Source organism: Methanobacterium sp., assembly GCF_038562635.1.
Classification (GTDB): domain Archaea; phylum Methanobacteriota; class Methanobacteria; order Methanobacteriales; family Methanobacteriaceae; genus Methanobacterium_D.
Genome location: NZ_JBCFBO010000003.1, coordinates 57672 through 115342 on the forward strand (window position 1 = coordinate 57672; position 57671 = coordinate 115342).

The window sequence follows — 57671 nt, forward strand, 5'->3', positions numbered from 1 at the left end:
AATTTCAAGGGCCCAAAAATCATAGATTTTTGAGGATTTCGAAGGCACAAAATTTTTGTTAAAAAATTTTGAGGTTATACATGGCAATTGGTAAAATTAAGCCAAATATAGATCGGTTGGAAAAAACAAGGGACGTTGAAGGCCTAATAAGTGCTCTTAAATTTAATGACTGTAATATCCGAAAAGAGGCTGCTGCCGCTCTTAAAAAGATAGGAGATAATATGGCATTATTTCCACTCATAGACGTTCTTGAATATAAAGAATGGCATGAATACTACGCAGTTATGGGTTCTGTAAGAGAAACCGCAGCTGAGGCTCTGGGAGTGTTAAGAGATAGAAGAGCTGTAGAACCTCTGATAAAAGCTTTAAATGATAAGGACGAAGAAGTTAGATGGAAAGCCGCGTGGGCCCTTGGAAATATTGGGGACATGCGAGCTGTAGATCCCCTAATCTATTTATTACATGATAAAAGATGGGCAGTTAGAAGATTTGCTGCTTCTGCACTTGGAAAAATAGGAGATGAACGAGCAGTAGATAGTCTAATAGAAGCTTTAAGTGATGATGAATGGCACGTTAGAAAGTATGCTGCAGATGCACTTGGAAAAATAGGAGATGAACGAGCAATTGAAAGTCTAATGGATGCCCTGAACGATGAAGACAATGACGTTAGATGGAAAGCCGTGGTTGCCCTTGGAAAAATGAAAAATGCTGCTGTTGAACCTCTTATAGATCTTTTAAAAAATGAAGACTGGCATATTCGAGGAAGAGCTGCAGAAGCCCTTGGAAGAATAGGCGATAAACGGGCTGTAAAACCCCTGATTAGTATACTTGTTGGGTGGACTAAAGACAGGAATAAATATGTTAGGGGAAGAGCCGCAGAAGCCCTTGGGAAAATAGGGGATGAAGAGGCCCTTAAGCCATTAACTCAGGCTTTAGATGATCCTTATATTTATGTACGTGTTAAAGTGGAAGAAGCATTAAAAGAAATGGAAAATACAACGCAGATTCTAACCTATGATGATGGAGAAATATCATTTGACTATCCCGGATCATGGGAAGTAATTTCCACTGCAAATAAAAAGAAGATAGTTAAAGGAAATTCTGCAAATGGTAATATCACATTTTCCATCAACAAAAACACCAACGTAGGTGATCTTACATCAAAAGAAGTTGCAGATACAATTAGAGATGTTTTTATAATTCAAAACAGTACAATCTTATCTGAAACTGAATTTAGAGCAGAGGGAATAGATGTGCATACTATAATTGGTGAAAATGTAAATGATATTGGACCAACCAAAATTATGGTTATTTCATTTAAAATAGATGATTTACTGTACTATTTATGGTTCTCTGGAGGCCATGAAAGTTTTGAAAGGGCTAAAGAAGACATAGATCTTATAATAGACAATTTTAGAGTGTATATTTAAATTTTGATAAATAGAAAAATTTATTTTTAGTTTACAGATCATTAGATCACTGACTAACAGGGGGAATTCAAATTTCTAAAGAGGTTATAATTTCAACCTACAGTGATGGAGAGCTGTATTTTGCAGTTGCAGTTGGTGGAGGAAAAATTTTAAAGGTAACTCTTCCAAAGACAGATGAAAAAAGCGTGCTGGACGAAATTTCAAAGGGGTATACTTCTTTTAAATTATCAGACGAATATAAACATTATGCAAAAGATGTTTGCATGGCATATTATGGGAAAAAAACAGAATTTAACGCCGTTATCCCTGATAAGAATGATTTTAAAAGTAAAGTGCTTCAAGAAGTTGTAAAAATCCCATACGGAGAAGTTAGAACCTACAAACAGATTTCAGAATCTATTGGAACCAAAGCTTACAGAGCAGTTGGAACTGCAATTGGCAGGAATCATCTTCCAATAATAATTCCCTGCCATCGAGTTGTAAAATCAGATTTACATGTTGGTGGATTCTTCGGCGGTACTGAAATGAAGAAAGAAATGCTTGAAAATGAGGGAATCTGTATTGTAGACGGTAAAATTAAAAAATAAATCAACTAATTACAAAACTAAAGTAGAATAGATTTAAGCTTAAAATGCAGAATCAAAAATTAAATAGAGGGATAAGTTTTATAACTTATCCTGACACATTTTCAAGGTCTCTTCAAGAACCTTTGCAAATGAAACATCTGATTTCAGTTCCTCAAGCTCTTCAACTGAAAATACCTTTAAAACATTGTCTTTGCATGCTTCAACACATGCAGGAAGTATTCTGTCAGATTCCATGCATAAAGTACATTTTTGAACTGCTTTTTTCTCTTCGTCAATTACTGGCATCCCTATAGGACATGCTATTAAACAGAGCTTGCAGACTATACATGCATCTTCGTTTACTATAAGAGTTCCATCTTCCTCTTTTATGGCTCCAGTTGGACATATTCGAGCACATGGTGCCTTATCTGGATGACATTGCAGACAGAAAATTGGAATTGAACTGCTTTTTTTCGCCCTTGCGGTTCCATGTTCTTTTTCGCATGCTGTTATGCAGTCTTTGCACTCAGAACACATTTTTGGGTCCATTACCATCAATGTTTTCATACTATCTACCTAATTACATTTTTTCTCTAAGGAAATCTGCCAGAGCTGATGAGTCTCTTGGTCCTACCAAAATTTCCCATCCACTTTCATCTTCGATTTCACCACTTACTGGTGCCCCAAGGCCAGGAATAACCATTTTTCTGGTTTTTACTTTGTCTTCAATACCTGTTTCTTTTATTAGATCTGCCACGGCTTTACCATTGAACTGGCTGCCTGCTACTGACACATCGACAGCTCTACCTTCGGTATCAAGTACCAGCAAATAACCATTGGCTTTCCCGGCCTTCAGGTCACCCTCAACTGTGTAATAGGTGAGAGCAAAGTTTGTAGTTAGTGCGACAGGTGAATCTTCATTTATTTCACCAAATTCATATAATCCAGGATCCACTGCTTGAGGTTTCCTTGGATCTGTATATACGCTCTGTCTTAATGTTAAAACAGGGATTAACTCCCATATTTCAGTTCCATGGATTATCATTATATCTGCATACTTATCCATAAGCGTGGATGCAATTGTAGCTTCTTTTATTGCAGTACTCACATCATCTTCACCATTTTCCAGCCATGCAATTGCGGGAACTCCTAAAATTGGGAATCTGAAATCTTCATCTCTTTCTTCAACTGCAAGCCTTCTCATCATGACAAAGTTATCCAGGGTGTCACCAATTCCATCATTTACAAAGGTTCCAGGGTCAAGGATTATGTCCTTAATTCCTTTACTCCTTAAAATCCTGGATAGTTCTTTCATTTTTTCAAGGTCATTTGGAACAAATAGTGCAATCGGACAGTCATATCCAAGTGCAAGTGCTGCCATTTCTTCTATATTGTTTTCTGTTGCGCCATATATCAATGGACGTTCATCCCCAACAGCTTCAAGTGCAGCTTTCATAGCTTCTGGATCAAATGAACATAATACTAACGCTAGTTTAGAACTTTTAAGTTTTTCTGCAGCTTCTTTGAATTTTGAGGCGTCACCTGACTTATTTCTAAGTGCTATAGCGTCAAGTGTGAGCAATTCCCCCGTTCTTTCAAATTCAGTGCCTTCTATCTTTTTGACCCTCTCTTCAAATTCAGCAGGGTTCATATCATCACTTATATCAATTACAAGAGGAGTCGGATTGTAATAAGTTAGTTCATACCTGTAAAGGACTTCATCTCCACCAACCATCATGGCTTTATTGCCTTTACCTACCATTATTTCTCTTACAGCAGGTGCTAATACATCTGCAAGCTTATCCGCCTCATTGGCTGAAAGTTGTGTACATAATTCAATATCTGTTTCTTTTTCAGAGAGTTTTGTGGCAAATGCCATGCATGATGCCTCTCCACATTTTGCACAGTTTGTTTTTGGAAGTAATCTGTAAACATCCATTGCAGTAACGGCCATTTTAAAACCTCCTTTCTACCCCAGTTGAGTAATCCAGTTTGAGATATCTGGAACTTCTGTAGTCATATATTCTTTTGTAAATGTTTCTCCGATTTCTCTCAGCATTTTTACTGATTGTGGGTGGAGCATCATAAATATATCAACACCACAGAGCATCATGGTAAGTCCAGTTACTATTTCCCAAATTGGTCCCCTGTACTCAGTTGGCCCCCATTCTTCTTTTTTCATCCATGCCTCACGAGAACCCCATGCATTGGTTGTTCCTGAAGACATTGGCATTTGTAAATCTGTATCTCCCTTAAGTGCAGCGAGTCTTGTTCTGGTTATAACATCTATTGAAAATTCAATACCGTAACCAAGTGCACATGTTGTAGGGTCCATTACAATGTCATTTTGAGTTAAACCTTCTTTCATAAGGTACTTGTTTAAGGTTTTCTGCATGTTGATATCTGTTATAGCCCATGAGAGAACCGCATGATTGTAATCTACTGCTGCTTTTGCAACTTTTTTGTAGTCTAAATCCATGTTCGCTGATGCAAGAAGACATCTTTCATCTTCAGCTGCTGCTGCCGCTGCTTCAAGAATAATTGGATCTTTTTGCGGGTCACCTGAACCACCTATAACTAAAGGCACGTCTACAGCCTGTAAAACTTCTTCAATATCTGCTGCGGCCTGCTGAGGAGTTTTATCCATAACTTTTGGTCCAGTTCCAATCAAGTGTATAGTTACCATATTGGCTCCAAAGTCCTTAACGGCCTTTTTAGCCCAGTCACCAGGATGTTCCATAACATCTTCAAAATGTTCCCTTATCGGTTTTGGAAGTCCTGGCATCGGAATATCAAAAACATCAAATGTAACAACAGGAGGATTTGGCTGAGGTTCTTCAAAACGGTACAGTGCGTTTTGTCCCCCTAAAAATACTGGCTTTCTTGAACCCGCACCAAGCTGAACTTCTGCTACCGATCCCGGGTATTCATGGATTGGAGGTGAAAACTCTTCAACCTCCGATATTATTCCTTCTTTTATTCCTGCCTGTTCAACCTGTCTTTCGACCCTTTGAACAGCCTGCTGGATAGCCGGCATTATTTGAAGTTCTAACTCTTCAAAGTCCATTCTAAATTCATTTATTTCTATAGAATCTGTTTTCTCAAGTAGTTTAAGAAGTTGTGTCATTTTATCCATAAACCCACATCCTTCAATTTTTTTGTTATACGTTTAAATCTAAAATCTTCGAAACAATTTCAGAAACTGCAATTACAGATGCAGAATCATCTGGAAGGTACATCAACGGTTTTCCTTCAATATCATATTCAGCAACAGTTTCGTCTTCATATACTGTTCCAATAAGGTTCAAACCAATTTCATCAATTTTTTTAATTGTTTCTTCCTCTTTTCCAGTGACAGCACGGTTTAATATTAAATACATCTTTTTAAACTGGATATCAAGTTCATCTGAAAGGTCACCGATCCTTTTTGCTGTTAAAATCCCTCTTTTTGATCTATCTGTCACTACAAGCATGATATCAACATTTTGAGTTGTTCTCCTGCTTAAATGCTCAAGTCCTGCCTCTGTATCAATGACAATTATATCATAGTTGGAGGTAAGTGTTTCAATGATCTTTCGGAGCATGTTATTTACGGCGCAGTAACATCCGCTTCCTTCTGGCCTTCCCATTACCAGAAGATCAAAATCAGGAGTTTCCACAATGGATTCCATAATTTTATAATCAAGTATGTCCCATTTATTTGATTCTTTAGGGATATTACCTGCTGCAGTGTCTTTTTTAAGCTCTTCTCTAACATCACCTACTGTCTTTTCAACATCTATTCCAAGGGCCTCTGGTAAATTGGAATCAGGATCCGCATCAATCGCTAATATATCTTTACCGCATGATTTTAAGGATCTAACAATGAGGGAAGTAATCATGCTTTTACCAGTTCCTCCCTTTCCACTTACTGCTATTATCACTAAGCTACCTCTCATTTAAATTTAAAACTATTTCCTTTTGATTATTATCTTTTCAGCGTAAACTTTAGCGTTTTTAAGTATTATTCTAACTCCACCGGCTGCTGGCACTGAAATTTCAGGCGCATATGCAATCTGGGCCATTGGAGCTTCTGATACTTCAACTTCTTCTGTTTCATCTTCCACAATTTCAGGTTCTGCTGCAGCTGCTTTAGATGCTTTTAATCTTTCAATTACTGGATGTTCTGATTCACGCAGGAATCTTCGGATTTCTTTAATGCTTGATGCATCCTCTTCAGTTGGAATTTTATCAAATAACTCTTCAGGTATGAAATCAGTTAGAGACTCTTTTATCTCTTTTGGGAGCCAAATTATCCTTTCATAACTTCCATCTGCCTGTAAAAACTTAGGTGATCTCATGTATTCCAGACTAAGCCCTGTAAATCCTTCTACCTGTTTTCCACCAGAACACTGCCCAGCCATTGCTGAAAATGGAATTCCGAGCGGAGTTTCTCCTCTAAAGTCCCGATCTACTATTCCAATTCCATCAAGTTCAGGAATATAAAATGCTACCGCTTCAAAACACCCACATGAAGTGTGAGGATATTCAAATACACTGTGTAAATATACTCTTTCAGTTATACCCTGTGATTTTTCAGCCATGACAGTGTTTACGTTGCTGTATTCACCCCTTACATCATCTAAAACTTCACCTTTTTCTACTTCAAATATTGGCCCATCAGGATCCATTTTAGCTGCAGCTCTGCAGTCAAACCAGTTTATAGCTCCACAAAGTGCGGTTCTATCTGGTGTAACGATACATACGTGACTTGGTGCAAATGATTGGCACATTGTACAACCGTAGAACACATCAACATCCTCATCGCTCAATTCTCTTGCCCTTGCATCTCTTACTTCATACTTTGCTTTTGCTGTTTCTAAGAATGATTCTACTTCGCTTTCTTCTGTAAGTATGCTGACTGATATTTTTTCTATTATTGGAAACTCTTCCTTGAGGAGAATTGAAAGTGCTTTTCCAAGATCTTCAAGCTTAAATCCCGCATTTACTGATTCTTTACTCACACGACACCATATCTGGTCTCGCTGGTTCAGATGCATGAAACCTTTAACATAGTTACATAGTTCATGTATCCTACGTTCGATAACTCCTTCTAACTCTTTTTCGAGTTTTTCTCCTTGAATTTGTGCAAGTATCCCTAAAGGATAGATTTCCCCTTCATTCATGTCACTGAGTTCAGGACCTACGACTTCTATTTTGCCGTCTTCAACGTCGTCTGCAACTTGAATTAATTCTGCACCGACAGATTTAGGGCCTGCAAGTTCAACAAACATGTTTGCTGATCTTATACGTTCTCCTTCATACATTGGGCTAACATCAACAGGTATATCCTCAAACATTAAATTCCTCCATGATTCTTATTCGCTTTATAAGTTATTCTGCTAATTTTTCAAGATATTTGATCCATTCTTCGTCTTTCATATTAGGGAACGATGCGTCTGCATTGGAATGGAAAAATTTACAGAGTGTAAGTGTCTTAAGGTGGGGTGCAAAGTGCTTCAGGGTTGAAAGTCCCTGAGAACCTATATAATAAATTACACCAATAAACAGGACTAAATCATGCTGTCCTTCTCCATTTATTCCTCCCCAATCTGGATCTTTAAGAAGATTTACAATTTCAACTACTCCATAAGGCTTGCTCTTAATATCTGCTTCATTTAGTGTTTTAAACGTATCTCCTGTACTTACAATAGGAATATTCCACTTTTCTGAAATTAGTACGGCAAGTGGCAGTGCAGGACTCTCTTTTATAAGAGGCCCCATTATCATTAAAGGTCTTTTTGCCTTTTTAAGCATCATTTCTGCCGTTTCTGGAGTTACAAGCAGTGCCTGTTTTGGGCCGGCTATAACTGTCGGTTGCCATGGGATTACTCTTTCATTCATTTAATCACCTTCTATGCAATCATTTACCCCTTGCTTTTTCCCTAAAGGCCATTGTGGATGGTTCCTGCGGAAGTGCACGTGGTTCCCAACCTGCCTCTTCCAGCATATTTATAACGTCTTTCTTGTAGGTTATAGGGATGTCTTTCTCATTTCTTATAAATTTAGAGATGTCATCAGGTATAGTACCAAAATACTTCCTGTGAAGGTCTATATAATGATTTAATTTTATCTGTCTTCCTTTTGGAGTGTCATTAGGCCTTATACATAATTTTGCAATCATTACTGTTGCTTCCCCGCGGTTTTCAGCCGCGTACATCAAGTGCTCAGGCGCTGGTTCTCCTTCAATTACTTCACCAGACCTTAAATCATTAAGGTTCCATTTTTCTTTCTTATCAGTTCTTCCTAAGTAAAGTCTACGATATTTAGAGCCGTGCGGCCCTACAACAACTGGTATTCCCCATCTGTTAACTCCAGTTGCTATTGCGGCGGCTTTCTGGGAATAAGCACCCCATGCAACACCGCATGCACCTACTCTATTTAATATATAATCTGCGATTTCTTCGAAGTTTCCTTCAAGGGGTTTCTGAGCAAAAATATTGGCTATCTTTATACATGCACCTGAAACATGGGCATTTGAAACACATGACCCCATGTTTACAAGACCTTTAGCATCAAATTCTCCACCGTATTTTTCATAGAGTGTTTTTCCTTCTTCGTCTCTGTATTCCCCTATAGACATTGCTCCACAACCAGTGGTTACAACAATGTAATTTCGCTCAAGGAATTCTTCTGCCATTTTTGCAACTTCTAAGCCACCTTCAGGATAATTTGAGCACCCTACAAATGCTATAACTCCCGGAATATCTCCAAGAACAATTGGGGCACCTACTCTTCTTATTTCAACATCCTGAACTGGTCCCCTACCTGCCCGCATATTGTACTTCTGGTCTTTTATGTAGTGTTCTCCCACCTTAGTAATCATTGACATGAGCGGAAGTTCCCTTTCACACTCCTGTTCACACCGACCGCAGGAATAACATGTGTCGTATTCGTAAAGCTCAACAAATTTAGAAAAATCACCCTTACCAGCTGCAACAACTGCATCCATCATCGGTTTACCGTTTGGACATACACGTACACACCACCCACATTCAGTACATTCTTTAGCCATTTCCTGAATTTCGTCAAGATCTGGAAGTATTTTGAGGTTTTCACGTTCATCTGCAATTTTCATTGCTACCCTTGTGGCAACTTCACCAACTTTTTCAGGGTCAAGTATCAAAGCCCCGTCAATTTCCCTGCAAACAAGTTTGGAAACTATTTCATCTGCATCTTCATCTGTAAGGTCTGGAAGCCCAAGACACATTTTATCTGTGGTGGCTATGACTGCTGCTTTATTTTTTACGGCTTCTTCAAGCACATCAGTCCGTATACATTGTTCATCAACAACTATGACATCTGCAACACCACTTCTAATGAATTTAAGCTGCTTTGAAAGAGGACCTACCACTTTAGCTGCTTTATTGTATCTTGAAATATCGATGGCAGCACAGCATATTCCGCACACTTCGACATCTTCTTCAAGACCATTATCTTCCATATAGTCCATTATTCCAGCGCCGGGGACTACATTATGCCCTATACACAGAACTACAGGTTTTTTGCTGTCAATTGTTCCAAGCCCCATTTCTATTAAAGGAGCATTTTCATCACCTTTAGGCATTCCAAGGGCCACAATCTGTGCAAGATCCCCCGCCTCTCTTGCAAGGTCATCCATAAGTCCTGCATGCATTGCTTTTGATTCAAAATCAAGATGATTACCTTCCTGTCCGGTATGGCAGGCCGAAAGAAGGTGTGATAATTGTTCTTCAGTATAACTAAGTACTTCTTTTAAATCGCCTAGTTTTTTAGGTTTTTTACCTATAATTGTCCTTATCAATGGAGCTTCTATGTCCATATTCATTCCAAGATCGATTGCAAAATCAGCCCCATATTTTTCTATTAAATGGTCAACAAGGTGACGTGCATGTCCAGCATGCGCAGCCGTCCCAATACAACAGGCCAAAAGCACTATTCTTGCTTGCTGAGCCTGTATATCAATTCCACATGCCCCCTTTTTACCAGTTAAATCACACTTTCCAAATGTACATAAACAGCACATATCACAGAAAGGTGCATAGAATGGTTCATATCTTTCCAGTAATTTCATGTCCCAAGATCTTAAATCAGTTACATTAGGTTTAGGAGTCGGCCCCATCGATTCAGGAGCTGTTTCCCCTTCCTTTTTTTCAACTATTTCACCAATTGAGACTTTGAAATTTTTTGACTTCCAAAAATCATTTTTGAATTCTTTAGGTTTGTTTTTCGGTGTCACAGTAATCACCAAATTAGTAATGATTTATAATGATAGTTTAGATAGGGTTCCACCATTATATAAAGTTTGCTTTAATTATTAATGATTTATAATGATATTTTAAAGTAGAGCGTCACCTTATATAAATTTTATCCTTATTTTTCAAAAAATGAGTTATTTTGTAATACCAGAATTACACTAATATAACCTAATTTATTGATTTTTAATTTTCATATCCTCACATTGATCATTATTTTAACTTAAAACCAATTCAGTACCCTTTTTCTAAAACCCAATATTTTTTTATTATTTATTATCATTTACTTATTATCTTATGAACTTACCTTAATTTGAAAACACTCCCAAAGAAAGTTATATTAAATAATTCCCTATTTTTCTAACTATATACTACATAAAAGAATAAAAATTAAATTTAAAGTTTTAAAACAATATATTAAAAAATTAAAATTGAAATAAACAATATATAATCTGTTTTGATTATCTCTTACATTTTAGTTATTACAATATATAATTATCATTCACATATGATAATTAAAAACCGAGTAAAAAGAATTTAAACTAGTTAAACAGCATTAAAAAGAGTATTTTAAACTCATAACTATTTTAATACATAATTTTTATAAAACACATGTAATTTAGATTTATTTCTTTTAGAATAACTTACTGCTATTATTACCAAAAGTCAATATTCCAGAAATATTTTCAATAGTAATATAAGGACATCCTTTCGGGAATTTAAGAGAATCTAATTGACATTTCTATCAAATATATAATATCCTAAGAATAGATAAATAAAAAAACGATTCTGACCCATTATAACAAATAATTATGGATGGAATATAACATTTCCTAAATTTCATGCAGATTAATTCTTTTAATCTGCACAAAACTGACAGACAGGTTTATCATCCACAATAATTTCTTTTTTATCCATTACATGTTCACCACAGACTGAGCATGTTACTATATGATGTGGAATGCCCGGAATTTCGGTATCATCTATTTGCAATTCCACTAAATAAAGCAGATCCGCATCTGACATTTCAGATAGTTTTTTAATTGCAGATTTCTTTTCTTCCATAACCTTAGGCATATTTTTTTCTTTAGCCAGTTCTGCTACATTTTTAAACCATATCCAAAGGCCAGGAGTGGAATCTACCAGATCATCTTTTGCAGATACTCTGACTGCTTCTCCAGTAGTCATATCCACAAATGTAGCCACAAATTTACCATAATCTCTGCATTTTAGAGTTCTGCGGCCAACAGTACATCCTGTTATTGCCTGTATAGCATCAGGCATGCACCTATCTGTTTCTACAGTTACTATAAGGTTCTCATTTGGTTCTAGAGGATCCATATTAAGCTTTTTCATAGCGGCAATGCTCATTCGGGTCCCCATAATTACACCGGGACACACTTCACCGTGCAAATCTTTTGCCCTATTAAGTAAAACTTCATAATCATTCATATTTTTCACCTTTACTTATTTCAAAGTTGTATTTAGCGTCTTATATATTTAAACGTGACGAAAAAAAGTAATTCAAACTTTTAAGATGAACTTTAATCAATTAAATAAAAGTTATAATTTTCTCGTGATGTTTTCAAATGAAACTTGAAAGTGAAGTTCTTTCAAATTATCACTTAATAAAATAGACATCAAAAACTGGTTTATCCTATAACCTTGAAAATTTAAAACAATTATAACACTCTACTCAATTAATTTATTAAGATCAAAAAGAAAATAATTTATATAATGAACTCTATTTACAAAATTAGTTCATAGTTCAAGCTTCTGTTATCTAAAATTGATTATTACTATTTCTACCAAAAATCCCTTTTTAGTAGTACTTTTTTATTACATTTTTTACTAAAATCAGCAAATAAGTAATACTTACGAAAAGGTTTATATTATAAAAAATAGAACCTATTTTGTAAAAATCAAGGAGATTTAATAATATGCATATACCTAACGGCTTTATTCCTTTGTGGCAGTGTGCCATTTATTTTGTTATACTTTTTATTGCATTGTATTTCTCCCAGAGATGGGCTAGAAAGAATCTTGATGAACGGTCAGTTCCTTTAATGGCTGTTTTAGCCGCAGGTATATTTGCTATAATGTCCATGAATATTCCTATAGCCTTTGGAACAAGCGGACATATGGTGGGTGGAGCTTTAATTGCACTTGTATTCTGTGCTCCAGAGGCAGCAGTTATAGTGTTCACATTAGTACTCTTAGTTCAAGCTTTATTCTTCGGTGATGGAGGAATAACAGTTTTAGGTGCTAACGTGCTTAATATGGGCATTATAGGAGGATTTGTAGGACTTTATGGATTCCGTGCCCTTAGGAAAATAGTAGGAAAAATACCAGCCATAGCCATAGCATCATGGTTATCCATATTTATAGCAGCTGAAGCCGTTGCAGTTGAAATGTGGCTGGCTGGAACATTCCCACTCATAGCCGGACTGGAAATGATGGGAATATACCACGCATTAATAGGGATCATCGAGGCAATTCTAACAGTTGTTGTAATCATGGCATTAGAAAATGTGCGCCCAGACTTACTGGCATGGAACCAGAAGAAGAAAACGGATGATAAAAAATCTGAAAAACTAGAGGTGGCAGCAAAATGAGCCCAAGAGATAAGAAATTTGTCCTGGCAGGTTTAGCAATCTGTATAATAATTGCTGTTCTAGCACCATTTATAGCTTCAAGCAACCCCGACGGGCTAGAAAAAACCGCAGAAGATATATCCACTACTCAAGAGTCAAACAACTACAACGCACCAATGTCAGACTACATAATACCTATTTTAGGGGAAGACAATCCTTACGGCGGAGTAATAGCATTAATTATAGGCATTTTGATAACTTTAGCAATCGCATACGTTGCAGCAGTTTTATTGCGAAGAAGAAAACCAGAATCATTGGAATAAATATTTTCAGGAGATAGATCAATGAACACCAATTCAATTCTCAATTTAGAAAATGAAACTATGAAGGAAAGTTTTCTCCATCTGTTAGATGGACGAATTAAATTAGTGATACTGGTGTTCATTACAGTTTATGCGGTTTACACTACAGAACCGATGATTCTTGTTTTACTTGAAGTTTATCTTTTATTATTGATTTACTTGTCTCAAATCTCATTTAAAACCACTTTAAAGAGAGTATTATTACTTTTACCCTTTGGAGGTTTGATTATATTATTTCAACCATTCATACATCCAGGTAATGTAATGTATGCTTTGCCCTTTGGCATCAACGTTACTTATGAAGGTTTAACATTTGGAATACTGTTAATGTCACGCCTTATTGTTTCTCTAACTGCAATCGTGCTTTTATCATCCATAAGTCCCATGCAGGAGGTAGTGCAATCCTTCAGGAAGTTAGGTATGCCCAAAGAATTTGCAATGATATTCAGTCTCATGATCAGATTTTTGTTCATGTTCTTTGATGAATTAGACGCAATAAGAAACGCACAGGCAACCCGAAACTTTGACATATTTAACAAAAAAACACCATACATGTGGAGAATGAAACAAATTGGTTACACCATAATGATGATGTTTTTAAGGGCTTATGAACGTGGCGAAACTGTTTACCTTAGCATGGTAAGCAGGGGGTATTCAGATAAATCCCAGCTTTATAATGATGGAAACAAGAAGATAGGTTCAAAAGAGTATGTTTTCACAGGGATAACTGTGGCACTGGTAATATGCCTTGAAATTGCCCATTACTTTTTAATTGTGTAAAATCTTATTTTTACTATTTTTAATGAATTAACAGGATAATATTCTCGATATAGAAATTGTTTAGCAATCTGTGTCAAACCAATTAACCAAGTACTTTTAGTTCAAAATAAAAAAAATGGAATTAATTTATATTTGCGGTTCCAGCCTTTTAATCATAAATGCTAAAAATCCAACGATCATCGGGAAAAGGAACAGGTATAAGATTAAAAGAACCACTGGAGGGAACATACTGCCGCCCATAACAGTTGATGCTGCAATCAGCATGATCATGAGAATTACAGGTCCAAGTATAGCAACAAACATGTATATCATAGTGAATGAATTTAATTTTTGAGCGTAATCCTTCAGTTTCATTCTCATTTCATAGGCGACATCTTCTGCTATAACATTGAGCGTCCTTGAAAGGTCCCCACCACTTGCTAAGGTCCTGGTTATCTGATGAACTGCTCTTTTCATTCCATCAGAGTCTATCCGTTCGCTCATATCCATTAATGCATTTTCTGTTGTTTCCCCATATTTAATTTCCTCTAATGTTCGTGCAAATTCTTCAGAAAGTGGGCCATATCCAGATAAAGCTACAGATCTCATACTTTCATGAAGACCGAGTCCTGCACGAAGTTCAGTTGCCATCTGCCTTAAAGCGTATGGCAGTTCTCTTGATGCTTCATTTGATTTTTTCCCTTTCTGCATTTTAGGCAGGAAAATAATCATAACAGACATTAAAAATATTAACATTCCAAATACAAGACCTATCTCGATTCCAAATCCGAGAACAGTCATTATCACCAGGATTAAAACAAATGATACTGCACCCATTCCCATAATTAATTTAGGGTCTATGCCTTCTTTTTCTTCTTCTTTAAGAAGTTCTTCAAGTGATGCCTTCTGATATGCATCCCTTTGAGCCTTATCCTCTTTAGGTTTATCAGCTCGTTCATATTTTTTATCGATGAGTTCCTTAAACATCTGAATCTCATCTTTATCCATTTTCATCCGTTCTATAACGCGGGGAGACTCCTTATTTAGGGATCCCATTCCTCTAGATCCAAGACTTCGAGATCCAAGTCCTGATCGGGACTTTGCTCTCATATCGTTTAGCTTACTTACAGGTACCTGTACGCCCTCTCCTACCTTTTTACTTGAGTCAATCGTAGCTCCGCCGAGTATGTCGAAGATTTTTTTAAGGCCATCAAAAGCCATTCTATCACCACATCACCATTATCTATAATATCTTATCTAAAACTTCATCAGGGTCTCTATAATAGTCACTGATCCATTCTCCAACTTCTGTAATGGATCTAATGTTGTTATCTCCCATGTACTCCAGTACTAACCTTCTTTTTTCAATTTCCTCTTCAATTTCAGTGATGGTTATTCCACGAAGTTCAGCCATTTCCCTTAGTGTCTGGCTTGCAATACCAACATATTCCACTTTATCAACCATGTTGTTCCATTCAAATACTCTGTTCAGCTGCACATTACCTTCTTCCATACCTACAACTTCTGCAACTTCAGTTATTCTCCTTATAGACCCCCCTTCAGGCCGATACATCCTATTCTGCATTATTATAAAGTCTAAAGCAGGTATCATAATATTTGGAACATTCATCGGAGGATTTATAAGCCTTGTTATTGTTTCACGCGCAGTGTTGGCGTGAAGTGTACCAAATCCAGAGTGTCCAGTGTTTAAAGCTGTGAAAAGAGTTATTGCTTCACCACCCCTTACTTCCCCTACAATTACCCTGTCCGGCCTCTGCCTGAGGGAGTTCTTAACCAGGTGATCCATGTTCAGTTCTCCTTTTCCCTCAATGTTAGGTGGACGGGTTTCCATACGTAAAACGTGGGCGTGAGGTAGCTGCAGCTCTAATGTATCTTCTATAGTGATTATTCTCTCACGAGGAGGGGTAAATGAAGTTACTGTGTTCAATGTTGTGGTTTTACCAGAACCAGTACCTCCAGCTATAATTGCGTTACAGGGCTTAACTCCAAGTCCATCAACACAAACCCATAAAAACCCTGCTAAATGAGAGGACATAGTTTTAAAGTTAATTAAATCAATAACAGTTAATGGATCTTTACGGAATTTTCGTATAGTTAGGGAGGAACCATCTGCAGATACCGGAGGGATAGTTGCATTTACCCTTGAACCATCTTCCAACCTCGCATCTAAGATAGGTGTTTGCTGGTCTATTCTACGGTTTACCTGCCTTGCAATAACATCTATAATCGCTTTAATATCAGTATCATCATCAAAAACAACATTTGTCTGCATCATTCCCAGTTTTCGGTGGTAAACAAACACAGGGTTGCCTGTTCCAATTACCATTATTTCTTCCAGATCATCATCTTTAATCATAGGATCCAGTTCACCATATCCCAGCATTTCCTGAGATATTTGTGCTGCAAGTTTATCAGTATCCCTTACTCCCTTCATTTTCAGGAATTCTTTAACTTCACCTGCAAATGACTCTTCATTAACTTTGAAATTGTCACCTTGAGAAACAGCAACTTCAACCAGCTTTTCACGAATCTCATTGAGCAGCTGCCTTTCTCTTTCAGTAAATTTAGGGACAGACACGTTGTAAAGAGGAATTAATCCGTCTTCTATTATTTCAGCCTTTATTCCACTTGAGGTCTTTTTCATCTTTTTAGGACGTCTTTTTGGCTTTTCAGCGGTCTTTTCTGCAGGATCTTTAAACATTTTACTTGAATCAGATTTGTTTACGGAGCCTCCCATTATACTGTCAAGTTTGAACCCATCGTCATCATCATCAAAAAAAGATCTTCTTTTATGTTCAGATCTATCTTCTAAATAATCAGATCGTCCGACCAAATCCTGACTTTCAGATTTGTCCTCTGCATATTCTGATCTTCCCATCAAATTCTGTTTTTCAGATCTATCCTCTGCATATTCTGACTTTTCCAACAAATCCGGCTTTTCTCTTTTGTATTCAGTCTGCATTGGTTCATATTCTTGCCTTTTAACTGGTTCTTCGGTTACTTCATTTTCCCGTTCATCATCGTCCTTGTTAAAATCATCACTGGAACCAAATTCCCCTAAAAGATCCCTGAGTATTTCTTTCCGCTTATTTTTCATATGCCTCACGATACCCTATAGCTACGTATTTATATAGCCTATCCAATATTTAAGTATATGGAAACACAGTGTAGGTGTGGGGATGCATGCATACAACCCGCTTCAATGGTTTTAAAAGATATTGAATCATTTTACAGGGCATGTACCCTCTGTAAAACATGGAACTTAAAGAAATTTTCACCATTAGCCAGCCAAATGGATATAGGCAAAATTAATACAACTTTTGGACTTTGTGATTGCGGCAGGAGACACCTTGATATTGTAATTGCACATGTCCTGAAAATAATGATTGATGAGGGAATAAAAGATGAAAGATCGACATTAAGAGACACATGCGTTCCAATTATAACTCCAGCATATCCCCTGAATTCTATCCCTTATTTACCAGAAAATTCTCTGGTAATATTATCAGATGAGGTAAACAAAAAATGCGCTCAAAGGATAGTAAAAGAAGTTCGTGAAGTTAAAGGAGTTCTTAAAGGGAATATAATGGAAACTGCAGGATTGAAAGACTCTGATCTCAGCCCAAATGTATATGAGCTTTTAGCAGGGTGTGAGATGAGGTGTGATATTGTTCAGACACCCTACGGAACATTATGCATCCACAAAGATCAGGGAAAAATACACATAGAATTTCCACAGGTCAAATCTCCCAAAATTGAAATCCTGCAGAAAGTTTTAGAAAAATATGATGCCCCTTCTGTTTTGGACTGCACCTGCGGGCCTGGAACACTTGGCATTACATGTCTTAAAGCAGGAGCAAGAGAAGTTGTTTTTAATGACATCTGGTTCCCCGCCGTAGTAATGACTGCTGTTAACCTGGAAACAAATGGATTTCCAGTGGATACATGGGATCCGGAAAAAGATGTAATTGTAGAGGGGGAAAAATTTAAGGTCTATTCTTTAGATATAAGGCAGTTGAAGAACGTTCTGGATGAAAAATTTGATATCTGCATCATCGATGCATTTCCTGGTATCGACACCGAGGAGTTTGTGGAAGCTGCAGGTAGATTAGGTAAAGAAGTAGTTGTGATTTAAGTCTTAATTAATGAGGGAATAATATGAGCATAGAAATAAGCAACATAGTATTTGACGGCCCACATCTCCTTAAAGATTGGGATCCACTGAACTTTCCCGCAATTTATGTTATTTTAATGAAACCAGACCCTAAAAATGAACCTGAAAGTTATCAGCTTTTGTATATCTGCGAGTCCAGTGAGTTTTCTGAACTTGAATCTGGTCTTGATCATCCCAAGTATGAATCATGGTTTAAAGAAGCTGGTTTTAAAGGCAACATTTATATTGGTGCGCATGTGATGCCTAATTCTACTTTTGAAGATAGAAAACTGTTGAAGAATGTACTTATAGGAATTTATGGGCTTGTTTGTAATTCTCAAAGTAATGCTGAAGAATAGATAATTTTGACTTATTTTTAACTTATTCTAATTTTGATATAACTCACTAAGTACAAAATGGGAAGAGTTAATAAGGGAATTTGAATATAAACTTTTAATTACAAATATCAAACTACTTTTCATATAAGGATATTATTAAAAGATTTTTAATGGGGGTATTAAATGGGCTATTTAATCTGCAATAAATGCAAGAGCTATTATAAATTACAATATGGTGAGTCTGCAAAAGATTTTGCCCATAAATGCAATTGTAGTGGTAAATTAAGATATGTTGAAAATTTAGATATCATAGATCCCCAATGGAAACAAATTTCACTTAGAAAAAAACCTGCAAAAAAAGAAATTCTCAAAAACAAGATATTTTCATTTCCAATGAATATAAAAAACAGATTACATCAATTTTATTATAAAAACATTGGAAGACATATCTACAATGCTCGAAATCAACACAGGATACATAGAAGTCCTCCGGGCATGCAGGCAGGTTTTATAAACTCCATATTAAATGAGCTTAATTTCCATAATATCTGGTGGATTTTAGTAGTACCATCAACAATAGCAATAACTCTAATATTAACCTTTACAAGCGGTATATTTACACTCCTACCATTTCTAATATTGGTGATTATTGGTTACTTATCTGAAAACATGATAATTGGAACTAAAAATGCAATAATCACCGGTGCGGTATCCTTCTTTTTAGGAAGTCTTTTTACAGGCTCGTTCCTTTACATAATACCATATTTGATATTAGGAATCATTAATGGAGCGGTATGTGGACTTATAGGCGGATACATTAAAACAAGAAGATTGACTTATTAATCAATAATTAAATCTAATCTCTTTTAACGCAATAAGTGGAGCTATTTTATTATTTAATATTCTTTCTTGATATTTCAAAATAGTTAATGCACTTATAATTTCCGATAATGGCTCCTGAAATAATATCTAGAGGATAATGTACACCTAATAAATCAGAGAAAATCCCATTAAAGATGTGTATAATAGTAATATATATAAACCAATATACTCTATGTTTCGAGTGATATTTTAGCCTTATTATTGTAGCAGCAGCAAAGGAAGTTGCTGTCTGTCCTAAAGGAATGTGGAAACGAAAACTAGAAAGAGTATTAATAAATTCACATTTGAAAATTTTTCTCTGAAATCAGTATCAGAATATATCCATTAATTCATCACATTTTTATTTGACATTTTTAATCCACTTTTTACCATTACAAAATAAAAAAATAGTATTATTTTAAAGTAAATAATATTTATTATATTTTCTAAACTCATTAAAAATTATATCAATGATTTAAAATCCCAAATTAAAGTAAACCACAATCGCCGGCACGATCAAAACTCCCATCAAGTTCGACTTATTCACCCCAAGGTAATGGGGAAGCAAACCAATTGCAACCGCCGTTACATACACAAGCAGCATGAAAAAAAGATTTGCACGGTACCAGAGAGCAAATCCAACTACAAGCAGGCTCATAAAAGTTATCACAAAGCATGAAAGTTTCCTATAATTTATCTTTTCTATTAACTCGCTTACAATATCTCCTAATTTCAAACATAAAAATACCGAAATTGAGACCGCTGTTAATGCGGTAAATACAAAAAATAGCAGGTGGTTAAAATCAAAGTTCTGCAGGATATTGTTCACATAAACGGCAATTCCACTTCTCGGATTTCCAATTAAAAATATCATCACAAGTGAAAATAACGTATCAGATGTGTTAACACCGCTTAATGCCGTGATAAAACTTTCATTATTGTTTTCAAAATCCCCGCCGCCGATTAATTCCTGTGCAATCAGGCTTCCCTGTGCAGGCCCAAATCCCGGTAAAAACCCAAGAATGCTCCCTGCAACTCCACCTGCAAAAATTCCCCTGAGTATATCACTGTTAATTTTAAAATGATGGAACCTGTTTTGTGTTGGGACAAATGAACGCTGTTGCAAACTATAAATTAATGTGCTTACACCGAAAAGTCCAGTAAAAATACAAAGCAGTGAAACATTAGACGATACAGGTGAATTCAGCAGGATATAACCCATAATTCCAGAAAATAAAAATAAACCAGCTGACCACAGGAATGACTTTAAGTTGTTGTTCAATCTTATAAACATGAATATAGTAATTATTACAAGTAAAATCCATATATAAGGCTTAATCTGCCCATAAACTGCAGGTAAAACCATTATGAAAATTGGTAAAAGGATAACTGTAATTAAAATTGCCCCAAAACCACCTACTGCTGCTAACCTCACTGCTTCTTTACCTCTACCTTCAAGCAGGAGCTGATGTCCTGGTAAAACTGATAAAACTGTCCCTTCCTCTGGAACTCCAAGAAACATGGAAGGTATAAATTCTAAAAGGGCGTGGGAAATAGCCATGGAAATTAAAAATACACATAAAACTTCAGGAGAATAAGAGGCCAAAAGAAAGGAAGATGAAGCAAAAATAAACGCTCCAACCGTGTTAACATGAATTCCCGGAATTAAACCAGTTACAACGCCACACAATATCCCTATTATACATGCAAGTATCAAATCAAACATTTTAAACCCCTGAGTTTTCCATTATGCTTTAAATAGAAATGCACAAATAATGTAGAAAGTTAGTAATCTCTGTATTACATTAATAATAATATATATAAAATTATTTGTTTTAGTTTCAGCAATTTGAAAATAGAAAAAATAACATGGGAAAATTGCAGCCAGATGAGAGTTGAAGTCCATTTACATCTTAAAAATCAGGAATATCTTTTAAAATATTTTTCACCAGTTATTCTAATTTAAATACTACGACAAACTTTTTTAAACCTTAAAATTCATAATACAAAACGTTGAATTAATACTGCAAAGTCAATTCAATCAACTGTAATTAAACGCAACTCACTATCCCCAATTAAGGAAATGCTTAAATACTATTTTATTAACGTTGAATACTCTAAACCCTCCATAAATTTAATTTAATTCATTTTAATGAATTATACACCTTAAAAAAGTTCAGGAAGTATAATTTAGATGCTTAATGCAAAAATTGGATAATTTTAGCATGAGGAAATTACTGAATGTATTTTTTTATAATAAACGGAGTAGTTTAAATGGTTAAGGAGAAAAACATCCAGTTTGTAGTTATAGCCGCAGCAATTACAGCTATTGGAGGAATGTTATTTGGATATGACACTGGAGTAATTTCAGGCGCAATATTATTTATCAGGCAGGCTTTTTCACTTTCAAGTACCGCTCAAGAGATTGTTGTAAGTTCTGTACTCATTGGCGCAGTAATTGGTGCAAGTATAAGTGGATTCCTGGCGGATAAATACGGACGCCGCATAATGGTCATCGTTGCTGCAGTTGTTTTTGGAATAGGTGCCATATTTACTGCACTAACTCCAGATGTGTATACTTTAATTGCAGGTAGAATTGTAGTGGGCATAGCTATTGGAATAGCATCATTTATTGCACCGCTCTATATTGCCGAAGTTGCACCAGTTAGCATCAGAGGTGCACTTGTATCATTAAACCAGCTCGCCATAACAGTAGGTATAGTCATTTCATACCTTGTGGATTTTGCCTTTGCTCCTAGCGGGGGCTGGCGTTGGATGCTTGGGTTAGCTGTAGTCCCCAGTATAATATTGGGAATTGGAATGTACTTAATGCCCTCTAGTCCCCGCTGGCTTTACAGTAAAGGGAGAATTGATAAAGCACGTTCTGTCCTTGAACGTATAAGAATGACCAAAAATGTAAGTGAAGAAATGAAAGAAATTAGAGCGAGTCTAGTCTGTGAACAGGAATGTAAATGGTCAGAAATATTAGATCCAGTAGTCAGACCGGCATTAATAATCGGCATAGGGCTTGCTGCTTTTCAACAGTTAACCGGTATTAACACAGTTATTTATTATGCACCGACAATCCTTGAATTTGCAGGTTTTCAATCGGCTGCTGTTTCAATACTTGCAACTGCAGGGATTGGTATGATAAACGTAATCATGACAGTTGTAGCGATTTCATTAATAGACAGAGTCGGAAGGAGGCCATTACTCTTAATTGGCCTTGTTGGAATGGTAATCAGCCTTGCAATATTAGGGATAGCTTTCGTTTTACCGGGATTATCAACGTCTTTAGGTTTGCTCGCCGTTATAAGTTTAATGGTGTATGTCGGTTCATTTGCCATAGGTTTAGGGCCTGTTTTCTGGTTAATGATTTCAGAAATTTATCCGCTGCGAATAAGGGGCCGTGCCATGAGCACTGCTACAATAGTTAACTGGGGTACTAACTTAGTGGTGGCAATAACATTTTTATCCCTTATTCAACTAATCGGGACCCCCGGCACTTTCTGGCTTTACAGCATAATTGGAATTATTACATGGGTTTTCGTTTATTTCCTTGTACCTGAAACCAAAGGAAAATCTCTTGAAGAAATTGAAATGGAGTTAAAGGCAGGAAAACGCCTTCAAGAAATTAAAAACACAAAATAACCCAAATATAAGGTTGAATCATATTATGGAAAATAAATTCAAAGATATTGAAAATTACGGCATTATAGGAAACCTGGAAACATGCGCCCTTATTGGTAGTGATGGATCTATAGATTGGATGTGTCTCCCCTACCTGGAATCACCTTCAATCTTTGCAGCAATTTTAGATAACAAGCGAGGAGGGCATTTTGCTATTCAGCCTGTTTCAAAATTCAGCTCATTTCAGGCTTATATTAAAGAAACCAATATCCTTCAAACCACATTCAATACCCCCTTTGGAATGGTTACAATAACTGATTTTATGCCCGTCAATCTTTATGACGGGACTAAACACCATAGAACTCTTTATCGGAAAGTTAAGTGCATTGAAGGGCATATACGGCTTGAATTAAGTTTCAAGCCACGCTTTAATTATGCCAAAGATGTCCCTGATTTCAAGTTAATAGAAGGAGGAGCAATATGCAGTTTTGAGGATAATGAGTTATTTTTAAATACAGTTGTTCCACTCAAAATCAAAGAGGATGAAATAACAAGCCAGTTTAACATGAGAAAGGACATGGAAATATGGTTTGTTCTCCAATATAACCAGCAGGATCATTATTCTCCAGAGTATCCTCCAGATTATAATAAGTTTAATGAAAAATTAGATGCCCTGCAGGAATACTGGCAAAACTGGACTTACAAATGCCACAAAATCTGCATCCTTGAAGATATCTGGCATGATATCATTGCTCGCTCTGGTTTAGTACTTAAATTACTTGCAAATCCAGAGAGCGGGGCAATTGCGGCTGCTGCAACAACATCTCTTCCCGAATGTACAGGAGGAGTAAGGAATTGGGATTACCGCTATGCATGGATTAGAGATTCAGCATATACTATACAGGCGCTTTTCCACCTTGAACATGTACAGGAATCCCAGGATTACATGAGATGGATTAACAGCATTATAAAACAGGGCACTCGTCCTTCAGATATCCACATAATGTACCCACTTCATAAAGATGAGGCTATTGAAGAACAGATGCTGGAATATCTTTCAGGTTACAAACAATCAAGCCCGGTTAGGATAGGAAATGCGGCCGTTAATCAAAAACAGCTCGATATTTATGGGGAACTAATAAATGCCATTTATGATACCACCCGTTATGGGAAGGATATTTCAGATAAAACATGGGAATTTATAAAAAATTTTGTTGACTATATCTGCGAAGTCTGGAACACTAAAGACCGAGGGATATGGGAAATAAGGGGTGAACCCCGCCATTATGTGCATTCAAAACTTATGTGCTGGGTAGCTGTTGATCGAGGGATTAAAATAGCAAAATTTAAGAAGACTGAGACTTCCTGCAACTGGGAAGAAACAAAAAATGAGATAGAAACTGCAATACTGGAAAAAGGTTTTAATAAAGAATTAAACAGTTTTGTTCAATCCTTTGATTCGGATGCCATCGATGCAACAACCCTGCTCATTCCAAGAATGGGGCTGCTGCCCTATGACGATCCACGGGTTCAGGGCACCATTGAAGCTGTCATGAAAAATTTAATGACTGAAAAAGGTCTTGTCTACCGCTACAAAAATGAAGACGGGCTTCCCGGAGCTGAAGGCTGCTTTTTAATTTGTTCTTTTTGGCTTGTGGATTCTCTTGCCCTTTCTGGAAGGTTAGATGAAGCAATAAGTATATTTGTTAACGTGCTCCAGTTAATGAGCCCTTTAGGCCTTTTGGCTGAAGAAATAGATCCCAAAACAGGTAAATTGCTCGGAAATTTCCCTCAAGCATTCAGCCATATAGGTCTAGTTAACAGCGCATTATATATAGGAATAGCCAGAGGTAGGAAACATAAAGGGCCTAAACCTCAAGGATTCAAACACAGCGTGCCGTATAAAAAGGAAAAATTCAAAATAAAGAAATAGAATCAATGTTCAATAATGAATTAGAAATTTAGAATTAAAACAAATTGTAACCTAAATAAAAAAATAGAGAGATTAAAATTACATTAATCTTCTAGTATCAGTAACTTCTATACTGTTAACTCCGCTTAGTTTAGCGAGGTTTTCTTCAACCTTTTCAGTTCCCCCTTCCTGGTCTTCTACAATGACCATAACGTTGAGGGCTACAAGACCAAATGCAATTGGTTCTTCGTCTATTTTATGAAGTTCTGCGCCTTCAGGAATTGATGTTTGAATATCTGATTTCAGTTGTTCTAAATCAATTTCAGGACTTTCTGGCATTAATTTTATTGTTGCTACTACTTCTCCCATTTAAATCACCAATATAAAATTTTGATTGGTTGTCAAAATAAGTTATCTTAATCAACCAATTAAAAATAGTTTAATTCATGTATTAATCTATAAAATACTTAAGGACCTGTAAATCCACATTTGCAGGTATAAAGGTGCCCAAATGTTCGGCACTTCTGACATCTGTAGAGTACTTCGTCACATTCTGGACATTTGAATTTTACACATGTTTCTACAGGGGATATTTCTTGTTTACAAGATACACATTCTGCTTTTGCCATTTAATTAACCTCCGATAATCTTAATTTTGGATTAAAAAACCTCTGGTTTCTTTTCACCACGAATAAACGTGCATTTAGAATTCTTACCTTCAATTAGAGAAATAGCTCTCTTGGGAAACTTTCCATTAACAACATAACAGTCTAAGTTATATTCAAGTAAAAGCTCAGGTAAGTTTACATCAACTGATGTTTCACTAAAATTCAGTAGTTTTTTTGCATTTATACTTCTTAAAAGTTTCGCACCATCTGTAGATGGATCGACATCATATATACCATCTACATTTGTTACTATTAATATTTTGCTTTTGAGGAGCCATGCTATATAAACTGATATGGAATCAGATGTTACATTCCAAGAGTGCTCAAGCGGATCAAGATACTCAAATAATCGTGAAGGCAGTAATATGGGAAGTCTCCCATCAGATATAACCTTCTTCGCATCTCTAATAGAATAAACTGCTTCTGAACCCTCTACCTTATCTGCAACAAGCATTCCAAGAATGTCCATGCATAAAATAGCAGTTTTATGGGCAGCTGTATCTGAGAATTTAATATCTACATCGTATTCCCTTAGTTTATTTGCAAGATCGCCTCCGCCGCAGATGACAATTGTATTTTTGCCAACAAGTGCTTTACAAAATTCTATGGCATCATCTGGAAATAAACTTCCACCCACTTTAACTACCCATTCCATGTAATCACACTCTATAACTTAAAGTTGAGGAAATACACAGTATTTCCGAATTTTCGAAAATCTACGATTTTCGATACCGTAGGAAATATAATTTCCTCGGCCCCGAAACTTTCAGTTTCGAGGGCCCCGAACATTCCATGTTCGAGGGCATTAAAATTTTATTAGTAAATAAAATTTTAAAGTTGAGAAAAACCAATGGTTTTTCGAACCTTAAATCTGTCAAATTCTTTGACAGATTTAAAGCAGTTTCAAATCATGAGTTATTTTATCTATCTTTTCATCATCATCAGGGCCAATTCCAAGACAGGTCACTGTACCGCTTGGCAGTTCAGTTCTTCCAGCATCCTGAACAAGATAATAAGGGACATCAGAGCGCTTTACTATTTCATATATTTCATAAAGTTCCTTTAAGTCTTTAACTTTAACTACAACTTTCTTTTCGCCCCCTAATTCCCATTTCATAATTTTTCTTTTATCCGCCCTCTTGAAGGCACCTAAACTTGCATGACATGATTGGGCTGCAATTTTTCCTTTACCCATCTTTAAATCTGTTCTTATAACCATGACCTGTTTCATATTTTCACCGAATTCAAAAATAAGAATTTTTATGTAATTTAGTTATGATCCAATAAAATTGATATATTATATGTTTAATGTGATATAGAATAAAAGTCTTTTTGAAATTTGGATATTAACTTAAAAATAAAAGAAACCCTACAGAAATTCAATGAATTTCTGTGGCCGAGAATCGATAGATTCGCCGGCCTCAAACACCAAGGTGTTTGGGGCCCCGAAAATCATAGATTTTCGAGGGAAAGAAAAATTACTGTACTTTAAAACTGTCCAGTATCATATCATAATTGGTTTGCTGGCTATCAAAATCTCCGGGTGGTGAATTGAAAACAATGTAATAAACCTTATTATTTTTCTTAAAAAGAGTCATGACCTGTTTAGTATCATTTCCATTGAAAATTATTTGATGAGCCTTTACACCGTTTACCGTTGTTGTATTCTCGGATAAAATAGTATAACCCATTTTTTTAATACTTGCTTTGTTTAAATTTACAAAATCAGTCAATGATTGAGACGAAGAAGGAGTACTTTGTATCAAAACACCTGTCTGTCCACTATCATCACTAACAGCTACAATTGCAGTAGCAGAACCACTTGTGAGATTAATTTGATCAGATGATAATTCATTCCAGGCACCAGGATAATTAAAATAAATACCACTTAAATTATACGTCTTGTTTTGAGTTTCAGATGTACAACCGGATGCAAAAATCACAATGGCCAAAATAGATATTACTAAAATCGCATATTTTCTCATTGAATCCCCCATTTCATTTATAAAAATCGTTATTATTCATATCTATTTATATACTTAACTTTAAAATGCATTATGATGTATTAAAGTATCATATAAGATTATACCGATATTATACTATTTTAAACAGGGAATATAAAAAATCCAGAAGTTATTAGCTATCTAAACTACATTTAAAAGATATTACCTGGAATATGAAATTCAAAAAGAAAGTTAAGATTTACTTACTAAAAAATCTCATATAGATTAAAATCCCAAGGATTAAGTCAGAAATCCATAAAATATAATTATTTAAAAAAGATCTTTTGAATTTTAAAAGTCATGATACCTAATTTAAAAAAATATTTAGTTTACTACAAAGTTTTATTTATAAATGAATCATAATAACGAATGTTAAAAAGAGAAAAAATGGATTATTGAACCTTGAAAGAATTTATTACTATGTTAAAGTTTGATTGTTGGCCATCAAAGTCACCAATTAATGCCCCACAGAGTATAACGTATGCATTACCGTTTTTTTCAAGCCAAACAACTCTTTCTTCCTTTAAAACCCCATTTACCATAATTTTGTGGACGTTTTCATAACCAGTCAAACCATTTACTTTAATAGTTTTATTAGAAATAGTTTGAAAGGTTGAATCCTGAGCATATTTGGCATATGTATCATCATAAAACTGTTTTAATGTAAAGTTAGAAGATACTGGTACTTTTTGAACGATTACAAGTGTATTTACATTGTTTGTTGGTTTATCTGCTGAATCTGGATCTCCAACTCCCACAAGCGCGTCCTGCGTCTTAATATTTGAAATTTCCTGCCAGTTACTGGAGTAATTAAAAGATATTCCATTAAAATTATAGGTATTATTACCCTGACTTACGCAACCCGAAGAAAAAACTACAACTGCCAAAACTGCCGTTAGAAGAACTGCATATTTTTTCATTAAATCCCCCATATTAATTATATAAGTATGCATTTACTCCAACTGCATATAAACCTATTTTAAACCATTTAAATTGTATTAAAATAGAAAATAGTGATGTGATCATCATTTAAGCTAATATGATGCATTTAAAATTAGAGCTAATTCGCCTATTTTATAGCATGATAGATAAACAAATATTTTTAATGTTCATATTTTTGCTTAAAAATTGAATAATAATTCTATTACGTCTCTAATTTTTATTAAAATCTCTAACAGCAAACATATTTCCCAAAAAGCATAAAAATATTAGTAAAAATTCAAATAGAGTTAATTTATTGTTATAAAAGTACCATATTATGCATTAAAATAAAAGTTTATACCGGTTTTTTAACATATATATTATAATGTCATATGAATTCGTTCCAGTTTCACTTATAATCATAATTTTGTATGCAATATCCTACTTGTTATATAAAGAAGATGTAATTACAGAGACGGTGCACGCCAAAATATGGAATATAGCAATTTTTATAATAGGTTTAATTTTGGCTGTAATTGGGCTCTTAATCAGCATATTTGCAGAATATGGTATGAGCATCGCTGTAAACGCTCTCCTCGTTTTTTGGCATGTAGAAATTGGCATAGTTCTATTTATAATAGCCCTGTTCCACATTTATCTTCACAGGGACAGGTTTAAAAAAATCACTCTGAGGACATAGTGATACAATGAAAAAAATGTTGATAATTTTACTCATAATTGCTTTTTTAACTCCAGCGGCAGCTTATGCTCAAAATAGTGATCAGTCAAGTGGTCAAGGAGACGTCAGCGGCGGCGAAGCCTATAATCCAGACTACAATGTTTTACCGATAGCATTAGCACTAATTATGCTATATCTAATAAGTTACTTATTATATGACAGTAAGATTTTAAGAAAAGTCAGGTACAAGCAAATGTGGAGCATTGTACTTGTTGGAAGCATGTTAATTTCAGGAATCACAGGGATAATACTGGTACTTATAACCGATTACGGGGTGCGGTTTAACCTCAATTTCAATTTACTTTTCTGGCATGTAGAAACAGGTATAATAATGGCCATTGTATTATTCTTCCACATCCATATTCACTGGAACAAGTTTAAAAGAATTTTAAAGGCCACTTAATATTATAAAAATCTAAATCTTTGGTAGTTCTGCCATGTTAAACCAGAAACTTTTAATTGAATTCATTGTATTTGCAAATTCATCAAAATCAAGAGGTTTAGTGATGTAACAGTTTGCATGATTGTTATAACACTCATTTATGTCTTCTTCTGCCGTTGAAGTTGTAAGAATTACCACAGGTATTCTCTTTAGTTCATCATCATTTTTAATTTCTTTTAAAACCTCACGGCCGCTCATTTTCGGTAAATTTAGGTCTAAAATTACAAATGTAGATTCACACTCCCCATTATATTTACAGTTTAAATACAGAAATTCCATGGCCTCTTTTCCATCACGTACAATATGCAAAACTGCATTTATACTAATTTCCTTTAAAAATTCTTCTATTAATCGGGCGTCTGCAATATTATCCTCAACTAATAAAACAGAGAGTGAACTAATAGATTTAGAGTCCAAATTATCCGTCATTTTATTACCTATTACCCTTTATAATAAAACCCACAATAGAACTGAACTATATTATTATTAATTTAATAATATTTAAACTTACTTAAAAATCTTTGAATTTTATATATAAATTTTTTAATGTTTATTAAGCACTTAACACCTTTTTTATAAGTACAAATATACTAAAAACCCCTATTTTACTTAATTTTGTAATTGATGAATTCTTAAATCCCCAAATTGTTAATTATGTCCCATATAATCAAAAAAAACAATAAAATAAATTTAGAATGTACTAATTTGAACAAAATTAAAATCATTAATTATATGCATGGTATATCCAACTAAAAAAAAATAAATAGATGTATAATCCTCGTTAAAACAAAATCACATCTTGGTAACGTTAATTTTTATTCCCATATCTTGAATTCTACCAGGTAACTGACCCATACCGTTAGTACTTCCATTTAGGCGCGTTATTTCGTGTTCAATATAGATCCTATCTGTTTTATTTGATATGAAGATACCTATCTGAAATGACTTGCCTACACCTTTAAATCCATTTATACTAGGTATATAATAATATTCCCAAGATCCATCAGCTGAATGAGCATTATTTAATTTAATTACAGGCACTATTTCAGGATAGTATCTTTTAGTCATTGAAGGAACTGTATACAACCATATATCCTTATTTTCAGGGATGTTTTCAAATGAACCATATATTACAAACTGTGAATTCACAGACGATCCTGTATCAGGGTTAATAACGTTTACTTCTACTTTATTTAGTTCTTCAATATTTAAAAATCCAAATCCAATAGAACATACCAGTATAATCCCAATAATAGCCAGATACACCCCTTGATCCTTCCATGTATCTTTTATAAACATTATACTGCATATAGCAATGGAAATTACCAAGATCATCATGAAATAGGAGAACTGTACCGATTGATCAAAACCATTTAAAATTCTTACATAAAAAGTGACGATGATCACTAGAAGAATTACCATCATGGATATAAACAATCTCGTAACATTTACAGATTTTTTAAAATCATTTTTAGTTTCTGTGGACTCGTTTCTAGATGAAATAAAATCCCCACTTAAACTGTGTATCCATCCTATAAGGTATCACTTTTTATTCCCATATATGCAGTTATTCTCAATTTTCATCTATATTTTTAGTATTTATTAGCAACAAACAAAAAATTTAAGTATTAATCTCAAAACATGCCACTCAAAATAAGTTTATAAATTAAGTACCTACAGATTTAATTAAAAAAAATAATTTGAGACTTACCATAAAAATGGAATAAGCCTGCTTTTTACTTTATTCTGGTAGTCAGAGTATCCTTCCAGATCTTCAACCAGCATCTTTTCTTCCCCAACGATCCTCACTGCAATGATGAAAAGCATCACCACGCCAAGTATAAGTCCATATTTAGAACCTAAAAGAAGGGGGGTCCCTATAAAGAACAGTACATCTCCTAAATACAGAGGATGCCTTACAAATCCATAAACTCCAGTTGAAACAACCTTCTGCTTCCGTTCTGTTTGTATCCTGACTAGAGGTGATAAGAAAGTGTTGTCTGTATACGCCCTGTATGAGAAAAAGAATGATATTAAAAGTAAGATTCCGCCAACAACCTGCAGCCATACTGGAAAGTTAGTAGTCCATGCAAATCTTTGAGCATCCAGGGGCATGATTAAGAACCATGTTATAAAGATCGCTCCAATTATGTACATGAGATATCTATCCCACCCTTTCTGATTGCCTGTTCCCGGTTTCATAGATCTTTCTTTAAGTAATTCTGGGTCTTTGCTGCGTAAATAAATATTCCTTGCCAGTGTAAGTCCAATAAACCACAGAGCAAAGATCCAGCCTCCAATCCAGAACCAGTTCCCTGAAAGGAAAAGAATAAATGCGAACCATATACAAAGAGAAATAGTTTGCGTTATAATTTCTTTTTTTCCGTCATCCACTGTAAAGTCCTCATAATTCTTTTCAGTATCCACTAAAACGTCTCCATATAACTTTTATAACCTTTTATTCAAATTTTCAGACTATCAATTTTTAATACTCATTATAGTATTTATTAATACATCATTAAATATTTTTTCATAAGTTAATAAACACACCTGTGATTATAGAAATGGATATATAAAAGCAGAATTCGTTTAGCAGTTTTTAAGTTTAATAAATACTCATTTAATAAATAAAATTGAATAAAATTATTTTTAGGAAAAAATAGCCCCTAAAACTCATATTACATTATTTTAGCAGCTGCAAAATATTACGTGATAATTAAAAAAATTTGCAGGCCTATATAACAAATTTTATATACTTTTCTAAGAAAATTTCAATTAATTGTAAATAACATTTTTGAGAGTTATTACATGGATAAAATCACTTTAACCGAAGAAAAAGAAACTTTACTTATCCCACTATTTGGGAAAGCAAAGGAAAGCAGGAAAAAACATCCTATACTTGTTGACAAAAAAGCAGTTGAAATTGTAAATCAAATAGATTATAATTTCAAATCACTCAAAATTCCTGAAAAGACAAACACGATGATGTGTTTAAGGGCAAAACTCATTGATAACTTCGTTAAAGATTTTCTCTCAAATAATGATGAAAACGCCGCTCTGCATCTAGGTTGTGGACTTGACAGCAGGTACAACAGAATCAAAAATAACAATGTTGACTGGTACGATGTTGATTTTAAAGATGTTATTGATATCCGCAGGCATTTTTACAAAGAATCCCATAATTACCATTTAATTGCTTCTTCTGTTACTGAACATGAATGGTTAGAAAAAATACCTGCAGGTAAAAAACATTATATAATTATAGCTGAAGGCCTGTTGATGTACCTTAAAGAAAACGAAATTAAGACACTGCTTACTGACATTAAAAACAGAATTGGCAGTTATACCTTAATTTTTGACGCATTTAACACTTATACAGCAAAAAAAGTAAAAAATCAGCCGTCAATAAAAAAAACCGGCGCAGTAATTCATTGGGGCATTGATGATCCCAAAGAACTTACCAGTTGGGGAGCAGGGATCCAGTTCATTGAAGAACAGTATTTCACATCAAATGATGAAGTCAAAAATTTAGATAGTCTAACAAGGACCATGTATAAACTGGCAAATTTATTTTCAATGGCTAAAAAAGCACATAGATTGTTAATTTATAGAATTAACTAATAATTATAACTAATTTTTAGGTCTAAACATTCATTTCTTATTTATCACCAGATGAACGGAATCAACCGATATTTAACTCTTTTCATATACTCCCCATAACCCTCTAATTCTCCAATTAACGCTTTTTCTTCTCCAACTATCATTACCACAATAAAAATTGCCATTAATATACCAAGCAAAAGCCCATATTTAGAGCCCAAAAGCAAAGGCGCCCCTATCAAATATAATATTCCCCCAAGGTACATAGGATGCCTTACAAATCCATAAACTCCCGTTGAAACAACTTTCTGCTTCCGTTCGGTTTGTATTCTAACTTCAGCCGATGCATATGGATTATCAGCCAAAGCCCGAAATGTAAAGTAAAACCCAATTAATAATAAGATTCCCCCAATAACCTCCAGCCACAAGGGGAAGTTAATGGTCCATAAATATCTTTTAGCATCTAAAGGCATGATTACAAACCAGATCATAAACAGGATTAAAAATATAAAAAGCCAGTATTTATCCCATCCCTTTTCTCCGCCTGTTCCAGGCTTTCTAAGTCTTTCAAGGAGTAATCCTGGGTCTTTAAAATATAGATAAATAACAGTTGAAAAACCCAGTACAATATACCATATATTAAAAAGCCATCCTTGAATCCAGAACCAGTCTCCAGCAAGAATAAGAAACAGTGCTGGAAGTAAAAGAATCCAAATAACTGAAAAGATCATTTGACCTGTACTGATCTTATTGTTTTGGGCTGCCATCTAAACCTACCATTCAAATTAAAAATAAGTACAACAGTTTACTATTAAGTAATATAAACTAAATATTTTTTCATATATCCCGCCGATGATAAATAAAAAATGAGGAAATTTTAGATAAAAAATCCTTTAAATTTTTATAATAAGAAATTTTAAAGCATAAAATAAGAAATAAAGTTGGCAAATGCTGTTTTAATTGGCTTTTGCCCTTTGCCTGAGCCTCTTTCCAACACGTGTGGTATCAATAGAATAAACTTCTAAACCTGGAATTATAACCCTTACAACAGGAATTTCAATCTCTTCCCGGGTAAGATCCACAAATAAAACATCCTTAAACCCTACTTTTTCTAAAAGTTTCATGGATGTTTCAATATCTTCCTTGAAAGATTTTCCAGCATGGTTTTTGATCTCACTCAAATCAATGACTTCTTCAGATTCACCGAACCAGTGCTTATTCATCCGCTTCATCCGCTCGTAGCCGGCTTTTCTCATGAAAACTGCCCTAGTGGTATCTTCTCTTGTACCGTGAATCTGGGTGGCGCGGCTCTGGGCCACTTCAGTCAACGCCCTCATAGCTGCTATTTCAGGGTCTAAATGGGTTCCAACACCAAGTGTGAGTAATGCAGGGTCTTTTAAAACAGTGTCATCTGAAACTGCCGCGATTGTGGCCGCTTCAATATCCGATGTTAAATTTACAAGCTTAACATCGACCCCCTCTTTTTTGAATTTGTCAAGGAGTTCCTTGATAAGCGGATTTTCAATGGATTCAAAGTCTATTTCAACCGCTTTTTTTCGTTTAGTTTCAAATATGCTCCATGCGTCCCGTTCAATAACTTCCATCATACCATGAAATATAGCTTCTTCTACCCTATTTCCAGATGCAAGCCCATTTGTATTTGATTTAAATAGGCTGGTGTCATTTGAAGTGACATACGGGTGAAATACAGAATTAGCCGGCACCAGATATTCTTTATCGTTCCTTATATTTACTGACTTTACCCAGTTTAATTCTTTTTCCTGCATATCAAAGGGCAAATTTGGAAGTATAAGTGATTCAGGATCCATGCATCCATCCATTTCTCCAAAACATGCTGAAATTAAATTATTTTTTATGTCATCTTCTGAGAGCTCTGCAGAATACCTCTCAAAAGCTTCCATCATGGCTGATGCTTTAGCCTGGTCTTTTGTAGCTCCTTTTCCGGCGTAGATACTTACAGCACCCTCTGCAGCTGACGGCCTTATTGCAGAATAAACAGGTATCCCAATTCTATCAAGGTGAGTTATTTCAGCCACCCTTGTTACCCCTGCAGCTTTTAATTTACCTTTTACCCAGTTTATAGTTTCTTCTGGAGGCATTGCCCGGTGTGTACATCCGAAATATGTTACTGGAACTTCTTTAAACATAGCATCACTTGTAAATAGTTCATATTCAAAATTTTATTTTATCTAAAATTCATTAAGTGTTTCTTATCTTGAAATATTTGCTGTTTTAAATATTAAAAATTATTTAAAGCATGCTGAAGATATGGACACCAAATAATGAATAGGCCAGCAGTATTAACGCCAGTACCATTGAAGCTATCCATATTAAAGGGTTCCACCTGAAAATTTTAGCTCCGTCAAGTACAACAAGGGGTATCAAATTGAAAACTGCTAAAAAGCTGTTTATTGTAGCTCCCAGAACAGCCAGACCTAAAAGATTATATTGTGCAGCTAAAGGCATGGCCATTAAAAACAGTACTGCAAGTATTATATTAGTAGCAGGTCCTGCAAGGGATATTACACCATTTTCTGCTTTTTTAATATTATATCCGTGGATATAGACTGCCCCCGGCGCTGCAAATACAAATCCAAAGTATGATGTAATTAAAGCTAGGATTAAACCCTGGAACCACATTTTATATTCTGCCCAGTAGCCGTATCTTATAGCAGTGAATTTATGAGCTAATTCATGTAGCACAAATCCAAACCCAACTACAACCACCATATACCCAAAGTTAGCGATTGTAGCGTCTAGATCGCGCCCATTTATTATGTAATCAAATGCAAGTGATATGACAAGCAGTGAAATTATAATATCTCTGATCTCTCTTGCTGTGAATTTTACCATATTTACTGAATGTAATTTAATATATAAAATACTTTCTACCGCGTCCAAAATTTAATATTTTTACCTTAAATTAAAAATAACGTTTAAATCCTTAAAAAATAGAGACAATATCACCTTAATTAAAATATTTGCTTAAATCCTTTCTTTATACGCCAATTTTGTAAACTCTATTTTAAAAGAAGTTCCCCCACATTTATCAAGTGTGATAACACCATTAATCTGGCTAACTAAAATATTGACCAACCTTAACCCCAGTGTTTCTGTATTATTGAAATTTAAGCCTTCAGGGAACCCAACACCATCATCGCTGATGATAAGTACACATTTTCCCTGATCTAACTGAAGATCTACACTGATTTTGCCTTTTCTACCATTAGGGAAAGCATATTTTAAGCTGTTGGATATGAGCTCGTTTATAATTAACCCGCATGGAATTGAGGTGTCAATATCAAATAGAACACCTTCAAAATTTATGGAAAGTTTTACAGCACTTTGATCAATGGAGTATGAGCGGAACAGGTGAAAAGTTAGACTCCTTATGTATTCTGCAAAGTCTATCTTTGTCAGATCCTCAGATTGATACAATTTTTCATGGATAAGTGCCATTGATTTAATACGATTTTGACTTTCCTTAAATACACCCAGAGCATTTTCATCTTCAATATATCTTGATTGGAGGTTCAAAAGAGAACTTATTATCTGCAGGTTATTTTTAACCCTGTGGTGGATTTCCTTTAAAAGTACCTCTTTTTCATTTAAGGATTGTTTAATCTGTTTTTCATAGGTTTTACGCTTCGTAATATTATGCAAAATTACCTGAATTGAAGTGTTACCCCTGTTTTTCCTTAACAGCGAAATATGAGCCTCCATCCAGCAAATTTGACCATTTCTATCAATTACCTTAAACTCAAAGGGTTCAACAAATTCTCCATTCATTAATTCATGGCCAATCTCCATAAAATCTCTAATATCTTCTTCAAACAGCACCCCCAATTTCAAAATGGATTTACCGATAAGCTCGTCCTTAGATAGATTAATAAATGATTTAGTTGATTTGTTGATATCAATAATTTCCCCATCAGGAGTTATAAGTATAATAAAGTCTGGAGAATATTCAAATAATGCCCTATATTTCTCTTCACTCTGCATTAGTGCTCTTTCAGCTTCCATACGTTCAGTTATATCCCTGGCAACCATCACCGCGTAAAAATTATTCCCAAATTCAACCAGGCTTATGCTGATTTCTGCAGGTATTTCCACCATGCTGCTTTTTAAAAACGTTGCAATAACGTTTCTCCTATCTGAGGCTCCCCTATTTTTCATTAAATCAGAAAATATTTTTTCCATCTGATTTACTTCCCAGGGGATTATAAAATCATTTATGGACATATTAAGTAGTTCACTTTGAGTATATCCGAGCTGATCCAGTGCAGATTTATTTACATCAGCAATTAAACATGAAGGCATTTCCAAAAGGAAAATAGCATCGTTGCTTTGATCTAAAAGAGCTTTAAAACGTTTTAATTCAGCTATTTGTTGTTGAAGTTCAGGGTAGTAACTTTTATGAACTGAACGTTCTCCAAGGCCAATTATTTTCTCACGCAGTGAATCCCAATTATCAGAAGCATCAGAGGGCATTTACATATCTCCACTATTTAAAGAATTAATTTCTGCATGTTTAATCATCGAATCAAAGTACATTTACACATCTTCCTTACTTAAAAAGTTAATTTCTGCATGTTTAATCATCGAATCAAAGTACATTTACACATCTTCCTTACTTAAAAAGTTAATTCTAATATTTAATCATGAATTTAATGCGCTTCAATTAATTTAAGAGTCTAATCCCAATTAAAATGCATTTACACATCTCCCCTACTTAAAGAGTTAATTTTAATAATATTTAATCGGGATTCATGGTATTTAACATATATTCAATCATTCAAATTAAAGTGCATTTTTAAATATCTCCACCATATCTTCCTGATCTGGCCTACGGGGGTTAGTTACAATACATGAATCTTCCATTGCATTTTTTGAAAGTTGCGGAATATCGCTTTCTTTGACTCCTATTTGTCTAAGTGTATGATCAATCCCAATCGATTCTTTTAAATGCTTTAATTTATGTATAACTGCTGTTTTTTTCTCGATTTTAGTCATTCTGCTGAAATTAATTCCCATCATCTCACCTATATGCTGATACCTCAGGGGTTCTGCATCAAAATTAAAATCAACAACATGGTCTAAAAGAACTGCATTGCATTCTCCATGAGACAAATCTAAAAAACCACCTAAACTATGTGCCATCGCATGGACAGCTCCCAGACTCGCATTTGAAAATGCCAGTCCTGCTTCCAAACTCCCAAGCATCATATTTCCACGCAGCCCAAGATCATTAGGATTGTGAATTATTTTTGCTAAACTTGACCATATAAGGCGTATTGCATTTAAAGCATGGGTATCGGTAAGTGGAGAACTTGCATTGGAAACATAAGCTTCAATAGCATGAGTTAACGCATCTAAACCCGTACAAGCTGTCAAATAGTTATCCATAGTCGTTGTGGTGATTGGATCAATCAAAGCAACATCTGGAACTACTGCTTTACTGATAATTGATATCTTTACTTTTCTTTTTTGATCCATAATTACTGCAAACTGTGAAACATCTGCTGATGACCCTGCAGTGGTGGGTATACAAATTAAAGGAGGTATGGGGTTATGAACTTTATCCACACCTTCAAATTCAAGTATGTTTTTATTATTAGAACTTACAATTCCAATGCCTTTAGCACAATCTAAGGTACTACCGCCACCTAATGCAACTATAGCATTGCATTCTTCATTTTTATACAATTTGGATCCTTTTATTACATCTTTTTCCTTTGAATTAGGCGTTACATCTTTATAAATTTCATATGGAAGTCCTTCACTTTCTAAAACATGTAGTATTTCATCCAGCCATCCTGCATTGATAATTCCAGGATCTGAAACTATCAAAACCTTCTGGGCTCCGAAGTTTTTAGCGTATCTGCCAGCTAAAAGTCGAGCATCTAAACCAAATACCAGTTCCGGAGCAACAAATTTTCGAAGTTCCATATTTTGAATATCCATAATCTGCCTCTTTTAGCTTGATAATTACTTTAAATCCCTTAAGCTGCCTAAACAAACCATCAAATTAATCAATGCTTAAATAATCATTATTCTCTATAATTTTCTGTATTTTTTCACATATTTAAAAATTACACATTACAGGCCACAATTTATTAATAAATAGGATTATTTTAGCTATAAATTATAAAAAACAGCAGTTAATACTATAATAACGTCCAGACAGTCCATATTCCTATAATTAAAAGGGAAGAATTTAAATAAATATAAAGAGATAATTATTAATCTACATAAATTATTTTTAATGTTTAAAAAGGGTATAAAAATGGAAGTTAAATGTGAATACTGTCAAATACCTGGTGCTTATGGAAATTTAATTTATGAAACAGAACACTGGATGATTTTCCTTGCTCCAAGCCAGAGATTCCTTGGAACAGGAGTAGTTGTGCTTAAAAGACAATGTAATAAATTAAGCGACCTGGAAAGTGATGAATGGGATGAATTTAGGGAAATTGTAGAAAAATTAGAGACCACTTTAACCAAAACATTCACTCCTACACTTTTTAACTGGAGCTGCTTCATGAATAAAGCATACAGGGAGGATCCACCCAGCCCTGAAATTCACTGGCACTTCATACCTCGTTATGCCCACAATGTGGAATTTGAAGGTATAACTTTTGAAGACCCGGATTTTGGATATATTCCCCAGCCGATAGAAAGGAAAATACCTGAAGATATCATGGCAAAGCTTATGGACGCAATTAAAGGAAACTTATAAATTTAAAAATTAACTCAGTTTCTGGAACCACGAAAATAAAGTCTGCGTAAGGAATATATAAATTCCAAACCAAAAAACAACATTTTTGAGGAAAAATCATGAAAATAATTGACCAGATGCAGAAAGAAAACATAGATACACTACTCATATTAAACCCCAATAATATAAACTATTTAGCCAGATTCATGCCATCGGCAGCGTCAATTTTGGTGGTAAAAGATGAGCCTGTACTTTTAACCAACCAGATGGACATGGAAGATGCCCTCTTAAATTCAAAAATCCCTGTTGAAGAGCTTAAACCACTAAAAGAACTTAAAAAATCATTAAATGGCGTCATTGGGCTTGAAAGCTCCATGAACATTCAGACATTTGAGAGGCTGAAAAAAAACGCTGCATTTGAAACAAAAATCACAGGTATTGTTGAGCAAATGAGAAGCGTGAAAACAAGTGAAGAACTGAAAAACATTGAAAAAGCACTTGAAATTGCTGAGAAGGCATTTAAAAGTACTGAATTTGATGACAGTAAAACCGAGAACGAAATTGGGGCCGAGATAGAATATAATATGAGGCTTAACGGTGCCAAAAAAGCTTCTTTTGATACCATCGTCGCGTCGGGGAAACGTTCTTCACTTCCACATGCCGATGTGTCCATGAATAAACTGGAAAGACCCATAGTAATCGATTGGGGCGCCCTTTACAACAATTACTGTTCAGATACCACAAGAACAATTATAGAAACTGAACGACATGAGGAAATATTTGACATAGTGCTTGAAGCCCAGAAAAGTGCAATTGCTGTCATAAAACCCGGCGTAAAAGCTTGTGAAGTAGATAAAGCTGCAAGAGACGTGATTACAGAGTACGGCTACGGCGAATCATTTATACACTCAACCGGCCACAGTGTAGGGCTTGAAGTGCACGAAAGCCCGTCTTTATCTAAACGCGACGAGACAGTGATTGAAAAAGGTATGGTCCTAACTGTAGAGCCTGGTATTTACCTGAAAGATGACTTCGGCGTGAGAATTGAGGACATGGTATACGTGACAAATAAGGGGCATGTTTTAAACAAGATTGATGCCAAAATAAATGTTTAAAACCAAATAATGCATTACGAAAAAATGAAATCATGATATGATCATGATTTGATTATTATTTTTATATTCTAATTTTTGAATAAATCAATGATTTTATATTAGTTGATAATCTCTTCAACTTCTTTTTTTGCTTCTTTTGCAGGTTCAAAGTCAGGGTTTAATTCAAGGGATCTATTATAACACTGTAACGCTTCACCGTACTGGTGGAGCTGCTGGTTAGTCTTACCTTTGTAATAGTATACTTCTTCTGCTGTGAAAACAGTACTTCCTGACGTTTTCTTAATGAGCCATTTATTCAAATCCACTTTCTGCTTTTTATCCTCAAATTTACGTGCAAATATGTAAGCGAAAAGATAACCTGCTAAAAATATTATGAATAAAACAAACAGCCAGATATAACGAAAGTGGGACTGGAGAAGCATTGGTATAAATGCAATAATTACAACAATTCCACCCAATACTTGCAAGTAAAAAAACCTGTTATTTAAAGCTTTAATTGCTTTTTGATAGTGATCCTCTTTAATTTGATGTCCGCAGTAGTAACATCTCGTTGATTTTGCACTTATCTTATTTTTACAGTTAGGACAGTATATCCAACCCATTTCATCATCCCTTAATTTGAATCTCTTAATTTTATGATGATAGTAACTAAAATTAAGTATTATATACATAAAGTAGTGATTTAATGTTTTATCTTCTTTGAGATAAATGTGGCGGATACTATGAACTCCAACCTGCTAGTCCCCTGAAGAAGTCATTAATAAATGTGAACGCAGAGGAGTGCTAGAGGAGCGTTTGAAATAAACCATGAAATTAAATACAATTTCGGCAAATATAAGAAAATATGAAAAAGGTTAAACCAACAGCTATGAATATAGCATCAGTCGTGATCTTTGCTATTATCCTATTTGCCGTAGATCTCCTGTTCCTCAGGCATTTATTCTGGGAAAGGCTGTTTGTTAATATCGGAATTTTTCTGGTGTATCTGGTCATATTTTTTAAATTCATAAACAAATGAGATGCCATAAATTCCATATTTTTAAAATAAAAAAAAGCAGTTCCCCTTAAAAACTATTACTGCAGATATTTAATTTTTCAAGTCCAATAATTTCCATTATTTTCCTTAAATAACGGTCCCTTCGTTTATGTGCCGTTTTTTGCAGTTTGGACAGTCCCAGTATTTGTCGTCGCTGTCTTCCATTTCGATTACATCTGCAACGCCTTTATAATCGCAGTTATCACATACCGCCAATTTTTTAACCATACCAATTTCCCCAAACATGTTTTTTTATGACTCAATTCAATTAATACTTTAGGACTTTATTTTATTTATATTATTCATATCTTTAAAATCCCTCAAAAATTGTAAATTTTGGGGCCCTCAAATGCGGAGCATTCGTGGTCGAGGAAATTACATTTCATCCGACCTGCAAAAACCTTTATTTTTGCAGTTGAAAAACTTTCAGTTTTTCAAACATGCGAAAATTTTCAATTTTCAAAAACCTAAAATCTTTGATTTATCAGAGCATTCGAAAATCTACGATTTTCGATGTTTGTGTAGCAGAGCTTCACAACCGTAAAAACCTTCGGTTTTTACATGCCCCAAAATTCTTCGAATTTTAGAAAATACTACGTATTTTCTAACCTTTGGAAATCTTTGATTTCCAATGCTCAAACGCTTCGCGTTTGACAGTCAAAAAAAATTCTATGAATTTTTTGAGGATTTTGAGGGATTTTAGAGTGAATAACTATTTATAGATGGGAAAATACTATAACAAACAGTAATATTTTAAATACATACAGGGGGATTATAAATGGGAGCTAAAGCCCATAATGAGGTTTTAAAAGGAATTATATTATGCTTACTATTTTTAAGCGCAGTATTTGTTTTTTCAGGTTCTTCTTTTGCAGCAGATAATATTACCAGTAATGAAACAAACTACACACAGGAAAACACCACAAATAATGGATCAAATGGAAACTATATACTTCCAGACCCCACTAACACGCGGACAGGGACACATTACACCAGTCTCCAGGCAGCTATAAATGATGCTGCAAGTGGAGACACCATAACAGCAGAAGCAGGGACTTACTATGAAAACCTGATAATAGACAGGAGTATCAACCTAATTGGTGCTGGTAAAGATGTTACTATTATAAATGGACGGCAGATGGGCAGTGTAATCACCATAACTCCGGGTGTAACTGTTACTATAACGGGATTTACAATTACAAATGGAAAAGCACAAGCTGGCGGTGGAATCTACAATCGAGGGAGTTTAACCCTACAAAATTCAACCGTTACTGGAAACAAAGTATTTTCAGATACAACTACTGCTTTTGGCGGTGGAATCTACAATCGAGGGAGTTTAACCTTGCAGAATTCGCAGGTCAGCGGGAACAGTATGTTAAGCCTTGATAACAGGGGCGGCGGGATCTACAATGACGGCGGCAGCGTAATATTACAGAACTCCCAAATAACAGGAAATATAGGGAATGGGGGTAGCTCTATTGGTGGTGGAATTCACAATTTTAGGGGTAATGTAATATTACAGAACTCCCAAATAACAGGAAACACACTAAGTGCAGCTTATTCATTTTTTTGTGCAGGTGCCGGTATCTACAATGAAGGTAATGTGACCATATTAAATTCACAGATCACTGGAAACAGCTTATCTGCATATGAAGGTTTCTTTCATTCGGGTGGGGGAATCTACAATCTTGGCAGCGTTTATTCTGATTACATTAGCAGTGTAAATGGAAATACTCCAGATAATGTTTACCTTAATTCCATCATAATAGTTCCCTGCATCAATTTACGGACAGGTAACCTTTATTTCACTATCCAGGATGCCATAAATAATGCCTTAGACGGAGACACCATATCAGTAGCTCCAGGAACCTATTATGAAAATTTGGTAGTAAGCAGAAATATCAACATTATAGGGGCAGGTAAAGACACTACTATTATAGATGGGCAGCAGAAAGGTCCTGTAATCACCATTAACGACGGTGCTCCCACCATAAGCGGATTTACAATCAGAAATGGAAAAGCAGAACGTGGAGGCGGTATTTTCAATAACGGCGCCACTTTAACATTAAAAGATTCAACAGTCTCTGGAAACACAGCCACTTATGGTGGTGGGATCTGGAACGGTTATACTTTAGCTTTAATTAATTCTCAAGTCACTGGAAACACCTACGGCTGGCTTGGTGGTGGAATCTGTAATTGCGGCAGCGGTTTGGTTATAATTAATTCACAGATCTCTGGAAACAGCAGGTTAGGTGATGATTGCAGGGGCGGGGGAATCTACAACTACTATGGTGCTATTGGAAAGCTGCAAAGTTCAACCATTACCGGAAACACCGCAGTTTATGGCGGTGGACTTTACAATGACGGCTGGTTCTTTGCAGATAGCCTCAGCCGCATAAGTGGAAACAGTCCAAACGATGTTACAGGTAACCCAATTAGTTTATCCACACCAGCACCAACCCCCCATACTAACGTTTCAGCAGTGCCCACAGTTAGTTCAACTACAAAAACAATAAGAATGCAGGAAACAGGGATGCCGCTTGCAGGGTTAATACTGGCTGTTTTAATGGTTTTAAGTGGATTAGGCAGTAGTAAAAGGAGATAAATATCTCCAATTTTAATTCTTTTTTTAAATTCTTTGATTGAGTGGAATGTGATTTTTTTTCTGCGAATTAATGTCGAAATTACAACTATAACCGTTATCAAACCCCAGAAACAAGTACCCGCGTATGATTATTGTAAGCAATGGCTATTAGACCATAAAAAGCTACTATAAATAAAATTGATATAATCCACGATAAGATCTTTTTTTGTCTCGTATAGGTTTTTCAGGGGTTAAAGTGAAGTAAGACATTCCAGAGAGTGCTATTGCCAAAATTACTGTAAATATGAAGAATAGTAGTCTATTTTGTGCCGGGGCAAAGATGTACTCCCCAAATAACATGACTGCTAAAGCTGCTGCGACGATTATCACGTAAAGATATCTGTTGCAGTGTTTTTTTTATTCCCACATATGCCTGCAATAATGAATATCGTGCCCATAGCAAGAGTTACTGGACTTAAAAAAGAACTATTATTTAGAGATGATAAGCTCAATAAAAACCCAAATAGTCCGGATATAAAAAGTAAAAAACCTATAAGCTGTAAATTTTTATAAGTCTTCATTTTAAACCATCTTTTTTATTTTTTGCATATAATGCTTTTTATCATGAATTAGCCCTTAATATTATTTTAAACAGATGATAACCTGTAAAAACTGCAGAACCTACAAGACCCATGAGAAGAATAATAATTACATATCCACCAGCAGAAAGGCCCCCATTAAATTTCCAGTCAAAAAAGACCATACCACCAAACATCATTACAAATGGATAAACGAGAAATACACCCATTAAAACAATTCCCGCCAAAATCATGACAATTATGAAAGAGTCCGCAGATGATTTTGATCTGCTTCTTCCCCCATGACGAATAGGCGCGTACTTTTTTTTCTGTCCTCGAGAGTTGTAATACTCCAGTTCCCCACCACAGTGGCACGATTCAAATTGATCAGGTGATTCTCCTGGTTGAAGCTCGTAAAAGCCTCCACATGATTTACATTTTAAAAATCCCATAATTATTACCTTTAATCCACATTATAACTAAATTATTTTCATTATTAATAAATATTATTAATTAAAAATCACAATTTAAAAAAATCCGAGATTTTGAGAGTTTTTCGATTGAAAAGCAAAAATCAAAAGGTATTCCTCAAACATCCACCAATACCAGTAGTTTTGAGTGCAAAAACTTCGTGTTTGATGATTCTGTTTTTCAACGCAAGCACGCGCAATTAAAATAAGTTCAGATAATTTTTTCCAAAACCAGAATAGTTTCAAATCCTTTAAAGCTTGTTTTAGAGATATTCTCTCGCTTTGCAGTGTTAAACTATAATTACCTGCCAAATAGTATTGTAACTTAAATTATGTGTAAAACCCTGAAATTAAAATGAAAATATAAAAATACAGCCAAAATAACGCAGCCATGTTTTTGAACTTCAGATGGTCTGTAACAACTAAATTAAGCGGCCTAATACCGTCATAACCAATAAAATATCTAAAAGGATTAAAACAAATTATGCCATATAACATTTGTAACCATCTTGCTTTACTTAACATTTGGAATAATCCTGATTTGAGTTAATATGAAATAGCGCCCTTAAAAAGATTGATTTATATAAAAATTACCAAATATCATATAGGAGATTTAAATGGATAAATTAAACTTGTTAACGATTTTATTAATAATAGTAATAGCTTTTCCAGCTTTTGTCTTTAGTTCCAATTTTGAAGCAGAGATACCAACCTATAATCCCCAAATCACTTTTTTTAATGATTCTTCCTTTTCATACGAATTTATACGGGTTTTAGGGCAGTCAGCATACAACACATCTTCGGCCTATGAATGCCTGGCTACCGCTTCCAAAATTAAATCGGGAGATATGGAAAGCTGGTACTCAGCATGGCACCATACAGCCCTTGAAACTGAAATAAAAGCCAATAACCACATTTCAAAGGGTGAAAATGACACTGCAAGAAATCTGTACCTGTGCGCATCTAACTACTACCGTGTCTGCGAGTTTTACCTTCATGGGAATCCCGAAGATCCCAGAATACTGGAAAACTGGAATAAAAGCCATGAATGTTTCCAAATAGCAACCCAACTATCCACTCCCCAAATTGAAGCCGTGGAAATACCCTACGAAAACACAACTCTACCCGGATACTTCTACAAGGTCAATGATTCAGGTAAACCTCGACCCACCCTACTCCTGCAGACCGGTTTTGACGGGACTCAGGAAGAACTCTACGTATATGCTGTAGCGGCCAATCAAAGAGGTTACAACGTTTTAACCTTTGAAGGTCCGGGTCAAGGAAGGGTAATCAGGGTTCAGGGTTTGCCTTTTAGATCAGACTGGGAAAAAGTAGTTGAGCCTGTGGTAACTTATGCTTTATCCAGAAAAGATGTGGATTCCGATCACCTGGCCATTTATGGTTTGAGTTTTGGCGGATATCTTGCTCCCCGTGCTGCAGCTTATGACCACCGCATTAAAGCCGTGATCGCAAACGGTGGGGTTTATGACCCCATTATGGGTATGCCGGAGGAGTTTAATATTAGCAGGGAAGAATTTGTGGATTACCTTAAATCCAATCCCCAGGAATTTAATGATGAAATCATGAAGAGGATGAACAGCAGCACTTTAATGCGCTGGTCCTTTGAAAACGGAATGTACACCTTTAAAGCCAGTTCTCCAAGTGAATTTCTGCCGAAATACTCCGAATGCAACATGATCGATTCTGCAGATAAGATCGTGTGCCCTACCCTTGTCTGCGACTCTGAAAATGATTTGACCATGTCTGGCCAGTCCCAGGCGCTCTACAAACATTTAAACTGCACTAAAACATTTATACTGTTTAAAACTTCAGAAGGGGCTGGAGACCACTGCCAGGCAGGAAATCTACCGCTTTCAAATAAAAGAGTTTTTGATTGGCTGGATGAAACCTTCAACAGGACATGATATTAAATAGTTTTAGTGAAAAATGCATTTTTACGCCATTAAATTATTGGAGTCAATTAATAACTGAAAATACGGAATATTTAGATATTTAAATAGGAGTTTAAAATATGAAAAAGGTTAAACCAACAGCTATGAATATAGCATCAGTCGTAATCTTTGCTATTATCCTATTTGCCGTAGATCTCCTGTTCCTCAGGCATCTATTCTGGGAAAGGCTATTTTTTAATATCGGAATTTTTCTGGTGTATCTGGTCATATTTTTTAAATTCATAAACAAATGAGATGCCATAAATTCCATATTTTTTAAAATAAAAAATTACCCCTAACTATTACTGCAGATATTTAATTTTTCAAGTCCAATAATTTCCATTATTTTCCTTAAATGATGGTACCTTCGTTTATGTGCCGCTTGCCGCAGTTTGGACAGTCCCAGTATTTGTCGTCACCCTCTTCCATTTCAATTACATCTGCAACTCCTTTATAATCACAGTTATCACATACCGCTAATTTTTTAACCATTATTATTAGCCCCTTAAACGTGTTTTTTATGATTTAATTCAATTAATACTTTAGGACTTTATTTTATTTATATTATTTATAAATTCAAATAGTATTAAATGACTGCAATTCATGTTACAAGTTTATTTTGGGTGGATTTTTCCGAATCGATGCTTGTTTTCAAGATATTCTATTGATTCATGCAGCATAGTTATTAAAATTCTAAACCAGTGATTGCTAGCCATAGATTTATTTAATCTAAAAAAAATAAGGAGTTTAGTTTAATACATAAAAAAGTAAAGAATATTATTTTCTTTTTGGCGCCACTAAACCGCTTAAAACCATTAAAACTGCAAGTAATAGATAATTTAAAGGCATACCTGTTTTCTGGAGTCCTATTGTTTCTGTTGTTTTGCCTGCGGCGTTTACTGTATTGTAAGTTCCATTACTTGATTCATTTCCATTACTATCATGATTCGGTGATCCTAAACCTAGACCAAGGGGTTCTCTCAACCATTTACTAACTTGCACATTGTAAAGTTGACTGGAAGATGGGCCTGAGCTTGAACCCCACCAGTTGTATTCAGCAACTGCTGTACCCCTATTATAAATTTCAGTACCAGCACTTGCCGTGTTACTAATGAAAGAACAATCCCTCAAAACAATATAGCTTCCCCTATTATTATTAAATACCGCACCACCATAAGTTGCACTGTTACCCATGAAAGTACAGCCACTTACAATGTTAATACGTCCACTATCTCCCTTTTCCGAATCATGTGTATTGGCAATAGCGCCGCCGTCAGAATCACGAGTCCCAGTTACAAAATTATCTGTGAAAGTACACCCATTCATATAATCAATAGTCCCCTGATTGCAGATAGCACCACCAGCACCAGTACCTATTGGATTTATTGCAGAGTTACCAGTGAAAGTACATCTAATGATATAGTCAATAGTACCTTTGTTCCAAATAGCACCGCCAATAAATGCAGTGTTATTAATGAAAGTACAGCCACTCAAGCCAGTAATAGTATCCAAGTTGCAAATAGCACCGCCACCCATGATATCTCTATATTCACTTGAATTATGACCTATGAAAGTACAACCCGCAATATAACAGGTACCTAAATTGTAGATAGCAGGGTATCTATTTCTTTCAACACCTATGAAAGTACAATTTATAATGTAGCAACTACCTCTCGAATTGAAAATAGAAGAGGCAGGTATAATACTCTGTTTTATTGTTAAATTTATAACTGTAAAATTAATAGAAGCCGGAATATAAAATAAACACCCTTCTAAAATAGTACTTTCCTGGTTTGCACCTACAATATGAACGTCTTTACTGATTGAGAAGCTGCTTAATGTGTAAGTCCCATTTGCAATATAAACGGTCCCTCTAGGATTAACATTGTCCAGACCTTTCTGTATAGTTTTATACGGATTATCTAAAGTTCCAATACCAGTTGTATCACTTCCTATAGAAGATACGTAAACACTGTCCATTCCTAACTGGAAGTTAGCTGTCCCTATTGAGTTATTATTTACAGTAACTGTTTTACTGGCGGATTTATGTCCAGGATAGCTGGTTGTAACTGTGAAAACTTTATCTGCACTCTGAAAGTTTAGAGTGTATGTACCGCCTGCATTTGTAGTTGTACTCGCCAATTTAACCCCATTTTTAAAAGCTGTGACCGTAACACCTTGAAAATTATCTCCATTTGAACATCTCTTGACATTACCAGAAATCACAACGCTTGTATTTACTGGAGCAGTACCTGTATTAACAGATAATTGTGTATCATTATCATTTACCGCTGCTGCTGAGACAGCGCAGCATGTAGTAATAATAAAAAACAGTGTGATGGTTATTAATATTATTTGTCTTTGAATCCTTTTCACCTCCATTTTGCCCATAACAAAATGATTAGTATTTTAGGCAAATAATATAAATACTTTTCTTATAATTAGGTACTATTGACTGTTTATTTACATATAATGAATAAAGAAAATTTATTAAACGAAGTTATAATTCATGAGCCATAAAATCAGGGAAATAATAGTTAAATACCTTTTATGCCCATAAAGATGGCGATAGATACTAATATTTAAGTGCAAAGTTACTGCAAAGATTTAAAATTTAAATTAACTCAATAAAATCAGACCCCAAAGAAGTAACATAAAGTTCATTCTTATTCTTTTCCTCAACTAACCCCATTGATCTGAGATCCTGGATATGTTGATAAAGCGGTCCTTCTGATTGTTTTTTGGTGTGCTTTTTAAATTCTTCAACAACCAACCTTTTTTCAATTCCAGGATTTTCTTTGATCCAGTTCATTATATTCTTTTTCTTGGCCCCAAAGAATCTACCTTTAATTATTGGCAACTGAGTCATTTGTGGATAAATTTTAACAGGGTTAATTGTTCTAAATTCACATATAATCCACAGCAGGTATAGGCCAAATATATCTGGTTTTATAATTGTGCAATATTCCCTGTTTTCCTTAAAAATAGGTGTTATTATTTTAATGAAGCCTTCCAAACTTTCATCTATTTCAATATGTTCTACTGGAATTTGACCAAGCTCAGATATTTCAACATGTTTGCTTGATAAAACAATTACTTTATCAGCTCTTGTATCTCTATGAGTTACGGCATTACTGATTTCATCAGCTTCTGTAAGGTTCGTTATCAGGATATTACACGCCATTTCAATCATGTTACTTTTTAAATCCCCTGATATATAAAGAGGCTGTCGTTTTTTTAAAAGTAATTACTTTTTGAAAAAAGATATATTTAAATACAAAAAGTAATAAGAATATGATCAAAATACATCGGCGGTTTAAATGAAACCAGAAAAAACCAATTTGGTACGAATTGAGTATAATAAAGAAAAAAACAAGTATTTTGCGACCTTCAAGATTTGGGGCCTTGATGAAAACGAAATTGGGAAAATTATAAGTTATGTTGAAAGATTAGAGACACCAGAAAACCGTAAGATCTATATCAAAGATTGTAATGTCTATGTCACAGACCTTTTTGAGGCGGAAGCCTTTGAATCAACGTATCCAAATATAATCAATGCAGCTAGGGAAGGTCTGATTCCCGAGAGAGTGGAGCCTTCTGTTTTGAATGTAGAGGTTGATTTGTGCATGATGGAGGATGAAGTAGATTTTTCAGTGAGGAGGGTACTAATTTGATTGGAAGTGTGGGTTGAAGGTGTTATGGAAAATATGATATACTCTGCAAAAGAGAAAGAATGGATTTTAATCACAGATCAATGTAATGACGTTAAATCAGTGCCGTTAATGTTTAAAGGAGGATTTGGATAAAAGCCAAACAGATAATAAAGCACGACGAATACTGCAAAACAAGCAAATGAAAATAATGCAATTATGATATAATGACGGGAAATACGAAAATCATACCCTGAACTGCTTTTAGACCGTAGTTTTAATCCTTCATGAAGACAAATTGATCCACTTACCAATGTACCAACAGCTCCAAAAAACCAAATCACTATTTTTCTTTCAGGTACAACAAAAAAACTTGCCAGTAAGAGGATAAAGAATAAAATAGCCATAAAATAAAGATATATCAATACATCTTCCTTTTCGTTCCTAGTGTAACTAATTTAAATCCCTCTGCAATATGATAGATTACTATGTAACTTAAATAGTAATATTTTTTACTATTATAATAAATAATGGGAAATTGATAACTTAATAATCTAGTTTTCATCTTCTTTAACCAAAAAAGTAACTACTGCACCTTCATCCAATACATCAATATTCCAGATGAGTTTATCACCCTATTTTTTCACAATTTCACTGTTTATATCACTGATTTCTTTGAGTCTGAGTCCTTTGAGTCAAGATATCCGCATATGGTCAAGTTTGCGAGGAAGGGAGTGGTTCCTGAGAGGGTGGAGCTTTTTGTTTTGGATGTGGAGGTTGAGTTGTGTTTGATGGAGTGAGGTGTTGAGTTTTCTGTGAGTAAAGTGCCTAATCTGATTAGGAGGTACGGAGTGGAGGGAGTTAGAGATATAAATGCATATTATACTGATTCGAAAGATGACAATTCAGATTAGTAACTTCGTTATAGTCGAGTTTTACGCAGTGATTGAAATATAAAATTACCTTGCAAAAATAATGATGTTTATTTTAGGATATCTACTTAATTTAATTGTAATAATTACTTTAAAACTATTCATAAGACCTTTTACTAGTTAAGTTTTAATAATAGCTAAAACTAACACTTTTTTGAAGAATATACTTACTAACTAATTAATCTAAATGTCAATGGAGTTATTTTCACCCCAATTATTTTTTTAAGGTGCGCCATACAACATGATTTCAATTAATACTCAATAATTTAATGTATTCGGCACAAAGGAGGTGAAAACATACGAAACCAAACGATTACAACTAAAATTAAATTCATTATTCCTTTACTGCTTATAAGCTTAACCTTATTATTCTGTTTGAGTGCTGTTTCTGCAGCAGATGTTTACGTCAATACCACTGGAAATGACACAAGTGGTAATGGTTCTATTGATAATCCATACCTTACAATACAAAAAGGAATAGACAGCGTAAATCCAAATGGAACAATAAACATCGCCAACGGAACTTACAAAGACACAGGAAACACTAACTTAACAATAAACAAAAACATGACCATCATCGGCCAAAGTCAGACAAGCACCATAATTGATGGTCAAGGACAAGGATCAATATTTACAATCAACCAGGGAATAACTGTTACATTCCAGGATTTAACACTAACTAACGCTAGTACAACTAAGAAAGGTGGGGCTATTAACAATAATGGAACTATAATATTATCTAACTGTAACTTCAACAAGAATACTGCAACTATCTTTGGAGGGGCGATCTACAATAACGGCACCCTAACAGTGTCTAACTGTAATTTCACACAGAACACTGCAATGGGAGGTGGAGCCATCTATAATGATGGAATATTACAAGTGATTAGCAGTACTTTCAATAATAACACAGTACCCAATGGTGTTGGTGGAGCCATCGCTAACTATGGAAATTTAAACATGACCAATTGTACTTTCAACAATAACTCTGGATGGTTTTATGGTGGAGCAATCTACAATTCTAAAAACTTAAACATGACCCGTAGTACGTTTAACAATAACACTGCCGGATCTGGAGGGGCTATTTATAATTATGCAACTGGCGTATTAAACATAACCAAAACATCATTCAATAATAACACCGCAGATAATTCAGAAGGTGGAGCCATCTACAATTACGGAACACTAACCCTAACTAACAGTACACTCACAGGTAACACTGCAGTTAATGGTGGCGCTATCTACAATGAGGGAATATTGACCATCGCAGGGTCCACACTCGCAAATAACACTGCAACTGACAATGATGGTGGAGCAATCTATAACACTGCTAATGGAACATTAACCATCGAAAAATCCACATTCACAGGCAACACCGCAGAATTTGATGGTGGAGCCATCAGTATTTGGGGTGGAACCATAACCATCACAGAAACCGCATTCAACAATAATACCGCATACTATGGTGGGGCTATCTGCAGCATTAAAGGAACAATTAATATCACCAACTCCACATTCACAGGCAACACTGCATCCTTTGGTGGGGCTATCGACGCCTACCAAGGAGAGTTAAATATCACAGACTCCACACTCACAAATAACACCGCAAAAGCATGGGGCGGGGCTATCGACAACAACCAGGGAAAATTAACAGTGAAAAACTCTACGTTAACAGGCAACACCGCAAAATTTGATGGTGGAGCCATCCACAATAGTGGAATATTAACCATCACAGAGTCTACACTCACAGATAACACTGCAACCAAGAAAGGTGGAGCCATCTATCATGAAGAGGGTAATTGTGAAATTCATTTCAACTGGATTGCCCGAAACACTGCAGATCAAGGCAATGCAATTTACAATAATAACGGGACAATGAATGCTACACTTAACTGGTGGGGTTCAAATACAGACCCAAAAACTATTCAAAACCTCATCGTAGTGAATAATACTGGTTCAGTGGATGCTAGTACTTGGATTACATTAACAGTACATGCAGACCCTACAAATATCAATAACACCAAAACATCAACTGTAACTGCTGATTTCAATCACATTAACGGCTGTGGTGAACTAACTGGCGGGCATATCCCTGATGGACCTATTACTTTGAGTGTACCTTGGGGAAGCTTAATTTCTACATTAGGTGCGTACACGCCCCCCGCAATTTACCCTGTTATTCAAGCTTCCAATTCTGGAATAACTCATTCAATCACATTAAACACTGTAAATGGGCTTGTTACTGCTACATTCTATGCTAACGAAGGAACCGTAAATCCGCTATTCAATCCAGTAAAAGTCACAGCAGCTGCTGATAATTACACTACAAACAACACAGAATCTGCTTATATCATCATCAACAAAGCGTCAGACCTATATATCAAAATAACAAGCAATAAAAACAACCCCAAAATAGGCAAAACATTCACATTAACCTACAAGCTCGGAAACAAAGGGCCAGATGAGGCAACAAATGTTACAATAACAATACCACTACCAGAAGGCTTTGAAATATCACAAATCACTGGTGATGGAAACTGGGCTTACAATGCAGACACTAACACGATAACATGGACTTTAACAAATGTTCCAGTAGGAGACCCGTACCTGCATATTTCAGGTTATGTAAACAATCCCGGAACATATGTATTTAGCTCATCAATCTCTTCAGAGACTTACAATATCAACAGCCAAGGTGTAACACCGATTACAATCAATGCAGTCAGTGAAGTAAAAGCAGTAAGTAAAACAATACCACTACAAAAAACAGGGTTACCATTATCTGGATTAATACTTACAATTCTAACAGTGTTTGGTGGCTTAGTAACTTCAAAAAGGGAATAATTCAATTTCTTTTTTTCTTTATTTTTTATAAAGTATAACGACCATATGGCTAAAGATAGTCAATTTTAACGAATTAAGGCGGATAAAAACCATCCCTCTCTTTTTTATATTCCAACCATGCAAATAACATATGGTCATCAATCATATACTTTTTGCCAGAATGAGACAGTATGCCCTTATTTTTTATTATATTCACATATTTTGCAAGTGTCTTATTGGAAAAGTCAACTTTAGACAGCAAATCACTCCAGTTTAATGGCCCGTTTTCAATAAGGGTTGTAATGATATCTTTTTCTTTACCTGAAAGTGTGGCCCATACTGCAGTCCACATAATGGCGATCTGCTCAATTTTTTCATAGAATGTCTGGATAACCAGTTCATCATCATATTCTACATCTCCAGACATGGTATTACAGAAGCTGTTTATATATGCTGGGTATCCCCTTGTGCATTTATAAAATCGGTTTAAACCACTTTCAGTGAATTTTAACTCTGATACTCTCTCTTTTAAATAGCCTTCAGATTCTTCCCTTGTAAATGGGTCAACAGTATACTGAGTCATTCTACCTCCGAAAGCCCCTTTTATACCATTTATTTTATCTACAATATCGCTGGACGCGGATGTTGACCCTGTGAAGATATAACTTACATTATCCTGTTCCTGAGTGTAACTCCTAAACAACCAGAAAAATGCTTCTGGAGATTCCAATTCGCCGATAAGTTGGAATTCATCTATTACTATTACAAAACCATTTATTTTTCCATTTGAAAGCTCAACCACTCTTTGGGGGAATTCCATTACAAATTTACTGAGTTTTTCATAGTTATCCTTAATATCAGGAATTGCTATCCCCATAGCTGTCCCTGCTTCTTTAAAATCAAATTTCTTTTGCCAGATTTTCATTATAAGATCCTTAACTATATCATATGATCTTGTCAAATCATCCATATCTTCTCGTAGTGACTCATTCATTTCTTCTAAAAGGCTGTTCATTATTAATTCTTCTGTTATCCTGCCTTTTTGAATACCGAATATTTTAGACATGTCTATATATGCTGTGAGAATATTATCAGGTAATTCTGCTAACAGTTTCTTCAATAAAAATGATTTACCAACACCCCTATATCCCGTAACTAACATTTGATTAGCTACATCATGATTAAGTGTATTTAAAAAGGATTTGAGTGTTATTAAGTCTTTTTCACGGTTGTAAAAATATTTATCCAAATCAGTCGGAATTCCTAATGGTAAAATTGGCATATAATCCCCCATTTAGTTACATCAGTGTATTTCATTTCACCTGAATTTTTAGTTTACTTAATTACACTAATGAATTTACGTATACTACCATTTAAAATTTACCTGATTACACAAATGTATTTCATTTCACCTGAATTTTTAGTTTACTTAAATACACTAAAAAACCTGCACATTTCTACTGCTGCTAAAATTCAGCGAACATGTGGCTAAATATAGTTAAGTTTAACGAAATACGCTCAACTCAGTCATAGTTTAATATAAAAGGTAATGTTTTTATTCTTATTCGACAAAGACTAATTTAACTATCGATGTTTAATGTAACTCATTTAATCACGAGAAAAACAGGAGAATAAAAATGTTTATAGCACCAAATTGGTTAGAAGGACTATTAATACAGGCAGGTATATACATAGGAATCCCGTTACTTATCGCTGTAATTTTAGGGCTGGTAAGATGGAAAAAATTGAAGAATAAACCACATCACAAGGCATATCCTGATGAACCATATTACGAAGAACCATATTACAATGAATCAAAGAAGTTATCAATAGCCCTAACGTTTGCTTTAGCTTTTATGGTATCAGCCATAGTAATGTACCCACTTGGCAGTGTATACTGGTGGAGTGCATATGAAGTGCCGTCTGTACAGGAAAAAATAATTACAGTTCAAGGATGGGAACCTAAGGCAGGAATGGTCTCCGGTGACTATGGGGGGATGGTTATAAGTAATGCAGATCAATTAATGCTTGTTGCAAAGGACGGTGAAGGGTTCTTTAATAATGAAAACTTCCTGTTCCAAAAATTCAATACGAGGGATATTTTTAACCAGCTGAAAGTTGGGGGGACCTATAAAATCAAGTATTATGGATGGAGAAATGGATATAACAGCGGATTCCCAAATATACTAAGTGTTGAGCAGGTTATAAACGAAACAAATACAACAAACAATGATTATAATAAATACTTCGGTACAAAATTTGCATACTAATAGGGGTTTGCAATCCCTTTTATTTTTAAATTAGTCCGTTGTAGTGCTTTAGTTGGATTTTAAAACATTAAGTAAAGATTACATGGGATATTAGAAAACACATTGCTTTTTGAAGAATTTAAAATTATTATTTTCATTTAAAAATGATTTAGAATTATGTGAAATTGATTATAATGATTTTAGAGGTTCACTAAATTAATATAATCCTTTTTAGATGCTATTTACAAGTTTAGGCGTTTTTTTATACCTT

The 57671-nt window shown here is 34.9% G+C and carries 57 protein-coding genes; 23 read left to right on the forward strand and 34 right to left on the reverse strand.

Annotated elements, in window-relative coordinates; genetic code table 11:
- The first annotated feature begins 80 nt into the window (after positions 1 to 80).
- Both AAGU07_RS15060 and AAGU07_RS15065 read left to right on the forward strand, forming a co-directional pair.
- Positions 81 to 1430 carry a HEAT repeat domain-containing protein gene (locus AAGU07_RS15060; protein ID WP_342459910.1) on the forward strand — a complete coding sequence of 450 codons (1350 nt, stop codon included), beginning with the start codon at positions 81 to 83 and terminating at the stop codon, positions 1428 to 1430.
- A gap of 185 nt (positions 1431 to 1615) precedes the next feature.
- On the forward strand, positions 1616 to 2017 hold the full coding sequence (locus tag AAGU07_RS15065) for an MGMT family protein (protein ID WP_342459911.1): 402 nt from the start codon (positions 1616 to 1618) through the stop codon (positions 2015 to 2017).
- 78 nt (positions 2018 to 2095) lie between these two features.
- On the opposite strand, the gene AAGU07_RS15070 is transcribed toward AAGU07_RS15065, so the two are convergent.
- The 8 genes from AAGU07_RS15070 to AAGU07_RS15105 all read right to left on the reverse strand — a co-directional run bounded on the left by AAGU07_RS15070 (position 2096) and on the right by AAGU07_RS15105 (position 11721).
- Positions 2096 to 2563: a 4Fe-4S dicluster domain-containing protein gene (locus tag AAGU07_RS15070; protein ID WP_342459912.1), complete on the reverse strand. Its 468-nt coding sequence runs from the start codon at positions 2561 to 2563 to the stop codon at positions 2096 to 2098.
- A gap of 13 nt (positions 2564 to 2576) precedes the next feature.
- Positions 2577 to 3950: an acetyl-CoA decarbonylase/synthase complex subunit gamma gene (gene acsC / locus AAGU07_RS15075; protein WP_342459913.1), complete on the reverse strand. Its 1374-nt coding sequence runs from the start codon at positions 3948 to 3950 to the stop codon at positions 2577 to 2579.
- Positions 3951 to 3965: 15 nt separating this feature from the next.
- Positions 3966 to 5132, reverse strand: a complete 1167-nt coding sequence (gene cdhD / locus AAGU07_RS15080; protein WP_342459914.1) for a CO dehydrogenase/acetyl-CoA synthase subunit delta — start codon at positions 5130 to 5132, stop codon at positions 3966 to 3968.
- Positions 5133 to 5157: 25 nt separating this feature from the next.
- Positions 5158 to 5919: an AAA family ATPase gene (locus tag AAGU07_RS15085; RefSeq protein WP_342459915.1), complete on the reverse strand. Its 762-nt coding sequence runs from the start codon at positions 5917 to 5919 to the stop codon at positions 5158 to 5160.
- Positions 5920 to 5946: 27 nt separating this feature from the next.
- Positions 5947 to 7335 carry a CO dehydrogenase/CO-methylating acetyl-CoA synthase complex subunit beta gene (gene cdhC / locus AAGU07_RS15090; RefSeq protein ID WP_342459916.1) on the reverse strand — a complete coding sequence of 463 codons (1389 nt, stop codon included), beginning with the start codon at positions 7333 to 7335 and terminating at the stop codon, positions 5947 to 5949.
- 34 nt (positions 7336 to 7369) lie between these two features.
- Positions 7370 to 7879 (reverse strand): CO dehydrogenase/acetyl-CoA synthase complex subunit epsilon, encoded by a 510-nt coding sequence (gene cdhB / locus AAGU07_RS15095; RefSeq protein ID WP_342459917.1) that lies wholly within the window; start codon positions 7877 to 7879, stop codon positions 7370 to 7372.
- Between the two features lie 19 nt (positions 7880 to 7898).
- The gene (gene cdhA / locus AAGU07_RS15100) at positions 7899 to 10262 is read right to left on the reverse strand and encodes a CO dehydrogenase/acetyl-CoA synthase complex subunit alpha (protein WP_342459918.1); all 2364 of its coding nucleotides are present in this window, start codon (positions 10260 to 10262) and stop codon (positions 7899 to 7901) included.
- An 865-nt stretch (positions 10263 to 11127) separates the two neighbouring features.
- Complete coding sequence (locus AAGU07_RS15105) at positions 11128 to 11721, reverse strand: FmdE family protein (protein ID WP_342459919.1); 594 nt, start codon at positions 11719 to 11721, stop codon at positions 11128 to 11130.
- Positions 11722 to 12209: 488 nt separating this feature from the next.
- On the opposite strand from AAGU07_RS15105, the gene cbiM reads away from it, so the two are divergent.
- The 3 genes from cbiM to cbiQ are packed head-to-tail and all read left to right on the forward strand — an operon-like array spanning position 12210 to position 14005.
- Positions 12210 to 12884 (forward strand): cobalt transporter CbiM, encoded by a 675-nt coding sequence (gene cbiM, locus AAGU07_RS15110; protein ID WP_342459920.1) that lies wholly within the window; start codon positions 12210 to 12212, stop codon positions 12882 to 12884.
- Positions 12881 to 13186, forward strand: a complete 306-nt coding sequence (locus AAGU07_RS15115) for a PDGLE domain-containing protein (protein WP_342459921.1) — start codon at positions 12881 to 12883, stop codon at positions 13184 to 13186. The genes cbiM and AAGU07_RS15115 overlap by 4 nt, the downstream gene beginning before the upstream one ends.
- A 21-nt stretch (positions 13187 to 13207) precedes the next feature.
- Positions 13208 to 14005, forward strand: a complete 798-nt coding sequence (cbiQ, locus tag AAGU07_RS15120; RefSeq protein WP_342459922.1) for a cobalt ECF transporter T component CbiQ — start codon at positions 13208 to 13210, stop codon at positions 14003 to 14005.
- Between the two features lie 126 nt (positions 14006 to 14131).
- Here cbiQ and AAGU07_RS15125 read toward each other — a convergent pair whose 3' ends face one another.
- Together AAGU07_RS15125 and AAGU07_RS15130 are read right to left on the reverse strand one after the other, a co-directional pair.
- Entirely contained in the window at positions 14132 to 15205 is a 1074-nt protein-coding gene (locus AAGU07_RS15125; RefSeq protein WP_342459923.1) for a type II secretion system F family protein, read from the reverse strand.
- Between the two features lie 22 nt (positions 15206 to 15227).
- Positions 15228 to 16649, reverse strand: a complete 1422-nt coding sequence (locus AAGU07_RS15130) for a CpaF family protein (RefSeq protein WP_048083037.1) — start codon at positions 16647 to 16649, stop codon at positions 15228 to 15230.
- A gap of 510 nt (positions 16650 to 17159) precedes the next feature.
- On the opposite strand from AAGU07_RS15130, the gene AAGU07_RS15135 reads away from it, so the two are divergent.
- The 3 genes from AAGU07_RS15135 to AAGU07_RS15145 all read left to right on the forward strand — a co-directional run bounded on the left by AAGU07_RS15135 (position 17160) and on the right by AAGU07_RS15145 (position 19339).
- The gene (locus AAGU07_RS15135) at positions 17160 to 18140 is read left to right on the forward strand and encodes a 50S ribosomal protein L11 methyltransferase (protein ID WP_342459924.1); all 981 of its coding nucleotides are present in this window, start codon (positions 17160 to 17162) and stop codon (positions 18138 to 18140) included.
- Between the two features lie 23 nt (positions 18141 to 18163).
- On the forward strand, positions 18164 to 18517 hold the full coding sequence (locus AAGU07_RS15140; RefSeq protein WP_342459925.1) for a hypothetical protein: 354 nt from the start codon (positions 18164 to 18166) through the stop codon (positions 18515 to 18517).
- Positions 18518 to 18679: 162 nt separating this feature from the next.
- Positions 18680 to 19339 carry an MFS transporter gene (locus tag AAGU07_RS15145; RefSeq protein ID WP_342459926.1) on the forward strand — a complete coding sequence of 220 codons (660 nt, stop codon included), beginning with the start codon at positions 18680 to 18682 and terminating at the stop codon, positions 19337 to 19339.
- 493 nt (positions 19340 to 19832) lie between these two features.
- Here AAGU07_RS15145 and AAGU07_RS15150 read toward each other — a convergent pair whose 3' ends face one another.
- Positions 19833 to 21083 carry a tripartite tricarboxylate transporter permease gene (locus AAGU07_RS15150; protein WP_342459927.1) on the reverse strand — a complete coding sequence of 417 codons (1251 nt, stop codon included), beginning with the start codon at positions 21081 to 21083 and terminating at the stop codon, positions 19833 to 19835.
- A 548-nt stretch (positions 21084 to 21631) separates the two neighbouring features.
- Between AAGU07_RS15150 and AAGU07_RS15155 the strand changes: the two genes are divergently transcribed.
- Together AAGU07_RS15155 and AAGU07_RS15160 are read left to right on the forward strand one after the other, a co-directional pair.
- Positions 21632 to 23008: a sugar porter family MFS transporter gene (locus AAGU07_RS15155; protein WP_342459928.1), complete on the forward strand. Its 1377-nt coding sequence runs from the start codon at positions 21632 to 21634 to the stop codon at positions 23006 to 23008.
- 25 nt (positions 23009 to 23033) lie between these two features.
- Positions 23034 to 24920 carry a glycoside hydrolase family 15 protein gene (locus tag AAGU07_RS15160; RefSeq protein ID WP_342459929.1) on the forward strand — a complete coding sequence of 629 codons (1887 nt, stop codon included), beginning with the start codon at positions 23034 to 23036 and terminating at the stop codon, positions 24918 to 24920.
- 78 nt (positions 24921 to 24998) lie between these two features.
- Here AAGU07_RS15160 and AAGU07_RS15165 read toward each other — a convergent pair whose 3' ends face one another.
- From AAGU07_RS15165 to AAGU07_RS15190, 6 genes are all read right to left on the reverse strand, one after another.
- A complete protein-coding gene (locus AAGU07_RS15165) occupies positions 24999 to 25268 on the reverse strand; it encodes an elongation factor 1-beta (RefSeq protein ID WP_048082905.1) in 270 nt (89 codons plus the stop codon).
- A 98-nt stretch (positions 25269 to 25366) separates the two neighbouring features.
- Positions 25367 to 25528 carry a zinc finger domain-containing protein gene (locus AAGU07_RS15170; protein WP_048082906.1) on the reverse strand — a complete coding sequence of 54 codons (162 nt, stop codon included), beginning with the start codon at positions 25526 to 25528 and terminating at the stop codon, positions 25367 to 25369.
- Positions 25529 to 25559: 31 nt separating this feature from the next.
- Positions 25560 to 26222, reverse strand: coding sequence for a delta 1-pyrroline-5-carboxylate synthetase (locus AAGU07_RS15175; RefSeq protein WP_342459930.1), 663 nt, complete (start codon positions 26220 to 26222; stop codon positions 25560 to 25562).
- A gap of 237 nt (positions 26223 to 26459) precedes the next feature.
- A complete protein-coding gene (pth2, locus tag AAGU07_RS15180) occupies positions 26460 to 26798 on the reverse strand; it encodes an aminoacyl-tRNA hydrolase (RefSeq protein WP_048082908.1) in 339 nt (112 codons plus the stop codon).
- Between the two features lie 247 nt (positions 26799 to 27045).
- Positions 27046 to 27552, reverse strand: a complete 507-nt coding sequence (locus AAGU07_RS15185) for a PsbP-related protein (protein ID WP_342459931.1) — start codon at positions 27550 to 27552, stop codon at positions 27046 to 27048.
- 410 nt (positions 27553 to 27962) lie between these two features.
- Positions 27963 to 28490 carry a PsbP-related protein gene (locus AAGU07_RS15190; RefSeq protein ID WP_342459932.1) on the reverse strand — a complete coding sequence of 176 codons (528 nt, stop codon included), beginning with the start codon at positions 28488 to 28490 and terminating at the stop codon, positions 27963 to 27965.
- A 386-nt stretch (positions 28491 to 28876) separates the two neighbouring features.
- Here AAGU07_RS15190 and AAGU07_RS15195 point away from each other — a divergent pair, with 386 nt between their 5' ends.
- Complete coding sequence (locus AAGU07_RS15195; protein ID WP_342459933.1) at positions 28877 to 29191, forward strand: hypothetical protein; 315 nt, start codon at positions 28877 to 28879, stop codon at positions 29189 to 29191.
- A gap of 7 nt (positions 29192 to 29198) precedes the next feature.
- Positions 29199 to 29633, forward strand: a complete 435-nt coding sequence (locus AAGU07_RS15200; RefSeq protein ID WP_342459934.1) for a hypothetical protein — start codon at positions 29199 to 29201, stop codon at positions 29631 to 29633.
- Between the two features lie 12 nt (positions 29634 to 29645).
- On the opposite strand, the gene AAGU07_RS15205 is transcribed toward AAGU07_RS15200, so the two are convergent.
- The 3 genes from AAGU07_RS15205 to AAGU07_RS15215 form a co-directional block, all read right to left on the reverse strand.
- Positions 29646 to 30101, reverse strand: a complete 456-nt coding sequence (locus AAGU07_RS15205) for a response regulator (protein ID WP_342459935.1) — start codon at positions 30099 to 30101, stop codon at positions 29646 to 29648.
- A 363-nt stretch (positions 30102 to 30464) separates the two neighbouring features.
- On the reverse strand, positions 30465 to 31079 hold the full coding sequence (locus tag AAGU07_RS15210) for a hypothetical protein (RefSeq protein ID WP_342459936.1): 615 nt from the start codon (positions 31077 to 31079) through the stop codon (positions 30465 to 30467).
- 300 nt (positions 31080 to 31379) lie between these two features.
- Positions 31380 to 32099: an isoprenylcysteine carboxylmethyltransferase family protein gene (locus AAGU07_RS15215; RefSeq protein ID WP_245837576.1), complete on the reverse strand. Its 720-nt coding sequence runs from the start codon at positions 32097 to 32099 to the stop codon at positions 31380 to 31382.
- A gap of 381 nt (positions 32100 to 32480) precedes the next feature.
- Between AAGU07_RS15215 and AAGU07_RS15220 the strand changes: the two genes are divergently transcribed.
- On the forward strand, positions 32481 to 33293 hold the full coding sequence (locus tag AAGU07_RS15220; RefSeq protein ID WP_342459937.1) for a class I SAM-dependent methyltransferase: 813 nt from the start codon (positions 32481 to 32483) through the stop codon (positions 33291 to 33293).
- A 44-nt stretch (positions 33294 to 33337) separates the two neighbouring features.
- Here the strand turns inward: AAGU07_RS15220 and AAGU07_RS15225 are convergent, their stop codons facing one another.
- The 5 genes from AAGU07_RS15225 to ercA all read right to left on the reverse strand — a co-directional run bounded on the left by AAGU07_RS15225 (position 33338) and on the right by ercA (position 39257).
- Positions 33338 to 34039: an isoprenylcysteine carboxylmethyltransferase family protein gene (locus AAGU07_RS15225; RefSeq protein ID WP_342459938.1), complete on the reverse strand. Its 702-nt coding sequence runs from the start codon at positions 34037 to 34039 to the stop codon at positions 33338 to 33340.
- Positions 34040 to 34228: 189 nt separating this feature from the next.
- Entirely contained in the window at positions 34229 to 35440 is a 1212-nt protein-coding gene (locus tag AAGU07_RS15230) for a YcaO-related McrA-glycine thioamidation protein (protein WP_342459939.1), read from the reverse strand.
- A 103-nt stretch (positions 35441 to 35543) separates the two neighbouring features.
- Positions 35544 to 36146, reverse strand: a complete 603-nt coding sequence (locus AAGU07_RS15235) for a site-2 protease family protein (protein WP_342459940.1) — start codon at positions 36144 to 36146, stop codon at positions 35544 to 35546.
- Positions 36147 to 36278: 132 nt separating this feature from the next.
- Positions 36279 to 37784 carry a PAS domain S-box protein gene (locus tag AAGU07_RS15240; RefSeq protein ID WP_342459941.1) on the reverse strand — a complete coding sequence of 502 codons (1506 nt, stop codon included), beginning with the start codon at positions 37782 to 37784 and terminating at the stop codon, positions 36279 to 36281.
- Positions 37785 to 38093: 309 nt separating this feature from the next.
- Positions 38094 to 39257: an alcohol dehydrogenase-like regulatory protein ErcA gene (ercA, locus tag AAGU07_RS15245; protein WP_342459942.1), complete on the reverse strand. Its 1164-nt coding sequence runs from the start codon at positions 39255 to 39257 to the stop codon at positions 38094 to 38096.
- A 322-nt stretch (positions 39258 to 39579) separates the two neighbouring features.
- Between ercA and AAGU07_RS15250 the strand changes: the two genes are divergently transcribed.
- Complete coding sequence (locus tag AAGU07_RS15250) at positions 39580 to 40032, forward strand: HIT family protein (protein WP_342459943.1); 453 nt, start codon at positions 39580 to 39582, stop codon at positions 40030 to 40032.
- A 98-nt stretch (positions 40033 to 40130) separates the two neighbouring features.
- The gene (locus AAGU07_RS15255) at positions 40131 to 41126 is read left to right on the forward strand and encodes an aminopeptidase P family protein (RefSeq protein ID WP_342459944.1); all 996 of its coding nucleotides are present in this window, start codon (positions 40131 to 40133) and stop codon (positions 41124 to 41126) included.
- Positions 41127 to 41224: 98 nt separating this feature from the next.
- Here the strand turns inward: AAGU07_RS15255 and AAGU07_RS15260 are convergent, their stop codons facing one another.
- The gene (locus AAGU07_RS15260; protein ID WP_342459945.1) at positions 41225 to 41728 is read right to left on the reverse strand and encodes a tetratricopeptide repeat protein; all 504 of its coding nucleotides are present in this window, start codon (positions 41726 to 41728) and stop codon (positions 41225 to 41227) included.
- Positions 41729 to 41970: 242 nt separating this feature from the next.
- On the opposite strand from AAGU07_RS15260, the gene AAGU07_RS15265 reads away from it, so the two are divergent.
- Positions 41971 to 42144, forward strand: coding sequence for a hypothetical protein (locus AAGU07_RS15265; protein WP_342459946.1), 174 nt, complete (start codon positions 41971 to 41973; stop codon positions 42142 to 42144).
- 105 nt (positions 42145 to 42249) lie between these two features.
- On the opposite strand, the gene AAGU07_RS15270 is transcribed toward AAGU07_RS15265, so the two are convergent.
- Complete coding sequence (locus tag AAGU07_RS15270; RefSeq protein WP_342459947.1) at positions 42250 to 42390, reverse strand: hypothetical protein; 141 nt, start codon at positions 42388 to 42390, stop codon at positions 42250 to 42252.
- 550 nt (positions 42391 to 42940) lie between these two features.
- Here AAGU07_RS15270 and AAGU07_RS15275 point away from each other — a divergent pair.
- The gene (locus tag AAGU07_RS15275) at positions 42941 to 44767 is read left to right on the forward strand and encodes a hypothetical protein (protein ID WP_342459948.1); all 1827 of its coding nucleotides are present in this window, start codon (positions 42941 to 42943) and stop codon (positions 44765 to 44767) included.
- Positions 44768 to 44932: 165 nt separating this feature from the next.
- Here AAGU07_RS15275 and AAGU07_RS15280 read toward each other — a convergent pair whose 3' ends face one another.
- From AAGU07_RS15280 to AAGU07_RS15290, 3 genes are read right to left on the reverse strand one after another with little or no spacing between them, the layout of a single operon-like run.
- Complete coding sequence (locus tag AAGU07_RS15280; protein ID WP_342459949.1) at positions 44933 to 45136, reverse strand: hypothetical protein; 204 nt, start codon at positions 45134 to 45136, stop codon at positions 44933 to 44935.
- Entirely contained in the window at positions 45133 to 45327 is a 195-nt protein-coding gene (locus AAGU07_RS15285; RefSeq protein WP_342459950.1) for a hypothetical protein, read from the reverse strand. Before AAGU07_RS15285 ends, AAGU07_RS15280 begins: the two co-directional genes overlap by 4 nt.
- A gap of 41 nt (positions 45328 to 45368) precedes the next feature.
- Positions 45369 to 45776 (reverse strand): hypothetical protein, encoded by a 408-nt coding sequence (locus AAGU07_RS15290; RefSeq protein ID WP_342459951.1) that lies wholly within the window; start codon positions 45774 to 45776, stop codon positions 45369 to 45371.
- A gap of 635 nt (positions 45777 to 46411) precedes the next feature.
- Between AAGU07_RS15290 and AAGU07_RS15295 the strand changes: the two genes are divergently transcribed.
- Together AAGU07_RS15295 and AAGU07_RS15300 are read left to right on the forward strand one after the other, a co-directional pair.
- Positions 46412 to 47719 (forward strand): alpha/beta hydrolase, encoded by a 1308-nt coding sequence (locus tag AAGU07_RS15295; RefSeq protein WP_342459952.1) that lies wholly within the window; start codon positions 46412 to 46414, stop codon positions 47717 to 47719.
- A gap of 107 nt (positions 47720 to 47826) precedes the next feature.
- The gene (locus AAGU07_RS15300) at positions 47827 to 48000 is read left to right on the forward strand and encodes a hypothetical protein (protein ID WP_342459953.1); all 174 of its coding nucleotides are present in this window, start codon (positions 47827 to 47829) and stop codon (positions 47998 to 48000) included.
- A gap of 97 nt (positions 48001 to 48097) precedes the next feature.
- Here AAGU07_RS15300 and AAGU07_RS15305 read toward each other — a convergent pair whose 3' ends face one another.
- From AAGU07_RS15305 to AAGU07_RS15315, 3 genes are all read right to left on the reverse strand, one after another.
- The gene (locus AAGU07_RS15305; RefSeq protein WP_342459954.1) at positions 48098 to 48238 is read right to left on the reverse strand and encodes a hypothetical protein; all 141 of its coding nucleotides are present in this window, start codon (positions 48236 to 48238) and stop codon (positions 48098 to 48100) included.
- A 285-nt stretch (positions 48239 to 48523) separates the two neighbouring features.
- The gene (locus AAGU07_RS15310; protein WP_342459955.1) at positions 48524 to 50128 is read right to left on the reverse strand and encodes a carboxypeptidase regulatory-like domain-containing protein; all 1605 of its coding nucleotides are present in this window, start codon (positions 50126 to 50128) and stop codon (positions 48524 to 48526) included.
- Positions 50129 to 50360: 232 nt separating this feature from the next.
- On the reverse strand, positions 50361 to 50939 hold the full coding sequence (locus AAGU07_RS15315) for a hypothetical protein (RefSeq protein ID WP_342459956.1): 579 nt from the start codon (positions 50937 to 50939) through the stop codon (positions 50361 to 50363).
- Positions 50940 to 51066: 127 nt separating this feature from the next.
- Between AAGU07_RS15315 and AAGU07_RS15320 the strand changes: the two genes are divergently transcribed.
- The 3 genes from AAGU07_RS15320 (at position 51067) to AAGU07_RS15330 (ending at position 55172) form a co-directional block, all read left to right on the forward strand.
- Positions 51067 to 51420, forward strand: a complete 354-nt coding sequence (locus AAGU07_RS15320) for a hypothetical protein (RefSeq protein ID WP_342459957.1) — start codon at positions 51067 to 51069, stop codon at positions 51418 to 51420.
- Entirely contained in the window at positions 51421 to 51552 is a 132-nt protein-coding gene (locus tag AAGU07_RS15325; protein WP_342459958.1) for a hypothetical protein, read from the forward strand.
- Between the two features lie 1151 nt (positions 51553 to 52703).
- Positions 52704 to 55172, forward strand: coding sequence for a hypothetical protein (locus AAGU07_RS15330; protein WP_342459959.1), 2469 nt, complete (start codon positions 52704 to 52706; stop codon positions 55170 to 55172).
- A gap of 73 nt (positions 55173 to 55245) precedes the next feature.
- Here the strand turns inward: AAGU07_RS15330 and AAGU07_RS15335 are convergent, their stop codons facing one another.
- Positions 55246 to 56433: an ATP-binding protein gene (locus AAGU07_RS15335; RefSeq protein ID WP_342459960.1), complete on the reverse strand. Its 1188-nt coding sequence runs from the start codon at positions 56431 to 56433 to the stop codon at positions 55246 to 55248.
- Positions 56434 to 56788: 355 nt separating this feature from the next.
- Between AAGU07_RS15335 and AAGU07_RS15340 the strand changes: the two genes are divergently transcribed.
- The gene (locus tag AAGU07_RS15340) at positions 56789 to 57421 is read left to right on the forward strand and encodes a hypothetical protein (protein ID WP_342459961.1); all 633 of its coding nucleotides are present in this window, start codon (positions 56789 to 56791) and stop codon (positions 57419 to 57421) included.
- Positions 57422 to 57671: the final 250 nt, after the last annotated feature.

Excerpts from the sequence above, each read along its gene's own strand:
- AAGU07_RS15060 (WP_342459910.1), top strand. The coding sequence starts at position 81 with ATGGCAATTGGTAAAATTAAGCCAAATATAGATCGGTTGGAAAAAACA.
- AAGU07_RS15070 (WP_342459912.1), bottom strand. The coding sequence starts at position 2,563 with ATGAAAACATTGATGGTAATGGACCCAAAAATGTGTTCTGAGTGCAAA.
- acsC (WP_342459913.1), bottom strand. The coding sequence starts at position 3,950 with ATGGCCGTTACTGCAATGGATGTTTACAGATTACTTCCAAAAACAAAC.
- cdhD (WP_342459914.1), bottom strand. The coding sequence starts at position 5,132 with ATGGATAAAATGACACAACTTCTTAAACTACTTGAGAAAACAGATTCT.
- cdhC (WP_342459916.1), bottom strand. The coding sequence starts at position 7,335 with ATGTTTGAGGATATACCTGTTGATGTTAGCCCAATGTATGAAGGAGAA.
- cdhB (WP_342459917.1), bottom strand. The coding sequence starts at position 7,879 with ATGAATGAAAGAGTAATCCCATGGCAACCGACAGTTATAGCCGGCCCA.
- AAGU07_RS15105 (WP_342459919.1), bottom strand. The coding sequence starts at position 11,721 with ATGAATGATTATGAAGTTTTACTTAATAGGGCAAAAGATTTGCACGGT.
- cbiM (WP_342459920.1), top strand. The coding sequence starts at position 12,210 with ATGCATATACCTAACGGCTTTATTCCTTTGTGGCAGTGTGCCATTTAT.
- AAGU07_RS15115 (WP_342459921.1), top strand. The coding sequence starts at position 12,881 with ATGAGCCCAAGAGATAAGAAATTTGTCCTGGCAGGTTTAGCAATCTGT.
- cbiQ (WP_342459922.1), top strand. The coding sequence starts at position 13,208 with ATGAACACCAATTCAATTCTCAATTTAGAAAATGAAACTATGAAGGAA.
- AAGU07_RS15125 (WP_342459923.1), bottom strand. The coding sequence starts at position 15,205 with ATGGCTTTTGATGGCCTTAAAAAAATCTTCGACATACTCGGCGGAGCT.
- AAGU07_RS15130 (WP_048083037.1), bottom strand. The coding sequence starts at position 16,649 with ATGAAAAAGACCTCAAGTGGAATAAAGGCTGAAATAATAGAAGACGGA.
- AAGU07_RS15135 (WP_342459924.1), top strand. The coding sequence starts at position 17,160 with ATGGAAACACAGTGTAGGTGTGGGGATGCATGCATACAACCCGCTTCA.
- AAGU07_RS15140 (WP_342459925.1), top strand. The coding sequence starts at position 18,164 with ATGAGCATAGAAATAAGCAACATAGTATTTGACGGCCCACATCTCCTT.
- AAGU07_RS15145 (WP_342459926.1), top strand. The coding sequence starts at position 18,680 with ATGGGCTATTTAATCTGCAATAAATGCAAGAGCTATTATAAATTACAA.
- AAGU07_RS15150 (WP_342459927.1), bottom strand. The coding sequence starts at position 21,083 with ATGTTTGATTTGATACTTGCATGTATAATAGGGATATTGTGTGGCGTT.
- AAGU07_RS15155 (WP_342459928.1), top strand. The coding sequence starts at position 21,632 with ATGGTTAAGGAGAAAAACATCCAGTTTGTAGTTATAGCCGCAGCAATT.
- AAGU07_RS15160 (WP_342459929.1), top strand. The coding sequence starts at position 23,034 with ATGGAAAATAAATTCAAAGATATTGAAAATTACGGCATTATAGGAAAC.
- AAGU07_RS15165 (WP_048082905.1), bottom strand. The coding sequence starts at position 25,268 with ATGGGAGAAGTAGTAGCAACAATAAAATTAATGCCAGAAAGTCCTGAA.
- AAGU07_RS15170 (WP_048082906.1), bottom strand. The coding sequence starts at position 25,528 with ATGGCAAAAGCAGAATGTGTATCTTGTAAACAAGAAATATCCCCTGTA.
- AAGU07_RS15175 (WP_342459930.1), bottom strand. The coding sequence starts at position 26,222 with ATGGAATGGGTAGTTAAAGTGGGTGGAAGTTTATTTCCAGATGATGCC.
- pth2 (WP_048082908.1), bottom strand. The coding sequence starts at position 26,798 with ATGAAACAGGTCATGGTTATAAGAACAGATTTAAAGATGGGTAAAGGA.
- AAGU07_RS15185 (WP_342459931.1), bottom strand. The coding sequence starts at position 27,552 with ATGAGAAAATATGCGATTTTAGTAATATCTATTTTGGCCATTGTGATT.
- AAGU07_RS15190 (WP_342459932.1), bottom strand. The coding sequence starts at position 28,490 with ATGAAAAAATATGCAGTTCTTCTAACGGCAGTTTTGGCAGTTGTAGTT.
- AAGU07_RS15195 (WP_342459933.1), top strand. The coding sequence starts at position 28,877 with ATGTCATATGAATTCGTTCCAGTTTCACTTATAATCATAATTTTGTAT.
- AAGU07_RS15200 (WP_342459934.1), top strand. The coding sequence starts at position 29,199 with ATGAAAAAAATGTTGATAATTTTACTCATAATTGCTTTTTTAACTCCA.
- AAGU07_RS15205 (WP_342459935.1), bottom strand. The coding sequence starts at position 30,101 with ATGACGGATAATTTGGACTCTAAATCTATTAGTTCACTCTCTGTTTTA.
- AAGU07_RS15220 (WP_342459937.1), top strand. The coding sequence starts at position 32,481 with ATGGATAAAATCACTTTAACCGAAGAAAAAGAAACTTTACTTATCCCA.
- AAGU07_RS15225 (WP_342459938.1), bottom strand. The coding sequence starts at position 34,039 with ATGGCAGCCCAAAACAATAAGATCAGTACAGGTCAAATGATCTTTTCA.
- AAGU07_RS15230 (WP_342459939.1), bottom strand. The coding sequence starts at position 35,440 with ATGTTTAAAGAAGTTCCAGTAACATATTTCGGATGTACACACCGGGCA.
- AAGU07_RS15235 (WP_342459940.1), bottom strand. The coding sequence starts at position 36,146 with ATGGTAAAATTCACAGCAAGAGAGATCAGAGATATTATAATTTCACTG.
- AAGU07_RS15240 (WP_342459941.1), bottom strand. The coding sequence starts at position 37,784 with ATGCCCTCTGATGCTTCTGATAATTGGGATTCACTGCGTGAGAAAATA.
- ercA (WP_342459942.1), bottom strand. The coding sequence starts at position 39,257 with ATGGATATTCAAAATATGGAACTTCGAAAATTTGTTGCTCCGGAACTG.
- AAGU07_RS15250 (WP_342459943.1), top strand. The coding sequence starts at position 39,580 with ATGGAAGTTAAATGTGAATACTGTCAAATACCTGGTGCTTATGGAAAT.
- AAGU07_RS15255 (WP_342459944.1), top strand. The coding sequence starts at position 40,131 with ATGAAAATAATTGACCAGATGCAGAAAGAAAACATAGATACACTACTC.
- AAGU07_RS15260 (WP_342459945.1), bottom strand. The coding sequence starts at position 41,728 with ATGGGTTGGATATACTGTCCTAACTGTAAAAATAAGATAAGTGCAAAA.
- AAGU07_RS15265 (WP_342459946.1), top strand. The coding sequence starts at position 41,971 with ATGAAAAAGGTTAAACCAACAGCTATGAATATAGCATCAGTCGTGATC.
- AAGU07_RS15270 (WP_342459947.1), bottom strand. The coding sequence starts at position 42,390 with ATGGTTAAAAAATTGGCGGTATGTGATAACTGCGATTATAAAGGCGTT.
- AAGU07_RS15275 (WP_342459948.1), top strand. The coding sequence starts at position 42,941 with ATGGGAGCTAAAGCCCATAATGAGGTTTTAAAAGGAATTATATTATGC.
- AAGU07_RS15285 (WP_342459950.1), bottom strand. The coding sequence starts at position 45,327 with ATGAAGACTTATAAAAATTTACAGCTTATAGGTTTTTTACTTTTTATA.
- AAGU07_RS15290 (WP_342459951.1), bottom strand. The coding sequence starts at position 45,776 with ATGGGATTTTTAAAATGTAAATCATGTGGAGGCTTTTACGAGCTTCAA.
- AAGU07_RS15295 (WP_342459952.1), top strand. The coding sequence starts at position 46,412 with ATGGATAAATTAAACTTGTTAACGATTTTATTAATAATAGTAATAGCT.
- AAGU07_RS15300 (WP_342459953.1), top strand. The coding sequence starts at position 47,827 with ATGAAAAAGGTTAAACCAACAGCTATGAATATAGCATCAGTCGTAATC.
- AAGU07_RS15305 (WP_342459954.1), bottom strand. The coding sequence starts at position 48,238 with ATGGTTAAAAAATTAGCGGTATGTGATAACTGTGATTATAAAGGAGTT.
- AAGU07_RS15310 (WP_342459955.1), bottom strand. The coding sequence starts at position 50,128 with ATGGAGGTGAAAAGGATTCAAAGACAAATAATATTAATAACCATCACA.
- AAGU07_RS15315 (WP_342459956.1), bottom strand. The coding sequence starts at position 50,939 with ATGATTGAAATGGCGTGTAATATCCTGATAACGAACCTTACAGAAGCT.
- AAGU07_RS15320 (WP_342459957.1), top strand. The coding sequence starts at position 51,067 with ATGAAACCAGAAAAAACCAATTTGGTACGAATTGAGTATAATAAAGAA.
- AAGU07_RS15335 (WP_342459960.1), bottom strand. The coding sequence starts at position 56,433 with ATGCCAATTTTACCATTAGGAATTCCGACTGATTTGGATAAATATTTT.
- AAGU07_RS15340 (WP_342459961.1), top strand. The coding sequence starts at position 56,789 with ATGTTTATAGCACCAAATTGGTTAGAAGGACTATTAATACAGGCAGGT.